At 61.3% G+C, this 57,671-nt stretch carries 48 protein-coding genes, 4 tRNA genes and 1 pseudogene (1 of these 53 running past the window's edge); 35 read left to right on the forward strand and 18 right to left on the reverse strand.

The window, feature by feature from the left end:
• From PSFL_RS07500 to PSFL_RS07515, 4 genes are all read left to right on the forward strand, one after another.
• The coding region (locus PSFL_RS07500) for a sulfite exporter TauE/SafE family protein (protein WP_397469859.1) at positions 1-735 on the forward strand (735 nt) is incomplete at its 5' end.
• A 153-nt stretch (positions 736-888) separates the two neighbouring features.
• Positions 889-2,064 carry a porin gene (locus PSFL_RS07505; RefSeq protein ID WP_115128524.1) on the forward strand — a complete coding sequence of 392 codons (1,176 nt, stop codon included), beginning with the start codon at positions 889-891 and terminating at the stop codon, positions 2,062-2,064.
• 242 nt (positions 2,065-2,306) lie between these two features.
• A complete protein-coding gene (nosP, locus tag PSFL_RS07510) occupies positions 2,307-3,470 on the forward strand; it encodes a nitric oxide-sensing protein NosP (RefSeq protein ID WP_057960094.1) in 1,164 nt (387 codons plus the stop codon).
• Positions 3,400-5,700: a PAS domain-containing hybrid sensor histidine kinase/response regulator gene (locus tag PSFL_RS07515; RefSeq protein WP_120733526.1), complete on the forward strand. Its 2,301-nt coding sequence runs from the start codon at positions 3,400-3,402 to the stop codon at positions 5,698-5,700. The genes nosP and PSFL_RS07515 overlap by 71 nt, the downstream gene beginning before the upstream one ends.
• Positions 5,701-6,186: 486 nt before the next feature.
• Here PSFL_RS07515 and PSFL_RS07520 read toward each other — a convergent pair whose 3' ends face one another.
• Both PSFL_RS07520 and PSFL_RS07525 read right to left on the reverse strand, forming a co-directional pair.
• On the reverse strand, positions 6,187-6,852 hold the full coding sequence (locus tag PSFL_RS07520; RefSeq protein ID WP_029296512.1) for a response regulator transcription factor: 666 nt from the start codon (positions 6,850-6,852) through the stop codon (positions 6,187-6,189).
• Positions 6,853-6,879: 27 nt separating this feature from the next.
• Positions 6,880-7,434 (reverse strand): PQQ-dependent catabolism-associated CXXCW motif protein, encoded by a 555-nt coding sequence (locus PSFL_RS07525; protein WP_057960077.1) that lies wholly within the window; start codon positions 7,432-7,434, stop codon positions 6,880-6,882.
• A 275-nt stretch (positions 7,435-7,709) separates the two neighbouring features.
• Here PSFL_RS07525 and PSFL_RS07530 point away from each other — a divergent pair, with 275 nt between their 5' ends.
• Positions 7,710-8,336 (forward strand): response regulator transcription factor, encoded by a 627-nt coding sequence (locus PSFL_RS07530; RefSeq protein WP_057439407.1) that lies wholly within the window; start codon positions 7,710-7,712, stop codon positions 8,334-8,336.
• Between the two features lie 42 nt (positions 8,337-8,378).
• Here PSFL_RS07530 and PSFL_RS07535 read toward each other — a convergent pair whose 3' ends face one another.
• A complete protein-coding gene (locus PSFL_RS07535) occupies positions 8,379-9,026 on the reverse strand; it encodes a pentapeptide repeat-containing protein (protein WP_397469860.1) in 648 nt (215 codons plus the stop codon).
• Positions 9,027-9,113: 87 nt separating this feature from the next.
• A complete protein-coding gene (gene exaA, locus PSFL_RS07540; RefSeq protein ID WP_057439406.1) occupies positions 9,114-11,006 on the reverse strand; it encodes a quinoprotein ethanol dehydrogenase in 1,893 nt (630 codons plus the stop codon).
• Positions 11,007-11,260: 254 nt separating this feature from the next.
• Here exaA and pedF point away from each other — a divergent pair, with 254 nt between their 5' ends.
• From pedF to PSFL_RS07605, 13 genes and pseudogenes are all read left to right on the forward strand, one after another.
• Positions 11,261-11,722: a cytochrome c-550 PedF gene (gene pedF, locus PSFL_RS07545; protein WP_057439405.1), complete on the forward strand. Its 462-nt coding sequence runs from the start codon at positions 11,261-11,263 to the stop codon at positions 11,720-11,722.
• A gap of 3 nt (positions 11,723-11,725) precedes the next feature.
• A complete protein-coding gene (locus PSFL_RS07550) occupies positions 11,726-12,481 on the forward strand; it encodes a quinoprotein dehydrogenase-associated SoxYZ-like carrier (protein ID WP_057439404.1) in 756 nt (251 codons plus the stop codon).
• The gene (locus tag PSFL_RS07555; RefSeq protein ID WP_169990361.1) at positions 12,478-13,404 is read left to right on the forward strand and encodes a quinoprotein relay system zinc metallohydrolase 1; all 927 of its coding nucleotides are present in this window, start codon (positions 12,478-12,480) and stop codon (positions 13,402-13,404) included. The genes PSFL_RS07550 and PSFL_RS07555 overlap by 4 nt, the downstream gene beginning before the upstream one ends.
• A 26-nt stretch (positions 13,405-13,430) precedes the next feature.
• A complete protein-coding gene (locus PSFL_RS07560) occupies positions 13,431-14,951 on the forward strand; it encodes an aldehyde dehydrogenase family protein (RefSeq protein ID WP_057439402.1) in 1,521 nt (506 codons plus the stop codon).
• 649 nt (positions 14,952-15,600) lie between these two features.
• Positions 15,601-15,672: a pyrroloquinoline quinone precursor peptide PqqA gene (pqqA, locus tag PSFL_RS07565; RefSeq protein WP_003243383.1), complete on the forward strand. Its 72-nt coding sequence runs from the start codon at positions 15,601-15,603 to the stop codon at positions 15,670-15,672.
• 127 nt (positions 15,673-15,799) lie between these two features.
• Positions 15,800-16,963, forward strand: a complete 1,164-nt coding sequence (gene ercA / locus PSFL_RS07570; RefSeq protein ID WP_057439401.1) for an alcohol dehydrogenase-like regulatory protein ErcA — start codon at positions 15,800-15,802, stop codon at positions 16,961-16,963.
• Positions 16,947-18,317: a hybrid sensor histidine kinase/response regulator gene (locus PSFL_RS07575; RefSeq protein WP_115128518.1), complete on the forward strand. Its 1,371-nt coding sequence runs from the start codon at positions 16,947-16,949 to the stop codon at positions 18,315-18,317. The genes ercA and PSFL_RS07575 overlap by 17 nt, the downstream gene beginning before the upstream one ends.
• A gap of 148 nt (positions 18,318-18,465) precedes the next feature.
• Positions 18,466-18,879: a VOC family protein gene (locus PSFL_RS07580; RefSeq protein ID WP_057439400.1), complete on the forward strand. Its 414-nt coding sequence runs from the start codon at positions 18,466-18,468 to the stop codon at positions 18,877-18,879.
• A gap of 93 nt (positions 18,880-18,972) precedes the next feature.
• Positions 18,973-19,119: pseudogene (locus tag PSFL_RS07585) on the forward strand (ATP-binding cassette domain-containing protein); the annotation flags it as partial.
• Between the two features lie 75 nt (positions 19,120-19,194).
• Positions 19,195-20,481, forward strand: a complete 1,287-nt coding sequence (locus PSFL_RS07590; RefSeq protein WP_397469861.1) for an amidase — start codon at positions 19,195-19,197, stop codon at positions 20,479-20,481.
• A 108-nt stretch (positions 20,482-20,589) separates the two neighbouring features.
• On the forward strand, positions 20,590-22,068 hold the full coding sequence (locus tag PSFL_RS07595) for a DASS family sodium-coupled anion symporter (protein WP_057439399.1): 1,479 nt from the start codon (positions 20,590-20,592) through the stop codon (positions 22,066-22,068).
• Between the two features lie 452 nt (positions 22,069-22,520).
• The gene (locus tag PSFL_RS07600; RefSeq protein ID WP_115128516.1) at positions 22,521-24,182 is read left to right on the forward strand and encodes an MFS transporter; all 1,662 of its coding nucleotides are present in this window, start codon (positions 22,521-22,523) and stop codon (positions 24,180-24,182) included.
• Entirely contained in the window at positions 24,179-25,330 is a 1,152-nt protein-coding gene (locus PSFL_RS07605; RefSeq protein WP_115128515.1) for an HlyD family secretion protein, read from the forward strand. The genes PSFL_RS07600 and PSFL_RS07605 overlap by 4 nt, the downstream gene beginning before the upstream one ends.
• 14 nt (positions 25,331-25,344) lie before the next feature.
• On the opposite strand, the gene copD is transcribed toward PSFL_RS07605, so the two are convergent.
• Positions 25,345-26,193 carry a copper homeostasis membrane protein CopD gene (gene copD, locus PSFL_RS07610; protein ID WP_115128514.1) on the reverse strand — a complete coding sequence of 283 codons (849 nt, stop codon included), beginning with the start codon at positions 26,191-26,193 and terminating at the stop codon, positions 25,345-25,347.
• 3 nt (positions 26,194-26,196) lie between these two features.
• Positions 26,197-26,562 carry a copper homeostasis periplasmic binding protein CopC gene (copC, locus tag PSFL_RS07615; RefSeq protein ID WP_115128513.1) on the reverse strand — a complete coding sequence of 122 codons (366 nt, stop codon included), beginning with the start codon at positions 26,560-26,562 and terminating at the stop codon, positions 26,197-26,199.
• Between the two features lie 115 nt (positions 26,563-26,677).
• On the opposite strand from copC, the gene PSFL_RS07620 reads away from it, so the two are divergent.
• Entirely contained in the window at positions 26,678-27,298 is a 621-nt protein-coding gene (locus PSFL_RS07620) for a TetR/AcrR family transcriptional regulator (RefSeq protein WP_029298440.1), read from the forward strand.
• Positions 27,299-27,410: 112 nt separating this feature from the next.
• Here the strand turns inward: PSFL_RS07620 and preA are convergent, their stop codons facing one another.
• From preA to hydA, 3 genes are all read right to left on the reverse strand, one after another.
• Positions 27,411-28,685, reverse strand: a complete 1,275-nt coding sequence (preA, locus tag PSFL_RS07625; protein WP_057441482.1) for an NAD-dependent dihydropyrimidine dehydrogenase subunit PreA — start codon at positions 28,683-28,685, stop codon at positions 27,411-27,413.
• A complete protein-coding gene (locus tag PSFL_RS07630) occupies positions 28,686-30,053 on the reverse strand; it encodes an NAD(P)-dependent oxidoreductase (protein ID WP_397469862.1) in 1,368 nt (455 codons plus the stop codon).
• A gap of 145 nt (positions 30,054-30,198) precedes the next feature.
• Positions 30,199-31,638: a dihydropyrimidinase gene (gene hydA / locus PSFL_RS07635; RefSeq protein ID WP_057441486.1), complete on the reverse strand. Its 1,440-nt coding sequence runs from the start codon at positions 31,636-31,638 to the stop codon at positions 30,199-30,201.
• A 600-nt stretch (positions 31,639-32,238) separates the two neighbouring features.
• Here hydA and PSFL_RS07640 point away from each other — a divergent pair.
• Both PSFL_RS07640 and PSFL_RS07645 read left to right on the forward strand, forming a co-directional pair.
• A complete protein-coding gene (locus PSFL_RS07640; RefSeq protein ID WP_057441488.1) occupies positions 32,239-33,726 on the forward strand; it encodes an NCS1 family nucleobase:cation symporter-1 in 1,488 nt (495 codons plus the stop codon).
• A gap of 127 nt (positions 33,727-33,853) precedes the next feature.
• Positions 33,854-35,134, forward strand: coding sequence for a Zn-dependent hydrolase (locus PSFL_RS07645; RefSeq protein WP_115128512.1), 1,281 nt, complete (start codon positions 33,854-33,856; stop codon positions 35,132-35,134).
• Positions 35,135-35,173: 39 nt separating this feature from the next.
• On the opposite strand, the gene PSFL_RS07650 is transcribed toward PSFL_RS07645, so the two are convergent.
• The gene (locus PSFL_RS07650; protein WP_170045434.1) at positions 35,174-35,335 is read right to left on the reverse strand and encodes a hypothetical protein; all 162 of its coding nucleotides are present in this window, start codon (positions 35,333-35,335) and stop codon (positions 35,174-35,176) included.
• A 212-nt stretch (positions 35,336-35,547) separates the two neighbouring features.
• On the opposite strand from PSFL_RS07650, the gene PSFL_RS07655 reads away from it, so the two are divergent.
• Entirely contained in the window at positions 35,548-36,234 is a 687-nt protein-coding gene (locus tag PSFL_RS07655; RefSeq protein ID WP_057441587.1) for a peptidase C39 family protein, read from the forward strand.
• Positions 36,235-36,282: 48 nt separating this feature from the next.
• Here PSFL_RS07655 and pbpG read toward each other — a convergent pair whose 3' ends face one another.
• From pbpG to folD, 3 genes are all read right to left on the reverse strand, one after another.
• Positions 36,283-37,206: a D-alanyl-D-alanine endopeptidase gene (gene pbpG, locus PSFL_RS07660; RefSeq protein ID WP_057441495.1), complete on the reverse strand. Its 924-nt coding sequence runs from the start codon at positions 37,204-37,206 to the stop codon at positions 36,283-36,285.
• A gap of 246 nt (positions 37,207-37,452) precedes the next feature.
• Positions 37,453-37,776 (reverse strand): hypothetical protein, encoded by a 324-nt coding sequence (locus PSFL_RS07665; protein ID WP_147283343.1) that lies wholly within the window; start codon positions 37,774-37,776, stop codon positions 37,453-37,455.
• A 28-nt stretch (positions 37,777-37,804) separates the two neighbouring features.
• On the reverse strand, positions 37,805-38,659 hold the full coding sequence (gene folD, locus PSFL_RS07670) for a bifunctional methylenetetrahydrofolate dehydrogenase/methenyltetrahydrofolate cyclohydrolase FolD (protein WP_057445013.1): 855 nt from the start codon (positions 38,657-38,659) through the stop codon (positions 37,805-37,807).
• A gap of 280 nt (positions 38,660-38,939) precedes the next feature.
• Here folD and PSFL_RS07675 point away from each other — a divergent pair.
• The 10 genes from PSFL_RS07675 to PSFL_RS07720 all read left to right on the forward strand — a co-directional run bounded on the left by PSFL_RS07675 (position 38,940) and on the right by PSFL_RS07720 (position 48,334).
• Positions 38,940-39,016 (forward strand) — tRNA-Arg (locus PSFL_RS07675).
• A 32-nt stretch (positions 39,017-39,048) separates the two neighbouring features.
• A tRNA-His gene (locus tag PSFL_RS07680) sits at positions 39,049-39,124 on the forward strand.
• 58 nt (positions 39,125-39,182) lie between these two features.
• Positions 39,183-39,267: transfer RNA gene (locus PSFL_RS07685), tRNA-Leu, on the forward strand.
• A 77-nt stretch (positions 39,268-39,344) separates the two neighbouring features.
• Positions 39,345-39,420, forward strand: a tRNA-His gene (locus PSFL_RS07690).
• A gap of 402 nt (positions 39,421-39,822) precedes the next feature.
• The gene (tig, locus tag PSFL_RS07695; protein ID WP_397469863.1) at positions 39,823-41,133 is read left to right on the forward strand and encodes a trigger factor; all 1,311 of its coding nucleotides are present in this window, start codon (positions 39,823-39,825) and stop codon (positions 41,131-41,133) included.
• A gap of 92 nt (positions 41,134-41,225) precedes the next feature.
• Positions 41,226-41,861: an ATP-dependent Clp endopeptidase proteolytic subunit ClpP gene (gene clpP, locus PSFL_RS07700; RefSeq protein WP_029298421.1), complete on the forward strand. Its 636-nt coding sequence runs from the start codon at positions 41,226-41,228 to the stop codon at positions 41,859-41,861.
• 112 nt (positions 41,862-41,973) lie between these two features.
• Positions 41,974-43,257 carry an ATP-dependent Clp protease ATP-binding subunit ClpX gene (clpX, locus tag PSFL_RS07705; RefSeq protein WP_029298419.1) on the forward strand — a complete coding sequence of 428 codons (1,284 nt, stop codon included), beginning with the start codon at positions 41,974-41,976 and terminating at the stop codon, positions 43,255-43,257.
• Positions 43,258-43,417: 160 nt separating this feature from the next.
• On the forward strand, positions 43,418-45,814 hold the full coding sequence (gene lon / locus PSFL_RS07710) for an endopeptidase La (protein ID WP_169990353.1): 2,397 nt from the start codon (positions 43,418-43,420) through the stop codon (positions 45,812-45,814).
• Positions 45,815-45,960: 146 nt separating this feature from the next.
• On the forward strand, positions 45,961-46,233 hold the full coding sequence (locus PSFL_RS07715) for an HU family DNA-binding protein (RefSeq protein ID WP_003174819.1): 273 nt from the start codon (positions 45,961-45,963) through the stop codon (positions 46,231-46,233).
• 229 nt (positions 46,234-46,462) lie between these two features.
• Entirely contained in the window at positions 46,463-48,334 is a 1,872-nt protein-coding gene (locus PSFL_RS07720; RefSeq protein WP_397469864.1) for a SurA N-terminal domain-containing protein, read from the forward strand.
• A 63-nt stretch (positions 48,335-48,397) separates the two neighbouring features.
• On the opposite strand, the gene PSFL_RS07725 is transcribed toward PSFL_RS07720, so the two are convergent.
• Positions 48,398-49,573: an MFS transporter gene (locus PSFL_RS07725; protein WP_397469865.1), complete on the reverse strand. Its 1,176-nt coding sequence runs from the start codon at positions 49,571-49,573 to the stop codon at positions 48,398-48,400.
• A 126-nt stretch (positions 49,574-49,699) separates the two neighbouring features.
• Here PSFL_RS07725 and PSFL_RS07730 point away from each other — a divergent pair, with 126 nt between their 5' ends.
• Complete coding sequence (locus tag PSFL_RS07730; RefSeq protein ID WP_170060584.1) at positions 49,700-50,644, forward strand: LysR family transcriptional regulator; 945 nt, start codon at positions 49,700-49,702, stop codon at positions 50,642-50,644.
• Between the two features lie 44 nt (positions 50,645-50,688).
• Entirely contained in the window at positions 50,689-51,486 is a 798-nt protein-coding gene (locus tag PSFL_RS07735; protein WP_170045431.1) for a DUF2242 domain-containing protein, read from the forward strand.
• Here PSFL_RS07735 and aceE read toward each other — a convergent pair whose 3' ends face one another.
• Positions 51,487-54,147 (reverse strand): pyruvate dehydrogenase (acetyl-transferring), homodimeric type, encoded by a 2,661-nt coding sequence (gene aceE, locus PSFL_RS07740; protein WP_397469866.1) that lies wholly within the window; start codon positions 54,145-54,147, stop codon positions 51,487-51,489.
• A gap of 155 nt (positions 54,148-54,302) precedes the next feature.
• Here aceE and PSFL_RS07745 point away from each other — a divergent pair, with 155 nt between their 5' ends.
• Positions 54,303-54,782 (forward strand): MarR family winged helix-turn-helix transcriptional regulator, encoded by a 480-nt coding sequence (locus tag PSFL_RS07745; RefSeq protein ID WP_057441509.1) that lies wholly within the window; start codon positions 54,303-54,305, stop codon positions 54,780-54,782.
• A gap of 18 nt (positions 54,783-54,800) precedes the next feature.
• Here the strand turns inward: PSFL_RS07745 and PSFL_RS07750 are convergent, their stop codons facing one another.
• From PSFL_RS07750 to PSFL_RS07760, 3 genes are all read right to left on the reverse strand, one after another.
• Positions 54,801-55,823, reverse strand: coding sequence for a transketolase-like TK C-terminal-containing protein (locus tag PSFL_RS07750; RefSeq protein ID WP_271043695.1), 1,023 nt, complete (start codon positions 55,821-55,823; stop codon positions 54,801-54,803).
• A gap of 328 nt (positions 55,824-56,151) precedes the next feature.
• Complete coding sequence (locus PSFL_RS07755) at positions 56,152-57,192, reverse strand: AraC family transcriptional regulator (protein ID WP_198818088.1); 1,041 nt, start codon at positions 57,190-57,192, stop codon at positions 56,152-56,154.
• A gap of 4 nt (positions 57,193-57,196) precedes the next feature.
• On the reverse strand, positions 57,197-57,671 hold the end of the coding sequence (locus tag PSFL_RS07760; protein ID WP_397469867.1) for a carbon-nitrogen hydrolase family protein. The gene runs 656 nt beyond the window's last position; 475 of the gene's 1,131 nt are visible here — the last part of the coding sequence; its start codon lies beyond the right edge, outside the window; it ends in the stop codon at positions 57,197-57,199.

A 57,671-nucleotide genomic window follows, 5' to 3' on the forward strand; every position in this document is an offset into this window, starting at 1 on the left:
CAGCTGGGGGTGCCGGCGTTGGTGCTGGGGCTGGGCTTGACCATGACCCAAGCGGCCCCGGTGTCATTGTTCGCCGTGGGGGCGGCGGCGGCGGTGGGGGCGATTGATGGCTTGCGCCATGGCCTGGTGCGGTATCGCGCGGCGTTGCTGATTGCCTTGCTTGGCGCCCTGTTTTCGCCGCTGGGGGTGTTCTTCGCCCATCAGTTGCCGGACAAGATCCTGATGGGCCTGTTCAGCGCGCTGATGGTGCTGGTGGCGTGGCGCATGTTGCGGCGCGAAAAGCTCGAGGCCGGCCCCAGCGACCATGGCGCCGCGTCCTGGGGGCAGAAGAACTGCATGCTCGATCAGCAGACCGGGCGTTTTTCCTGGACCGCCAAATGCACCGCGACCCTGGCCGCCCTCGGTGCGGTGACCGGTGCGGTATCGGGCCTGCTGGGGGTGGGCGGCGGTTTTCTGATCGTGCCGGCGTTCAAGCAACTGACCGATGTGCAGATGCGCGGGATTGTCGCCACCTCGCTGATGGTGATCAGCCTGATTTCGCTGATTGGTGTGGTCGGCGCGTTCCATGCCGGGGTGGTGATCGACACCCTCGGCTGGGTGTTTATTGGTGCCAGCATCGTCGGCATGCTCATCGGCCGGCGCCTGGGCTCGCTGATTCCGGCGCGGGCCTTGCAAATCGGCTTTGCCAGCCTGTGTATCGTGGTGGCAGGCGGGATGTTGTTCAACGCCCTTTGACCCCAACCCCGCGCCTACCGGTGTAAGCCTTAAGTGGCGGGCCCTCGGCGCCCTCCAAAGCACCGCGCATTTCCCTCCAAGGCAGCGTTTAACCGCGCTGCCTGGCTTTCGATAATCGCCTCCGACACCCAGACCCCCGTCGCGGAGCGCGCCATGCATAACAATAAGAACTTCCCCCGTCGTTTGTTGCCAGCCTTTATCGCCAGCCTCGGTTTGAGCTCGGTGGCCCAGGCCGAGATCGTGCTGTACGACAAGGACCAAACCACCTTTTCCACCGATGGCTACGTCAACGCCTTCTACGTCAACAGCGATGTGGACCGTGCCGGCGAGCAATACGACCGGCGCCAGTCGCGGGTAAAAATGGGCTTTTTGCCCAACTACCTGGGCTTCAACATGGGCAAGCAGGTCGATGACCTCAAGCTCGGCGCCCGTGCCTCGTTCTGGGTGACCATCAACGACAGTGAAACCAACGGCACCGACACCGCCATCGACGTGCGCCAGTTCTACGGCACCGTGGCCAACCCCGAGTGGGGCGAAGTGCTGATCGGCAAGGACTTCGGCCTGTTCGCCCGTTCCAACATCCTGCTCGACGAACTGCTCGCCGGCTATGGCCAGGTCAGCGACAGCCTGGGCCTGGTGGACGGCGGTGGGGTCTCGTTCGGCAATATCGGCAGTGGCTACCCATACCCGTTCCCCACCTCGCAAATCACCTACCGCACCCCGGTAATGGACGGCCTGCGGGTGGCCGTGGGCATCATGGACCCGGTCGACACCAACGACAGCAGCCCGCTGGGCAAGGCCTACCAGAAAAACCCACGTACCGAGAGCGAGATCACCTACCAGTTCGACGTGGGCGGGGCGAAGATCTACAGCTGGCTCAACGGCAGCTACCAGACCTCGGACAACACCGACTCCAGCGTCGAATCGGTGACCTCCAAGGGCCTGGGCTATGGGGTGCAGGCGAAGATGGGCGGCTTGTCGCTCACCGGCTCCGGCTTCCAGGCCAAGGGCATCAACCCGTTCTTCACCAACAACGCCGGGGAGGCCACCTTGCGTAATGTCGACAGCAATGGCTACCTGCTGCAGGGCTCCTACAAATTGGGCAAGAACCGCCTGGCGCTGTCCTACGGCAAGACCAAGGACGACGGCAACGGCGTGGTCGGCAGCGGCGCCGACTACGAAACCCGGGGCATTGCCCTGTTCCATGACATCAACGACAACCTGAAGCTGGTGGCCGAGTACAACCAGTTCGAGATCAACGGCCACGACACCAGTGCGCAGAATGAAGACACCGATACCTTTGCCGTAGGTGCGGTGCTGACCTGGTAATGACCTGGAACACGGTCAAACGTGTGGGGGCCAGCTTGCCTGCGATGCTTGCGACTCGGTGGATCAGTTACACCGCGGTGATGCAATCGCAGGCAAGCCAGCTCCTACACAAAGCCAGTTCCCACAGAGATTCATCTGTTGCCCGGTGGCTCTCATCCCATCGAAGCCCCGACCCAGTACCCAAGTAGCATAGGTCGCCACCCCGCGCGTTCGTACACTTGAGCTTCAACGGGGAGATGACCATGCAACAGGTGCACAGCGAAGGCGTAGTCACAGCCATGTCCCAGGCCAGCGATGCGCAGCAGGTGGCCGATGAGCTGGCGTGCCAGTTGTTGCACCCGTACCTGGGGTTCGTGCTGTTCTTCTGCTCTGCCACCTATGACCTGCAGGCCCTCGGCCAGGCCCTGCAACACAGTTTCGGTGGTGTCCGCGTGGTGGGTTGCACCAGCGCCGGCGAGATCACGCCCCAGGGTTACGGGCGCAATTGCGTGACGGCGGTGGGGTTTGACCATGCGCACTTTTCCATTGCCACCGAACTGATCGACCAGGTCGAGCACTTCAGCCTGATCGACGCGCAACAAATGGTCGAACGCCTGGTGGGTGGCTGTCGCAGCAACACCCTGGCCCCGATCAAGGGCAACAGCTTTGCCTTGACCCTGCTCGACGGCCTGTCCAGCCGCGAAGAAATGGTCCTCGCCGCCCTGAGCGCAGCGCTCGGCGATATCCCGCATTTCGGCGGTTCGGCCGGCGATGACAACCACCTGACCCACACCCACGTGTATTTCGACGGCGCCTTCCACAGCGGCGCGGCTGTCGTGGTGCTGGTCAATACCTGGCTGGACTTCGAGGTGTTCACCACCCACCACATCCTGCCCCTGGCACACAAACTGGTGGTGACAGGGGCGGACAGCGCGTCGCGGCGGGTCTTTGAGTTGAATGCCGAACCTGCCGCCGAGGAGTACGCACGGCATATCGGCGTGGCCGTTGCACAGTTGGATCACCGGATCTTCGCCGCCCATCCGTTGGCGGTGCGTATCAACGAGCAGTACTACGTGCGGGCGATCCAGCAGGTCCACGATGACTTGAGCCTGAGTTTCTACTGCGCAGTGGAAAACGGCATCGTCCTCACCGCCATGACCCCGGGGCCGATCCTGCCCAACCTGCAGACCCTGTTCGACGGCCTGCAAGCGCGTCTAGGCGACCTGCTGCTGACCATCGGCTGCGACTGTTTCCTGCGGCGCCTGGAGCTCGAAGAGCACGGCACCCTGGAGCCGATCGGCGCCTTTTTGCGTGAGCAACGGGTGATGGGGTTCAACACCTACGGAGAACAGTTCAATGGCATGCACATCAACCAGACCTTTACCGGGGTCGCCATTGCCCGTGGTCGAAGCTCTGGACAGCGCTGAACTGCACGCGCAGATCCGCGCCCTGCAGCAGGACAATCGCAAGCTGGCGCGGATCAACGCCGCGCTGATCGAGCGCGTCGAGTCCGGCGCGACCCGTGGCAACGACCCTTATGCGGCGTTCCAGCATTCGGTGGTGCTGGCCGAGCAGGTGCGCGAACGTACCGACGCCCTCAACCAGGCGATGGCCGAACTCAAGGCCAGCAACCATCTGCTGCGCGATGCACGGCTGCGCGCGGAAACCGCCCACCAGCATTTGATTGATGCCATCGAGAGCATTTCCGATGCCTTTGTGCTGTTCGACCAGCACCAACACATTGTGTTGTTCAACAGCCGCTTCCAGGGGTTCTGGAGCAACAGCCCGGTGCAGATTGTCGCGGGCATGGGCCTGCGTGAGGTCAAACGGCTGATGACGGTCAACGGCCTGTTCACCGAAGAGGCCCACGGGCACGCTGATGAAACCCTGTTTTACCGTCTGGATAACGGCCGTTGGCTGCAAGTCAGCGAGCGGCCGACCCAGGACGGTGGGCGAGTGATTCTGTTTACCGACATCACTGACGTCAAACTGGCGGAAACCCTGCGCCGTGAACAGGCCGTTGCGCAGAAATCCCAGGAAAGCGAACGCTGGATCCGCCTGATCACCGACCATGTGCCGGCGTTGATTGCCTACCTCAATGCCGATCTGGTCTACGAGTTCACCAACAAGGTCTACGAGCAATGGTATTGCTGGGCGCAGGGCGCGATGCTCGGTAAAAGCCTGCGCCAGGCCCACAGCGAACAGCATTACCAGCGCCTGGAAGCCTACGTGGCGCAGGCGCTGGCGGGGGAGAGCGTGACCTTCGAGTTCGCCGAAACCAATATCAACCATCAGGAGCGCTACATGCTGCGCTCCTATGTGCCCAACCGCCTGGCCAGTGGCGAGGTGGTGGGGATCTTTGTGCTGATCCGCGACATCACCGAACGCCGGCGCACCGCCGAGGCCCTGCACCAGGCTTATCAGAACCTGGAACTGCGAGTGCGCGAGCGCACCGCCGAACTGACTTCGCTCAACGACCAACTGCTGCAGGAAATCGACGAGCGCCGCCGCGTGGAGTCGCGTCTGCGCGAAGCCAAGCTGGAAGCCGAGCAGGCCAACCTGTCGAAAACCAAGTTTCTGGCGGCGGTCAGCCATGACCTGCTGCAACCGCTGAATGCCGCCCGCTTGTTTACCGGGGCCTTGCTGGAGCGGCGTGATCCGGTGGCCAACGAGACCCTGGTGCGCAATGTCAGCAATTCTCTGGAAGACGTGGAAAACCTGCTGGGCACCCTGGTAGATATTTCCAAGCTCGACGCCGGGGTGATCAAGGCCGATATCGCACCGTTTGCCTTGAGCGAACTGCTGGACAACCTCGCCGCCGAATACACCCAAGTGGCGCGCAGCGAAGGCTTGCAGCTGCACTTTATTGGCTGCTCGGCCCTGGTGCGCAGCGATATCCAGCTGCTCGCCAGAATCTTGCGCAACCTGTTGAGCAATGCCATCCGCTACACCTACGGCGGGCGCGTGGTGCTGGGTTGTCGGCGTGAGCATCAGCGGTTGTCGATCCAGGTCTGGGACACCGGTATGGGCATCGCCGAGGAGCGCCTGGAGGAGATTTTCCAGGAGTTCAAGCGCGGCGATGTGCAACGCCCGGACCAGGATCGTGGGTTGGGCCTGGGGTTGGCGATTGTGGAAAAAATCGCGCGGATCCTCGGGCACCGGATCAGCGTGCGCTCCTGGCCTGGACGGGGCTCGATGTTCAGTGTGGAGGTGCCGTTGAGCAGCACCGCACCCAGGGTCTTGCCTATGCCGGTGATGAGCGAGCCGATGCTGGAGCGTTTGCAGGGCGCCCGGGTGTGGGTGCTGGATAACGACGCGGCGATCTGTGCCGGTATGCGTACCTTGCTTGAAGGCTGGGGCTGCCAGGTGATTACCGCCTTGTCCGAACAGGACCTGGCACGCCAGGTGGACAACTACCATGCCCAGGCGGACTTGCTGATTGCTGATTACCACCTGGATGACGAACAGAACGGCGTGGACGCGGTGGCCAGGATCAATGCGCGGCGGGCCAGTGCCATTCCGGCGATGATGATTACCGCCAATTACAGCAACGAACTGAAACTGCAAATCCGCGAGCTGGGGCATACCCTGATGCACAAGCCGGTGCGGCCGATGAAGCTCAAGACTGCCATGAGCCACCTCTTGGGCCGTCCCTGACACACCCTCGATCAAAATGTGGGAGCGGGCTTGCCCGCGATAGCGGTGGGTCAGGCAAATAAATGCTGAATGACACACCGTTATCGTGGCGTAGGTATCTACACAGGTCTTTTCTGGGGGTGTGTACATATCCGTTGCTGCGGTCATGGCCACTTAGGGTTCCGCCCTTACGGCGGCTCACTTTGGAAAAGCCCCAAAGTAAGCAAAGGGCTTTTGCCCCACCACTCGGCACCTCGCCCAGGCTCGGTGTGCCCGTCATCCGACATTGATTTGGGGGGCCGCCGCGATGGGCCATCCATGGCCCAGCGCGGCTAACCCGGCGTCCTGCCGGGTTACCCCCCAAATCAATATCGGATGACGGCCAGCGTGGTTTAACGGGGCGCCTCAGATCAAGATCAAGATCAAAAGCAAAGCGAGGCGGCCTTAAAGCCGACCTGATCTTCGAATCGTACGCGTACCCCTGTGGGAGCTCAGTTGTAAGGAAAATCAGCGCCGCAGGTAGGAGCCGAAGTCGATATCTCCAGCGCTAAGGATCGCCTGCACCCGGTTATGTACGTTCAATTTGCGCAGAATCGCCGACACATGGGCCTTCACCGTGGTCTCGGCAATTTCCAGGGTGTAGGCAATCTGCTTGTTCGACTCGCCCTTGGTCATCCGCTCCAACACCAGCAACTGCTTGCGTGTAAGGGCCTGCAGCAGTTCCGGGGCGAAGGCCGGGTTGTCGTGCATGCGCCGCTGGCCGGGGTTTTTCTGGGTGCGGATGATGTCGGGCGGCAGGTATACGTTGCCATTGAGGATCTGCTGGATGGCTTCGGTCATCTGCGCCCGTGGCGAGGATTTTGTGATAAAGCCCACCGCGCCATAGGTGATGGCTTGCAGCACGATCTGCTTGTCCTGTTCGGCCGAGACGATCACCACCGGTATGGTCGGCGCTTCGTTGCGCAGGTTGATCAGGCCGTTGAGGCCGTGCATGCCGGGCATGTTCAGGTCCAGCAGGATCAGGTCGAGGTCGTCGTGCTCCTGGGTCAGGGCCAGGGCGCTGTCCAGGTCGGCAGTTTCCATCACTTCGCTGCCGGCAAAACCGTCGCTGATGACGTTATGGATCGCTTCGCGAAACAGCGGGTGATCGTCGGCAATCAGAATTTTATACATGGCCGTTCACCTTTTTATTGTGATGTTTCAGGGGGCAAGCTCAAAGGGCTCTGGGTGTGCCGCGGCGACGGGCAGCTTGGCGGCCTCCCACGCGTCCAGGCCATCGCGATACCAATACACAGTGTTATAGCCCAAGGCTTTGGCCCGTTTTACCGCGTTCCAACTCAACCAGCAATCGGCGCGGCAGTAGAACACCAAGGGGTGGGCAAGGTGACCGTCGGTGTAGGTGTACAGGTGGCGGGCAAAGTAGCTCTGCCACTCGGGCGTCAGCTCGCCATCGCCGGTATTGGCCAGCCAATGGCTGCCGGGCAGGTTGGCGTGGGGCTGGTCTTCGATGAACTGGCCGTGCAGCCATTGCCGGCGGTAAACGTCGATCAGCACCGGGCGCGGTTGTTGCGCCAGCAGGGTTTGCAGGGCCTGGGTATCGACGATGGTCGCGCCCGGCAGGTGTTCGGGGGTGGGGCTGCGATAGAGGTTGATGCGGTAGCCGTCGCGGGAAAACAGCGCGGTTGGCGGCTGGGCAGCAGCCAGCAGCGGGGTCAGCGACAGCACGGCAGCCAGAGTCAGTCGGGCGGGCAGCATGGCAGGTACGATCCTTATAGTTATGCGCCTATTACATGCCAGTCGCGCTGCCTTGGGAATGCGACGATAGACAGCAAAACCAGTACCAAAGTAGTAAATCAGCCGGCGCTTGAGGGCTCTAGCATGAAAGTACCGGTCATCCTCAGGAGTTGTACGATCATGCGAATTCTCAAGGCGCTGCTCTTGCCGTTTTTGCTGATTGTCAGCCTGATCGGCGTGGACAAGCTCCACGGCCCGCGACCGGCGCCGCTGCTGGTGATGCCGGCGCATGCCTCATGAATATCCTGTTGGTAGACAAGCACGCCGTGGTGCGCCTGGGTTACAGCAGCCTGTTGCGGGCGCTGCTACCGGGCGTGGAAGTGCGCGAGGCGGGCACTGGCGAGGAGGCGCTGGCGCGGGTGCAGGAGGCGGTGCCGAACCTGGTGATCACCGGTTTTGGCCTGCCGGGCATCAGCGGCCTGGAGACCACCCGCCGCCTGCGCCAGCGCCTGCCGCAATTGCGCGTGCTGTTTTTCAGCCAGCATCAGGAGCTGCCCCTGGTACGCCAGGCCCTGGAGGCCGGTGCGTCGGGCTATATCACCAAGGGCGCGACGCCTGCGGTGATGAATGAAGCGGTGCAGCGCATTCTCGACGGCCACACCTATATCGAACAGGCCCTGGCCACCGAGCTGGCCTACCACCCGGTCGATCATCGCCTGCAGGGCATGACAGCCCGTGAGCTGGAGATTTTCCTGATGCTGGCCAAGGGCACACCTACCCGGGCCATTGCCGATCAACTGAGTATCAGCAGCAAGACCGTGTCCAATCACCTGACCTTGCTCAAGAGCAAATTGCAGGTCAGCTCCCATGCGGAGCTGGTGCATGTGGGGATTGATATGGGCGTGGTGCGGGCGGCGGGATAAGTCGCTCCTCTGCAGGAGCCGGCAAGCCCGCGCATGCAAAAGTTAACGGTCCCAGGTGGTGGGGCAGTCCTTGCAGCCCTCCATATTCGCGTCCTGGAAGTTTGCATAGTGCTGGCGGGTGCCGGTGAGGGTGGCCTGCTCCAGGTTGCTTTCACCGAACTTGGCCTCTTGCAGGTTGGCGTCGCTCAGGTCCGCACCTTGCAGGTCAGCTTTGCTCAGCCAGGTCATTTCCAGGTCCGCTGCACGCAGGTTGGCCTTGTGCAGCTTGGCCCCCGACAACCGCGCAAATTGCAGGTAAGCCGCGCTGAGGTTGGCGTTTTCAAATTGCGCGCCTTGGGCAAACATGCCCCAGCCTTGTACGGCCATCAAAGTGGCCCTGCTGAAATCTGCCAGGCGCAGGTTGGCTTGCTGCAGGCTGGCGCGGGTCAGGTTGGCGCCTTGCAGTTGGGCTTTTTCCAGGTTGGCCAGGTCGAGGTTCGCGTGGCGCAGGTCGGCCTCGCGCAGATCGGCCCCGGCCAGGTTCATTTTGCTCAAGTCCTGGTTGCGCAGGTTGGCGCCCTTGAGGTTGGCGCCGGGGCATTGGCTGTGGGGGGCGAGGGTGCAGCCGTTGATGACCAGGGGTTGGTCGTCGCCGTCGTCGGCGTAGGCCAGGGGGAGGGAGAGCAGGAGTAGCAGGGGCAGGTAGTTCATGGCAGGGACCTCGTGGTGGCCGTTGGGGCGCGGAGCGCCCTGGGAGGCATTCCCACGCAGAGCGTGGGAACGATCATCAACGGGGGGTTATTTTTGCGCGGTTTTGTTATCCCAACTCGGGATTTTGAACACCCAGAACGACCCGCCCTGTGCCACCGGTTTGGTCAGCTCGGCCATGTCGCCGCCCCACAACGGCACCGCGCCGCCGTAGCCAACGGTCACGCCGATGTATTGCTCGCCATCCTGTTCCCAGGTGATCGGTGGGGAGACGATGCCGCTGCCGGTCTGGAACTTCCACAGCTCCTTGCCGGTTTTTGCGTCGAAGGCTTTGAAGAAACCGTCGCCGGTGCCGGTGAACACCAGGTTGCCCTTGGTCGCCAGCACGCCGGCCCACAATGGCAGGGCCTCCTTGTGCTCCCACACCACCTTGCCGGTGGTCGGGTTCATCGCGCGCAGGGTGCCGACGTGGTCGTCATACATGCGCTTGATACGGAAGCCCATGCCCAGGTACGCCGAACCCTTCTTGTAGTTGACCTCTTCGGTCCAGTATTCCTCTTTCCACTGGTTGCCGGGGATGTAGAACAGGCCGGTGTCCTGGCTGTAGGCCATGGGGTTCCAGTTCTTGCCACCGAGGAACGGCGGCGAGACTTCCACCGGCTTGCCCTTGGTTTCACCCGGCAGCGGCTTGGCCGGACGCTGGCCTTCGTTTTCCACGGGGCGGCCGGTCTTCAGGTCGATATGACTGGCCCAGGTGATGTTGTCGACGAACGGGAAGGCGTTCTGCAGCTTGCCGTTGTTACGGTCCACCACGTAGAAGAAGCCGTTGCGGTCAGCGTGGCCGGTGGCCTTGACCACTTTGCCGTCCTTGTCCTTGTAGTCGAACAGCACCAGTTCGTTGTTGCCGGAGAAGTCCCAGGCATCGTTTGGCGTGTGCTGGTAGAACCACTTCACTTCGCCGGTGCTTGGGTCAACACCCACTTGGCCGGAGGTATAGAGGCTGTCGAAGTCGTGAGGGTTGCCATCCTTGGAAGTACGCGCCCAGGTGTTCCAAGGGCCGGGGTTGCCGGCGCCGACGATGATGGTGTTGGTCTCGGCATCGAAACTGGCGCTCTGCCAAGGGGCACCGCCGCCGTGGCTCCAGGCTTCGACCTTGCCGGTTTCGGTGGTCGGATCATCCGGCCAGGACGGTGCTTTCACATCGCCGGTGGTGGTGCTGTCCTTGCCATTCAGGCGGCCCATGTGGCCTTCGACGAACGGGCGCATCCACACTTCTTCGCCGGTGTCCGGGTCGCGGGCAAACAGCTGGCCGACCACGCCGAACTCATCGCCGGAGCTGCCGTGGATCAGCAGGACCTTGCCGGTGACCTTGTCTTTGATCAGCACCGGGGCGCCGGTCATGGTGTAGCCGGCGGCGTGGTCGCCGAATTTCTTGTTCCACACCACTTTTCCGGTGTTTTTATCGAGGGCGATCAGGCGCGCATCGAGGGTGCCGAAGTAGATCTTGTCGCCAAAAATCGCCGCCCCGCGGTTGACCACGTCACAGCACGGGCGGATGTTGTCGGGCAGGCGGTGGTTGTAGGTCCACAGGCGCTTGCCGGTCTTGGCGTCGAGGGCGAACACCCGGGAGTAGGAGCCGGTGACATACACCACGCCGTCGTTGACGATGGCCTGGGACTCCTGGCCGCGCTGCTTCTCGTCACCGAACGAGTACGACCAGGCCGGGGTGAGCTTGAACACGTTCTTGTCGTTGACCTGGGCCAGGGGGCTCCAGCGCTGGGCGTTGGTGCCCATGCCGTATTGCAGCACGTCCTTGGTGGTCAGGTGGTCGTTGGCAATGTCTTCCCAGGTGACGTTGCGCGTCTGCTTTGCAGGTTCGGCAGCGGCGAAGCTCGCCGCACTCAAGGACAGGCTGCCGACCAGCAGGAAAGCCTGCACGGCAAGGCTCAGCGGCGAGAGGGCGGGTAGCGATCTTATTGTCATGGTTGCAGTTCCCAGTGGAGGTTTTGGCCTGCACAGGTTGCTGGCTGGACGGTGCCCGCGGATACGGAAAATATCCCGGTGTGGCCGGGACAATTTCCCGAACCGCATCTGATTTAGCAGGGGCCCGCAAGCCTTACTACGAAGGGAGTAGAGCCCGGCCACCAAAGCAGCATACGGGCCCTGGCGAGGCGTTCCTATGATGGTTGCCATAGCCTCTGTAGAGAGGTTTTGCGTGCAATCCTGAGGGGACAATAATGACAACAAAACGCAACGCCTTGCTGGTTGCCGGCCTGTTGGCCGGGGTGATCGGTGCAGGCTCCGTCTGGGCTCACGGCAACGTGACGCCAACTGCCGTGGAAACCCAAGGCCTGACCCCGATCAAGGACGCCGGCGTACCGCTGGATGCCGATGGCTGGGCGGCGGTGAACCCGTATCGCCAGTCGCCGGAACACGCCAAGGCCGTCGAAGTGGGGGCCTCGGCCTATAACCAGAACTGCGCCGCGTGCCACGGTCTGGAAGCCAAGTCCGGCGGGATCGCCCCCGACCTGCGCATGCTCGATGAGGGCGATGCCGGGGACGAATGGTTCGTCGAACGGGTGCGCCACGGCGCCGTGCGCGATGGTCGGGTGTACATGCCGAAAATGGCCGACTACCTGAGCCAGGAAGCCTTGTGGGCGGTACGCACTTATCTTGATAGCGTGCACGTCGAGGAGTAAGCCATGGGCTGGCGCGCACGTTGGCTGTTGGCTTGCTGGTTGCCAGTGGCCGCCTACGGGATGGACCCCGGCAAAGACCCGGTGCCATCGGTGATGTGGAGCTATTTCCACCAGCAGTTCCTCGGCAATGCGCCGTTTGTCTTTGATGAACGGGTCAAGCTGCTGGCGCCGCCATTTGCCGAAGATGCGCGGCAGGTGCCCCTGGAAATCGACGCTCGCGCCTTCAAGGGCCAGGTGGTGAAAATCATCGCCTGGGCCGAACTCAACCCACTGCCGAAAATCGTCGACTTCCAGCCGGGCGAGGGCGTGTTGCCGTGGCTGGCGATCCGCGTCCGGATCGAGCAGGCCACGCCGTTGCGCGCCGCCGTGTTGACCAAGGATGGCCTGTGGCATGTGGGGTCGACCCTGATCGACGCCGCCGGCGGCGGCTGTACCGCGCCCAGCGTGGTGCGCAGCCAGCCGGGCTGGGAAGAACACCTGGGGGAAGTGTTGGGCGGTCGTTATCCCCGCGAGGATTTCAGCCGGCTGCGCCTGCAGGTAGCACACCCGATGGACAATGGCATGGTCAGCGGCATCCCTGAGTTCTACATCAACCACGCCGAACTGCGCGACGCCCAGGACCGGGTGTTGGCGCGCCTGGAGCTGTTCGCGGCGGTCAGCGAGAACCCCGACCTGGCGTTTGACCTGCAAGGCGCCGGGCCGGTGCGCCTGCTGTTGCGCGATACCAGCGGTAGTGAATTCGCCGGGGCCATCCCATGAAGTGGCTATTACTGCTGTTACTCGGCCTGGGCCTGCCCGCGCTGGCCGACCTCGACTACGCCCTCAAGCCCCGGCAGATCGCCGCCGACACCTGGCTGCTGGAAGGCAGCACGGATAATTTCGCCAGGGCCAACGGCGGCAACATCGTCAATACCGGGTTTATCGTGACCCAGGCCGGGGTGGTGGTGATCGACACCGGGCCGTCCCGGCGTTACGGCGAAGCATTGCGCCAGGCGATTGCCACGGTCACCGACAAGCCGGTGATCCAGGTCTTGTTGACCCATCATCACCCCGACCATGTGCTGGGCAACCAGGCGTTCAAGGATGTGCCGATCGCTGCGCTGGCAGGCACCACCACGCTGCTGCGCGAACAGGGCGATGGCATGGCGGAAAACATGTACCGCATGGTCGGCGACTGGATGCGCGGCACCGAAGTGCTGCTGCCCAGCCAGACGTTGAGCCCCGGAGTGCAGACCGTCGGCGGCCACGCTTTGCGATTGTTGAGCCTGAGCGGCCATACCGGCGCCGACCTGGCGATTTTCGACGAAACCACCGGCGTGCTGTTTGCCGGCGACCTGGTGTTTTACCAGCGCGCCCTGACCACCCCCAACACCCCGGGCCTGGCGGTATGGCTGGCGGATATCGCCACCCTGCAAGGCCTGCCCTGGAAACTGATCGTGCCCGGCCACGGCCCGGTGGCCAGCGATGCCCAACCCTTCGCACAAATGCGTGATTACCTGGGCTGGCTCGACCAGCTCATGGCCACCGGTGCTGCCAACGGCAGTGCCATGGGCGAGATGATCCGCAGCCCCATTCCCGAACGTTTTGCGGCCATCAGCCTGAGCCGCTACGAACTGATCCGCAGTGTCAGCCACCTGTATCCCCGCTATGAACGCGCTCAGATGCAACGGATAGATCAATAACAACATCCCCCGAAAGAGGCCTCATCATGATCTACGCACAACCTGGCACCCCCGGCGCCATCGTCACCTTCAAGCCGCGCTACGGTAACTTTATCGGTGGCGAGTTTGTGGCCCCGGTCAACGGTGAATACTTCACCAACACCTCGCCAGTGACTGGCGAGGTGATTGCCGAATTTCCGCGCTCCAGCGCCGCCGATATCGACAAGGCCCTGGACGCTGCGCATGCTGCCGCCGACGCCTGGGGCAAGACCTCGGCCCAGGACCGCGCCCTGGTGCTGCTGAAAATCGCCGACCGCATCGAGCAGCACCTGGAAGTGTTGGCCGTGACCGAGACCTGGGACAATGGCAAGGCCGTGCGCGAGACCCTGAATGCCGACGTGCCATTGGCCGCCGACCACTTCCGTTACTTCGCCGGCTGCATCCGCGCCCAGGAAGGTGGCGCCGCCGAGATCAACGAACTGACCGCGGCCTATCATTTCCATGAGCCCCTGGGCGTGGTCGGGCAGATCATCCCGTGGAACTTTCCGTTGCTGATGGCCGCCTGGAAACTCGCCCCGGCCCTGGCCGCCGGCAACTGCATCGTGCTCAAGCCGGCCGAGCAGACGCCGCTGTCGATCATGGTGTTTGCCGAACTGATCGCCGACCTGTTGCCGGCCGGCGTGTTGAACATCGTCCAGGGTTTTGGCCGCGAAGCCGGCGAGGCCCTGGCCACCAGCAAGCGCATCGCCAAGATCGCTTTCACCGGCTCCACCCCGGTGGGCGCGCACATCATGCATGCGGCGGCCGAGAACATTATTCCGTCCACCGTCGAGCTGGGCGGCAAGTCGCCGAATATCTTCTTTGAAGACATCATGCAGGCGGAGCCGGCCTTCATCGAGAAAGCCGCCGAGGGCCTGGTGCTGGCGTTCTTCAACCAGGGCGAAGTGTGCACCTGCCCGTCGCGGGCGCTGGTGCAGGAGTCGATCTACGAGCCGTTCATGGCCGAGGTCATGAAGAAGATCGTCAAAATCAAACGCGGCAACCCGCTGGACACCGAGACCATGGTCGGCGCCCAGGCGTCCGAGCAGCAGTACGACAAGATCCTCTCGTACCTGACCATCGCCCAGGAAGAGGGCGCCGAACTGCTGGCCGGTGGCGCCGCCGAACACCTGGCGGGCGACCTGTCCAGCGGCTATTACATCCAGCCGACTCTGCTCAAGGGCCACAACAAAATGCGCGTGTTCCAGGAAGAAATCTTCGGCCCGGTGGTGGGCGTGACCACCTTCAAGGACGAAGCCGAAGCCCTGGCGATTGCCAACGACAGCGAATTCGGCCTGGGTGCTGGGCTGTGGACCCGCGATATCAACCGCGCCTACCGCATGGGCCGGGCGATCAAGGCCGGGCGTGTGTGGACCAACTGCTATCACCTGTACCCGGCGCATGCCGCGTTTGGTGGCTACAAAAAGTCTGGGGTAGGGCGTGAGAACCACAAGATGATGCTCGATCATTACCAGCAGACCAAGAACCTGCTGGTGAGCTACGACATCAACCCGCTGGGGTTCTTCTGATCGCCTGATTGAACTGCCAGCTTCCACCCTTTGATGGGTAGGCATCAGCCGCCCTGCTTGAAATGCAATCAAGTGTGGGAGCTGGCTTGCCTGCGATAGCGGTTGTTCAGCTTGCATCATTGGCGGCTGACCTTCGGTCATCGCAGCATGAGTAGCTACACAACCCTCTTCTGGGTATGTGTACATATCCATTGCTGCGGTCACGGCCACTTAGGGTTCCGCCCTTACGGCGGGTCACTTTTGGAAAAGAGCCCCAAAAGTAACCAAAAGGGCTCTTGCCCCACCACTCGGTGCCTCGCCTAGGCTCGGCATGCCCGTCATCCGACATTGATTTGGGGGGCCGCCGCGATGGGCCATCCATGGCCCAGCGCGGCTAACCCGGCGTCCTGCCGGGTTACCCCCCAAATCAATATCGGATGACGGCCAGCGTGGTTTAACGGGGCGCCTAAGATCAAAATCACCAGCAAAGCGAGGCGGCCTGACAGCCGACCTGATCGTCGAATCGTGCGCGTACCCCTGTGGGAGATTCTATGTACATCCGAGACTAACGACTGCGGCCGGTTCGTTCGAAAGTAGCATTCGCCCGCCAGCCCACCCATGTATTAATGCCTGTACCGGACTCTCCCGGTATAACAAGAGGAACGCTCCCATGTGGACCAAACCCGCCTACACCGACCTGCGTATCGGCTTTGAAGTGACCATGTATTTCGCCAACCGCTGAAACCATCCCAGGAGCCGGCCTGCCGGCTCCTGCAGGGATAAGGGCTAGCCCATTGGTCTGATTGCATTCGCCAGCGGATGCGTTAGTGTGGCCCGTATCTTCCAAAACAATAAAAACAGGCTTTCCAATGAGCCATAGCCTCAGCCAATTGCGTAAATTCGTCTCCCCAGAAATCATCTTCGGCGCCGGTTCCCGGCACAATGTCGGCAATTACGCCAAGACCTTTGGTGCGCGCAAGGTCCTGGTGGTCAGCGACCCGGGTGTGGTCGCTGCCGGTTGGGTCGCGGATGTCGAGGCCAGCCTGCAGGCCCTTGGGATCGAGTACTGCCTGTACACCGCGGTGTCACCCAACCCGCGTGTCGAAGAAGTGATGCAGGGCGCCGAGGTCTACCGCGAGAACCATTGCGATGTGATCGTCGCCGTCGGCGGCGGCAGCCCGATGGATTGCGGCAAGGCCATCGGTATTGTGGTCGCCCATGGGCGCAGCATTCTTGAGTTCGAAGGGGTGGACACCATCCGCGTGCCCAGCCCGCCGCTGATCCTGATCCCGACCACCGCCGGCACCTCGGCCGACGTGTCGCAGTTCGTGATCATTTCCAATCAGCAGGAACGCATGAAGTTTTCCATCGTCAGTAAGGCAGTGGTGCCGGATGTTTCGTTGATCGACCCGGAAACCACCGCCAGCATGGACCCGTTCCTCTCGGCCTGTACCGGGATCGACGCGCTGGTGCATGCCATCGAAGCCTTTGTGTCCACCGGCCACGGCCCACTGACCGACCCCCATGCGCTGGAAGCCATGCGCCTGATCAATGGCAACCTGGTGCAGATGATCGCCAACCCCGGCGATATCGCCCTGCGCGAGAAAATCATGCTCGGCAGCATGCAGGCCGGCCTGGCGTTTTCCAATGCGATCCTCGGCGCGGTGCATGCCATGTCCCACAGCCTGGGCGGCTTTCTCGACTTGCCCCATGGCCTGTGCAACGCGGTGCTGGTGGAGCATGTGGTGGCGTTCAACTACAACTCGGCGCCGGAACGGTTCAAGGTGATTGCCGAGACCTTCGGCATCGACTGCCGGGGCCTCAACCACCGGCAGATCTGCGGGCGGCTGGTGGAGCACCTGATTGCCCTCAAGCACGCCATCGGCTTCCATGAAACCCTCGGCCTGCACGGGGTGCGGGTGGCAGATATTCCGTTTTTGTCGCAACACGCCATGCATGACCCGTGCATCCTGACCAACCCGCGTGAGTCGAGCCAGCGTGACGTCGAGGTCGTCTATGGCGAAGCTCTCTGACGACCAGCAGCGGGCTCTGGCCGGGCTGTTGGGGCTGGGCGATCACTCGGCGCGCAAGAGCCACTACCCGGAGCTGACGGCGCGGCTGGATGAACTGGAGGCCGAGCGCAAACGCTATATCCGCCTCAACGATGAGCTGGAACAGCGGGTGGCGGCGCGCACCGATGAGCTGCTCGAAGCCAACCACAACCTGCAACAGCAGATCGCCCGGCGCGAACAGACTGAACAAGACCTGCGCGACGCCCGTGACGCCGCCCAGGCCGCCAATCGCAGCAAGGACAAGTACCTGGCCGCCGCCAGCCATGACCTGCTGCAACCGCTCAACGCGGCGCGGCTGTTGATCTCTACCCTGCGTGAACGCAACCTGCCCAGTGTCGAGCAAGTGCTGGTGGAGCGCACCCATCAGGCCCTGGAAGGGGCCGAGGACCTGCTGACCGACTTGCTGGATATCTCGCGCCTGGACCAGGCGGCGGTCAAGCCGGACGTGGCGCTGTACCGCCTGGATGAGCTGTTTGCGCCGCTGGTGTCGGAGTTCCATTCGGTGGCCCAGGCGGCGGGCCTCAAGCTGCGGGCGCGCACTGCCGGCTACGCGATCCGCACGGACTTGCGCTTGATGACGCGTATTTTGCGCAACTTCCTCAGCAATGCCTGCCGCTACACCGATGAGGGTTGCATCCTGTTGGGCGCGCGGCGACGCGGTGATCGCCTGCGCCTGGAGGTCTGGGACACCGGGCGCGGAATTGCGGCGGACCGGTTGAGCTCGATCTTTTTGGAGTTCAACCAACTCGATGTCGGCCGCGCCGCGGATCGCAAGGGCGTTGGGTTGGGCCTGGCGATTGTCGAGCGTATCGCGCTGATTCTGGGTTACCCGGTGGCAGTACGCTCATGGCCGGGGCGCGGCTCGATGTTCAGCATCGAGGTGCCGTTGAGTGCCGAGGTACCCCTGGCCATCAGTCAGTTGCCGACACAGCCGAGCACCGGTAATCCGTTGCCCGGGCGGCGCCTGCTGGTGATCGATAACGAGCTGAGCATCCTTGAAAGCATGCGCGCGCTGCTCGGGCAGTGGGGCTGCGAGGTGGTGACCGCCACCGACCAGGCCGGTGCCTTGCTGGCGTTGCAGGGCCGGGCGCCGGAGCTGATCCTGGCTGACTATCACCTCGACCATGGGGTGGTGGGGTGTGCGGTGGTCAAGCAGTTGCGCGAGCATTTCGCCCAGAACATTCCCGCTGTGATTATCACGGCGGACCGCACCGACCAGTGCCGCCGCGCCCTGCGCCGCCTGGAAGCACCGTTGCTGAACAAACCGGTCAAGCCAGGTAAGTTGCGGGCGGTGTTGAGCCAGTTACTGGGGTAGGGCAATACTCCCTGCTCTTGTACGGGGCTATCGTTAAAAATTCTTTCGCTCTGAATAAAAATTACATGCTGTGTGTTTCTGTAAAAGCAGCACAAACTTTGCCTTATTCCACTGTCATTTAAATAGATGGTGATTTAAGGAGCGCTCCATGCAGTCGATTTTTCATCTGGCCTACCATGTTCGCGATTTGGAAGTTTCACGTCAGTTCTACTGTGACTTGCTGGGTTGCGCACAAGGGCGCAGCACGGATACATGGATGGACGTGAATTTCTTCGGGCATCAATTATCCCTGCACCTGGGTGAGCCCTTTGCCGTCACTGATACAGGCAGGGTCGGCGACCATCTGGTACCGATGCCTCATCTGGGGGTGTTGCTGGAGATGCCGGACTGGCTGGTGTTAAAGGACCGTTTGATCGCGGGCGGGGTGAAGTTTGTCCTCGCCCCTTATCTACGCTTTGCCGGCGGACCGGGCGAGCAGGCAACCCTGTTCTTCCTGGATCCGGCCGGCAATCCCATCGAGATAAAAGGCTTCTGTGATTTGCAATCGGCGTTCGCTGTTTAACGCATGTTACGCAAACGACGTTAAGTTGATTTAAGTCTTTTGGGCACGCCAGCCAACGGTAGGACGTGAACTCGTCAAGTTGCTCAATGGCTGCGACGGAACCTGGAGCGCGTGCGCATCCCGGAGCAGGCCCACAAGTTTCCGGGGCAATTGTCGGGCGGCCAGCAACAGCGCGTGGCGATTACCCGTGCCCTGTGCATGAAGCCGAAAATCATGCTGTTCGACGAGCCGACCTCGGCGCCCAATGACTTCTTCGACAACCCGCAGATTTTGCATTAATCCCTTGGGCAGACAGGCCTGTAACAGAGGAATGCCATGTACCGTTTTGATCATTTGGATGCCACCACCCTGGCACAGCGGGTCTGTGCGGGTGAGGTGAGCGAAGAGACAGTCGCCGCACACTTCCTTGGGTGTGCCGAGGCCCAGGAGTCGACAATACAGGCCTTTGTTTCGTTCGACCCCGACGCGGTACGTGCTCAAGCGAGGCAATTGACCGGGACGCGTGCGCGAGGTCTGTTGGCAGGTATTCCGGTGGGGGTCAAAGATAACTACGACACCGTGGATCATCCCACCGGTTTTTACTCGCCGATCTATGAGGACAACCGCCCGTCCCGCGACGCACAGGTTGTCTCGCTGCTGCGCCAGGCGGGGGCGCTGATTATGGGCAAGACCCACACCACCGAATTCGCCTATATGCACACCGGGCCGACGCGCAATCCCCAGGACTCCCGACGCACGCCTGGGAGTTCGAGTGCGGGCTCGGCGGCGGGGCTGGCGGCTGGATTCTTTCCCATCGCCCTGGGTACGCAGACGGCCGGATCATTGATCAAACCTGCCGCTTGCTGTGGGGTGCACGCCTTCAAACCCAGCTATGGGTTGGTCTCGCTTGAGGGGGTCAAGCCACTGGCGCCGAGTTTCGACACGGCCGGCTGGTTTGGGCGTTCGGTGCGTGACTTGAGCCTGATTGCGCAAGTCCTGATCCCGGGGTTCCCGGCGCGCCCCGCGGAAAGCCCGCTACGGTCGTTGGGCTTTTGCCGTACGGCGCACTGGGATCAGGTGGACAAGGACGTGGCCCTGGCACTGGAAGCCGCTATGGATACGCTGCGTGCGGCAGGGCACCGAGTGAGCGAGGTGGTGTTGCCCGAGGCGTTTGCCAGGGTGTTTGATGACCATCTGCTGATAAACGATTGTGAGGGCGCCCGCTCATTGGCCGCTGAGTTCAATCGGCACCCGGACAAGATGAGCATGGAAATCCTCGATATGTTCGCCCGCGCCGAGCGGACCAGTTGGGAGCAAGAGTCAGCGGCGAAGAGGCGTCTGGCACAGTTGGCGCCGGTGCTGGAGGAGATATTCAGCCCGTTTGACGTCGTCCTGGGGGCGAGCTGCGGCATCGTCGCCCCGTTGGGCCTTGGCGCCACTGGGCCGTCGGATTTCATCAAGTTCTGGATGGCATTTGGATTGCCGCAAGTGAATATTCCTCTTGTGCGCAAAACTGCAGAGCTGCCGGTAGGGCTGCAAATAATCGGAGGATTTAGAAACGACAGCCTTTTGCTAAGCGTGGCTGAGCAGGTCGATGCTCTGCTGCGGCCGGCTGGCCGATAGGAGGGGGCTGGGCTCACGTGTTGGCCTGGCACGTTGATACCCGTCAACACGGCGTGCGGTGCTTTGCCTCATGCTGTCGGCCTGATTTGAAGGCTGACGGAGAACCCCATGAACGGCCCCGCAACAACCGCTGCATCATTCAAGTTGCCCATGGGCCTGGTGATTGCCGTACTGGTGATGGTCGGCGTGCTGCTGTTGCCGCTGCCCGCCGATTTGCCGGTGGCCGGCCAGCGGATGCTGGCGATCCTCGCGTTTGCCGTGGTGGTGTGGATCACCGAGGCGGTGTCCTACGAAGCCAGTGCGATCATGATCACCTCGTTGATGGCCTTTCTGTTGGGCACCGCACCGTCCTTGCAGGACCCGACGCACCTGATCGGTTCCAGCCCCGCTATCAGCATGGCGCTCACCGGGTTTGCCAACCCGGCCCTGGCCCTGGTGGCCGGTGCGTTGTTTATCGCCGCCGCCATGACCCACACCGGCCTCGACCGGCGTATCGCCCTGGTGACCCTGACCCGGGTCGGTACCAGCACTCGCGGGATCCTGGTGGGCGCGATTGCGGTGACCATCCTGCTCAGCCTGGTGGTGCCCAGCGCCACCGCCCGCAGCGCCTGCGTGGTGCCGATCATGATGGGGGTGATTGCCGCGTTTGGCGTGGACAAACGCTCGAATATCGCCGCCGGGATCATGATCGTCGTCGCCCAGGGCACCAGTATCTGGAACGTCGGGATCCAGACCGCCGCTGCGCAGAACCTGCTGACGGTCGGTTTTATGGACAAGATGCTCGGCCAGCGCGTGTCGTGGATCGACTGGTTAATCGCCGGGGCGCCGTGGGCGCTGATTATGTCGGCGGTACTGCTGTTTCTGGTGCTCAAGTTGCTGCCCCCGGAAAGCAATAGCATTCCCGGTGGCAAGGAAGCGGTGGCGCAGTCCCTGGTGGAGATCGGCCCGATGACCGGGCCGCAGAAGCGCTTGCTGACCGTTTCGGTATTGCTGCTGCTGGCCTGGGCCACGGAAGGGCGCCTGCACAGCTTCGATACCACCTCCACCACCTACGCCGGCCTGGTGTTCCTGCTGTTGCCGGGGATCGGCGTGATGACCTGGAAGGACGTGCAGTCGCGTATCCCCTGGGGCACGGTGATTGTGTTCGGTGTGGGCATCAGCCTGGGTACCGCGTTGCTCACCACCCAGGCCGGGCAATGGCTGGGCGCGCAGGTGGTGGGGCATACCGGCCTGGATCAACTGGGGCCGCTGGGGGTGTTTGCGATCCTCGGCGCATTCCTGATTGTGATTCACCTGGGTTTTGCCAGCGCTACCGCGCTGACCTCGGCGTTGTTGCCGATCCTGATTGCCGTACTGCAAACCCTGCCGGGAGACTTCAGCCGGCTGGGCATGACCATGTTGCTCGGGTTTGTGGTCAGCTACGGTTTTATCCTGCCGATCAACGCCCCGCAGAACATGGTGTGCCTGGGCACCGGCACCTTCACCGCGCGGCAGTTTGCCAAGGTGGGCTTGCTGGTCACGGTGATTGGCTATCTGCTGATGCTGGTGTTTGCCGCCACCTACTGGAGCTGGCTGGGCTGGATCTAAAACCTCCTGTGGGAGCTGGCTCTCACAGGAGGGGCTCGGCTGGGGCACATAATTTGCGCCACATCACAAATCAAATGTGGGAGCTGGCTTGCCTGCGATGGCAGTGTGTCAGCCACCAGAAATAGCGCCTGAACCGCCGCTATCGCGAGCAAGCCCGCTCCCACAGGGGGGCGGCTGGGCACATATTTGCGCCACATCACAAATCAAATGTGGGAGCTGGCTTGCCTGCGATGGCAGTGTGTCAGCCACCAGAAATAGCGCCTGAACCGCCGCTATCGCGGGCAAGCCCGCTCCCACAGGGGGGGCGGCTGGGCACGTATTTGCGCCACATCACAAATCAAATGTGGGAGCAGGCCAGCTCCCACAAAGATGACAAGATGAACCCCGCTCAGGTCTACTAAGCTCTGAGTCAGGGTTTTACCGGCCTCGTGCGTCGGTCATCAAGGTCACGAATGGATAAATACACCCCGCACACCTGGCAACCCCACGAGCGTCCGAGCTTGCCGGGGTCGCCGTCGACGCCCCATCACCCCACGCTCAAACGCTGGGCCTTTGCCCTGGTTGGGGTGCTGGTGGCAATCACCGGCGGCCTGGGCAATGCGCTGGTGATCGCCAATCTGCCATATCTGCAAGGGGCATTGGGCGCGACCACCGCCGAAATGGCCTGGCTACCCGCCGCCTATGTGATGACCAACGTGTCCATGAACCTGCTGCTGGTGAAGTTCCGCCAGCAGTTCGGCTTGCGCGCGTTTACCGAAGTGTTCCTGGTGCTCTACGCCCTGGTCACCTTTGGCCATCTGTTCGTCAATGACCTCAGTTCGGCAATCGCCGTGCGTGCCGCCCACGGCATGGTGGGCGCGGCCCTCAGTTCCCTGGGGTTGTACTACATGGTCCAGGCGTTCCCGGCGAAGTGGCGGCTCAAGGCTCTGGTGCTGGGCCTGGGTACCGCGCAACTGGCGTTGCCGATGGCGCGGCTGTTTTCCGAAGACTTGCTGCAGATTGCCGAGTGGCGCGGCCTGTACCTGTTTGAGCTGGGCATGGCGTTGACTTGCCTGGGCTGTGTGTTCCTGCTCAAGTTGCCGCCGGGCGATCGCTTCAAGACCTTTGAAAAACTCGACTTCCTGACCTTTGCTTTGCTCGCCTCAGGCGTGGCATTGCTCTGCGCGGTACTGTCCCTGGGGCGCATCGACTGGTGGCTGGAAGCCCCGTGGATCGGCGTGGCCTCGGCCTGTTCCCTGGTGCTGATCATGGCCGGGCTGGCCATCGAACATAACCGCGCCAACCCGCTGCTGATGACCCGCTGGCTGGGCGGCGGGGTGATGATTCGCCTGGCCCTGGCGGTAATCCTGATCCGCATGGTGCTGTCGGAGCAATCCACCGGCGCCGTGGGCTTTTTGCAGGCGCTGAATATGAGCAGCGAGCAAATGCGCACCCTGTACCTGGTGATGCTGTTGGGGGCGATCAGTGGCCTGGTGATCAGCGCGTTGACCATCAACCCGGCACACTTGCTGATGCCCCTGGTGATTTCCCTGGCGCTGATGGCCACGGGCTCGGTGATGGACAGCTTCTCCAGCAACCTGACGCGGCCGCAGAACATGTACCTGAGCCAGTTTCTGCTGGGGTTTGGCGGTACCTTCTTCCTCGGCCCGACCATGGTGCTGGGGATGCGCAATGTGCTGGCCAACCCGCGCAACCTCGTGAGTTTCTCGGTGTTGTTCGGGATCTGCCAGAACCTCGGCGGGCTGATGGGCGCGGCGTTGCTCGGCACCTTCCAGGTGGTGCGGGAGAAATTCCATTCGAGCATGATTGTCGAACACCTGACCCTGCTGGATCCGCGGGTCGCGGCCCGTGTACAAAGCGGCGGCTCGGCCTACGGCTCGGTGATTGCCGACCCGGAACTGCGCAACCTGATGGGTATTCGCAGCCTGGCCACGGCGGCCACCCGCGAGGCCAATGTCATGGCTTATAACGATGTGTTTATGCTGATCGCGATCATCGCGATCCTCACCATGTTGTGGATCTTTACCCGCAGCCTGTGGCTGATGAGCACCACCAAGAAAGCTGCCGCCAGTGCAGCGCCTTCCGTTCAACCTAGCGGCGCACTTCCTTCATGAGCGAACCTACGGCTACCACCACGACCACCAATGCCATTGCCGCCACCCCGGAGGGCAGCACGCCACCGGGTGCGACGGCCACCGAGCCGCGCTCCCTGGGCGTGCGCATCGTCTCGTCCCTGGGCTTTGCCGCGATTGCCATCGTTGGCGTGTTGATTGTGCTGTACGCCTGGCAATTGCCGCCGTTCAGCAGCGCCGTGGAAACCACCGAAAACGCTCTGGTACGCGGCCAGGTGACGATCATCAGCCCGCAATTGGGCGGTTATGTGTTCGAGGTGCCGGTGCAGGACTTCCAGCACGTCAAGGCCGGGGATTTGCTGGTACGCCTCGACGACCGCATCTACAAGCAACGCCTGGACCAGGCCCAGGCGCAACTGGCGGTGCAGCAAGCCGCCCTGGCCAACGTGGTGCAACAGCGCAACAGTGCCGAGGCGACCATCAAGCTGCGCCAGGCCGCCCTGGCTGATAGCCAGGCCCAGGCGCGCAAAAGTACTGCGGACCTGCGTCGCAACGAAGAGCTGATCAGCGACGGCTCGGTGTCGCGCCGAGAACTGGACGTGACCCGCGCCGCCAACGCGCAAACCATCGCCGCTGTGGCCCAGGCCCAGGCCAGCCTGGAAATCGCCCGCCAGGACCTGCAGACGGTAATCGTCAATCGCGGCTCCCTGGAAGCGGCGGTGGCCAGTGCCGATGCAGCGGTGGAGCTGGCGCGGATCGACCTGTCGAACACCCGCGTCCTGGCCCCCCGGGACGGTCAACTGGGGCAGATTGGTGTACGTCTGGGGGCCTACGTCAACTCCGGCGCGCAGCTGATGGCATTGGTGCCGAACCAGTTGTGGGTGATCGCCAATATGAAAGAAACCCAGATGGACAACGTGCAGGTGGGCCAGCCGGTAACGTTTACCGTGGATGCCCTGGACCACCGCAAGTTTCATGGCACGGTGCAGCGTATTTCGCCGGCGACGGGGTCTGAGTTCAGCCTGTTGCAGGCCGATAACGCCACCGGCAACTTCGTCAAGATCGCCCAGCGCGTGCCGGTGCGGATCACGGTGGACCCCGATCAGGAGCAAAGCGAACGCCTGCGGCCGGGGCTGTCGGTGGTGGTGAGTATCGACACGGCGGGGCGCTTGAAGAACAGTCCGCCTTGAACTGGACGATGCTCCTACAGCATCGGTGGCAGGGTGCCCAATAGGGAAACGGCCGCCACCGCCGCCGCGCCCAACAGCCATTCCAGCAACACGCTGGCCTGCAATTGGCCACGTCGTTGCTGGCAATCCTGGGTCCGTAGCCGGTTCAGCACTGCCAGGCCGAGCATGCCCGCCACCAGCAGCGCCTTGATCAACAGGATCAAGGCAAACCCGCTGAACAGCGGGGTAGGCCAGAATTGCCCGGTGAGCACGCGGATATTGATCAGCCCGGTGACCAGCAAACCCGCCACCAGCCCGTAACCGACCCCACTGAAGCGCTGCAGAATCTCTTGCAGGGACGTGTGCTGCGTTTGGCGCAGGAGCAGGACCAACAACAGCAACCCACCGAGCCACGCACCGACGCAGAGCAGGTGCACCCCCTGGTTGAGGATCAGCAATTGCCCGCTCAGGCCACTGAGCATGGCGCCATGGCCCACGGGGGCCAGGGTTGCCAGGAGCAGCGCCGTCAGGGGCAGGCGCGCGCGGTTGCAACGTGTCAGCAAGCTCAGCACCAACAGGCCATTCAACAGCAGGTGCACGCTCCAGACCTGGCCGAAAAAAGTCTTGCCCAGCACCAATTGCACCGTTGCAAGGTCCAGCGCCAGCAAGTCGCTGCCGGCCATGCTGGCACTGATCAACAGCAGCCACGCCACGCCGCTGCCCAGGGCCAGCCAGGCCAGTGGCCCGGTGAGGCGCGCCAGTTGCCGGTCCACTGCCGGCTGGGGCTTGGTGCCCAGGAGCAAGGGGCGGAACACACTGGCCCCGAACATCAGCAGCACCGCCATAAAGTGCAGGAAACGGCACAGCACCAGCAGGGTTGCCATGGGTTATTGGCCGACCTTGAAGCTGTAGCTGCCTGCGCTCTTGTGGGTATCGACCGAGATGGCGTGCCACTCGACCTTGTAGGTGCCGGCAGCCAACGGGGCGGCCGGGGTCACCACCAGGGTTTTCTTGTCTTTGTCCGGGGTTTCCAGGCCCTTGACCGCCACTTCGGTGCCGTCCCTGCTCAGGGACACCTTGGTGAACGTGGCTTCGACGCCTTCGGAAAACACCAGGCGCAGGTCGGCGGGGGCCGCGACGGTGCTGTCGGCCGCCGGCGTGGTGCTTTTCAGGTGGGCGTGGGCCAAGGCCGCCTGGGCGCCCAGCAGAGAGGTCAGCAAGGCAACCGCCATCAACGTGTTCTTGATCAACATCGTGCACTACCTATCAAGGGGAGGAGCGGGCAGTGTACGAAGTTTCCACTCAGGCTGTCGCCCCGATCTAGAGCGGATGGTAGTCTTCCAGGCATGTCGTTGTCAGGGAGCCCCTATGGGCAATCACAAGATCGGTATCCGTCGGGTCAACGTCGAAAAGATTCTGCTGGCCGCTGAAAAGGTCTTCGCCGAAAAAGGCTATGGCAGCACCGCCATGGCCGACATTGCCGAACAGGCGCAACTGCCGCGCTCCAACCTGCATTACTACTTCAGCACCAAGAGCGAGTTGTACAGCGCGGTGTTGTTCGACCTGCTGGAAGTGTGGAAGCAGGATGCGCTGTGCTTCGAAATGTTCGATGACCCACGGGTGGTGCTCAGCAGCTACATCCGGGCGAAGATGCAGCACTCGCGCAGCCGCCCCTATGGCTCGAAAGTCTGGGCCAATGAAATCATCCACGGCGCGCCGACCCTCGGCGAAGCGCTGGATGCGAGCCTCTACGATTGGGCCAAGATGAAGGAAGCGAAGATCCGCCAGTGGGTGGAAGATAAGCGCATCCTCGCGGTGGAGCCGTCGAGCCTGCTGTATATGATTTGGGCCTCGACCCAGCACTATGCCGACTTCGATCACCAGGTGATGATCCTCAACGACCATCAGGCGCTGTCGGATATGCAGTTCGAGCGGGCGGTGCAGACGGTGACCAGTGTGATTTTGCGGGGGATTGGCTTGGAACCCTGAGCTTTGGGGAGAGGTTGAGGGCCTCATCGCAGGCAAGCCAGCTCCCACATTGGATTGGATTCACACCATTGAAATGTGGAAGCTGGCTTGCCTGCGATAGCGATTTAAATGGTTACACAGCCTCCCGATAGGGGTTCCTCGGATCCTGGGTCCAGTTGAGAAACGGCTTGCCAGTGTCCATCGGCACCATCTCGATGCAATCCGCCACCGGGCAGGTGATCTGGCACAGGTTGCAGCCCACGCATTCGTCGTCGATCACTTGGTACACGTGGGTGCCATCGGCCTGCTTGAGGCTGGCAATCGCCTGGTGCGAGGTGTCTTCACAGGCAATATGGCAACGCCCGCAGCCGATGCATGCGGCCTGGTCAATCTTGGCGATGACCTGGTAGTTGATGTCCAGGTACTTCCAGTCCGTGGTGTTGCCCACCGCGCGCCCGGAAAAATCCTGCAGGCTGCTGTAGCCCTGGCTGTCCATCCACCGCGACAAGCCATCCTTCATCTCGTCGACAATCCGAAAACCATGCAGCATCGCCGCCGTGCACACCTGCACTGCACCGCAGCCCAGGGCCACGAATTCTGCGGCATCGCGCCAGTTGCCGATGCCGCCGATCCCACAGATCGGCAGGCCCTGGGTCTGGGGATCGCGGGCAATTTCGGCGACCATGTTCAAGGCAATCGGCTTCACCGCCGAGCCGCAGTAGCCGCCGTGGGTGCTTTGGGTGCCGACGATCGGCAGGGCGACCATGCGCTCCAGGTCGACGCTGGTGATGGAGTTGATGGTATTGATCAGCGACACCGCGTCGGCGCCCCCGCGATACGCGGCACGGGCGGCCACGCGAATATCGGTGATGTTGGGCGTGAGCTTGACGATCACCGGCAGCGAACAGTAGGTCTTGCACCAGCGTGTCACCTGTTCCACGTACTCTGGCACCTGGCCCACGGCCGCGCCCATGCCCCGTTCCGGCATGCCGTGGGGGCAGCCGAAGTTCAGTTCGATGCCATCGCAACCGGTGGCTTCTACCAGGGGCAGAATGTTTTTCCATGACTCTTCGACGCACGGCACCATCAACGACACAATCAGTGCGCGGTCCGGCCAGTCCTTTTTCACCTGGGTGATTTCCCGCAGGTTGATCTCCAGGGAGCGGTCGGTAATCAGCTCGATATTGTTGATACCCAGCACTTCGCGGTTGGCGCCAAAGTGCGCCGAATAACGGGACGAGACGTTGACCGCCGCCGGGTCCTCACCCAGGGTTTTCCAGACCACGCCACCCCAGCCGGCCTCAAAGGCGCGGACCACGTTGTAGGCTTTGTCGGTGGGTGGCGCAGAGGCCAGCCAGAACGGGTTGGGGGCTTTGATACCGGCGAAGACAATCGAGAGATCGGCCATTTACGCAGCCTCCACGTTGAGCATGAGTTGAGCGTGCATGGCCTCGGCGGCCAGCTTGCCGTGTTGCACGGCCTGGACGGTGAGGTCTTGCCCGAGGCTGATGCAATCGCCGCCGGCATACACGCCGGGGATGCTGGTTTGCAGCTGCGCATCGACAAAGATCCGTTCACCCTGGCGTTGCAGTTGCTGGGCCAGGGGATCGTGCAAGGCCTGCTCGTCGAAGCCTTGGCCGATGGCCTTGAAGATCGCATCGGCCGCCAGCTCGAAGGTTTCGCCGGTGGTGTGCAGCCGGCCGTGTTCCAGGCGCGTGCGGGCAAAGCGCATACCGCGTACCTGGCCGTGGTCGTCCAGCAGCACGGTGTCGGGTTGGGCCCAGGTCAGCAGGCGGACCTGGTTGGCCTTGGCGATCTCCTGTTCATGGTCGGTGGCGCCCATGTCGGCAAGGCCACGGCGATATACCAGGTTGACGTCCCGCGCGCCCAGGCGAGCCATTTGGACGGCCATGTCGATGGCGGTATTGCCGGCACCGAGCACGATGCAGCGGTCGGCCAGGGGCAGTTGGCTGAGGTCGTCGGCCTGGCGCAGCTCACGGATGTAGTCGGTGGCGGCGAGCAGGCCGGGGGCGTCTTCGTGGGGCAGGCCCAGGTGTTTGCTGGCGGCCAGGCCCAGGCCGAGGAATACCGCGTCGAATTGCTGGTGCAGGTCGCTCAGGCTCAGGTTGTCGCCCAGGCGCTGGCCGTGGCGGATTTCGATGCCGCCGATCTGCAAGAGGAAATCCAGCTCCTGCTGGGCGAAGTCATCCACCAGTTTGTACTTGGCGATCCCGTATTCATTGAGGCCGCCGGCTTTTTCCCGGGCTTCGAAAATCACCACGTCATGCCCATGCAAGGCACTGCGATGGGCGCAGGACAGCCCCGCAGGCCCGGCACCGACCACCGCGATGCGCTTGCCGGTAGGGGCGGCGCGCTGGAACGGGTGTTGCTCAAAGTGCGCGTTGTCGATGGCATAGCGTTGCAACAGGCCGATCAGCACCGGGGCGCATTCGTCGCTGTGGTTGCGCACACAGGCCTGCTGGCAGAGGATTTCTGTCGGGCAGACCCGGGCGCAACTGCCGCCGAGGATATTGGCCGAGAGAATCTTCTGCGCCGCGCCCTGGACGTTGTCGGTGTGGATATTGCGAATGAACGAGGGGATGTCGATCTCGCTGGGGCACGCGTTGACGCACGGCGCGTCGTAGCAATACAGGCAGCGCGAGGCTTCCAGGTGGGCCTGGCGGGCATTGAGGGGCGGTGCCAGGTCGGTGAAATGGCTGGCGAGGGTCGCCCCATCTTCGTTGGGGTGGGGGAGGTGGTTCAGGGTCTGGATCACGGTAAGGGCCTCACGGTTTTTTTGCCTCTGGCGGGCATTGGTTTTTTGTTGTTTGCACTGGCCTCATCGCGGGCAAGCCTGCTCCCACATTTGATCGGGTTCACCTATCAACGGGTGGCAGCTGGCTTGCCTGCGAGTGGCGATTTCAGCGGTTTATCGCGACTGGCCTGGAATGCTCGGCCCGCTTGCGCAGCTGCTCGAACACCGCCGGATACGCCGGCCGTTCGACATAGCGCCCGGCACCACGCTCGGCGCGCAGGTCGCCATCGACCCACACCAGCTTGCCCTGGCTGATGGTGTGGCTGGGTACGCCGCGTACGGTCTTGCCTTCGAAGATATTGAAGTCCACCCGCTGGTGGTGGGTCTTGGCCGAGATGGTCCGTGTGCCCTGGGGATCCCACAGCACCAGGTCGGCATCGGCACCGACGCGGATCGCCCCCTTGCGTGGGTAGAGGTTGAAGATTTTTGCGGTGTTGGTGGAGGTCAATGCGACAAACTCCTGCATCGACAGGCGCCCGCTGTTGACGCCTTCGTCCCACAGCAGCGCCATGCGGTCTTCGATGCCGGCGGTGCCGTTGGGGATCTTGCTGAAGTCGTCACGCCCGGCGGCCTTTTGGTCGGCGCAGAAGCAGCAGTGGTCGGTCGCGGTGGTGTGCAGGTTGCCCGATTGCAGGCCGCGCCACAGTGCGTCTTGATGCCCGCGGGGGCGGAAGGGCGGGCTCATCACGTAGCCCGCTGCGGTTTGCCAGTCGGGATGCTGGTACACGCTGTCGTCCAGCAGCAGGTGCCCGGCCAGGACCTCGCCGTAGACCGCCTGGCCCTTGGCGCGGGCGTAGGTGATTTCGTCGAGGGCTTCCTGGGTCGAAACATGCACCAGGTACAGCGGCGTGCCGATGGTTTCGGCAATCCGGATCGCCCGGCTGGCCGCTTCGCCTTCCACTTGTGAAGGGCGCGACAGCGGATGGGCTTCGGGCCCGGTGATGCCCTGGGCCATCAGCTTGCGTTGCAGGTGATACACCAGCTCGCCGTTCTCTGCATGCACGGTGGGCACTGCGCCCAGTTCCAGGCAGCGTTCGAAGCTGGCGACCAGGGTGTCGTCGGCGGCCATGATCGCGTTCTTGTAGGCCATGAAGTGCTTGAAGCTGTTGATGCCGTGGTGGCTTACCAGCTCGGCCATTTCCTCGCGCACCTGTTCGCTCCACCAGGTAATCGCGACATGAAACCCGTAGTCGGCCGCCGACTTCTCGGCCCAGCCGCGCCACTGATGGAAGGCCTCCAGCAACGACTGCTGCGGGTTGGGAATCACGAAGTCGATGATCGACGTGGTCCCGCCCGCCAGGCCTGCTGCCGTACCGCTGAAGAAGTCCTCGCTGGCCACGGTGCCCATGAAGGGCAGTTGCATGTGGGTATGGGGGTCGATACCGCCGGGCATCAGGTATTGGCCGCTGCCATCGAGTATCTCGGTGCCGGCGGGCACCTCCAGATCAGTGCCAATAGCGCGGATTAGACCGTCTGCGCACAAGACATCGGCTGGATAACTTTCATCATGGGTAACAACGGTGGCGCCGCGGATCAACAGAGACATGCCGAGTTCCTCAGGGGCTTGACCGGCTTATGCCAGTTCTAAGTGTTGTAGTTCTGCTCACCGTACAGAATCTATTCTTGTCATCGGTGACAGGAATAGAAACTAGCCCGAGTTTTTCGAATGATCAAGATTATTTTTTATAAGTATATATCCGTAATAACTCGTTGATTTACAAGAATAAAAACTGAAAATCACCAAAATGTAGCGACCTCTCACCATTTTGACGCACTTGACAGGTTCCCAATATGAGCAACATTTCCTATTGCAAATCAGACGCTTGAGAGTTGCCTCTTGACGGCAGGCAGTAATAAAAATAATTGTGTTGCACCAGATTGAGTCCTGATTGTTCGGACAACTTCTGCGTTATTTGGCCTGAGTAACGTTGAAAGTGCCGTGGGACTTTTCGGTAAACAAAATAAAGCTGATAAACATCAGCCAGTTATATAAGCGGTACGGATGCGGTGAAGGTGTGCGGCACGGTAATTGAGTGCGCTGCCGGTTGGCCGGGTCCGTGATGTCATGTTGTCCATGCGGGACTGCGGCCATCCAGCGTTGAACGCCGGATGAGCAACAATAATTCAAAAAAACCGTGGAGCGGCCATGCAACAGAACAGATCGCAAGTCATAGAACGCGACGGCCTGTATGAACTCGACGCCGGCAGCGACGTCCTCGACAGCCCCCGTTACAACCACGATATGGCACCGACCAAGGTGCACGAACGAACCTGGAACAAGTGGCACATCACCGCGCTGTGGGTCGGCATGTCGATCTGTGTGCCGACCTACACCCTGGGCGGGGTGCTCACCGCGTACTTCGGCTTGTCGGTGGGCGAGGCGCTGGTGGCGATCCTGCTGGCCAATATCGTGGTGCTGGTGCCCCTGACGCTGAATGCCTTTCCGGGCACCAAGTACGGCATTCCGTTCCCGGTGCTGCTGCGTTCATCCTTCGGCATCCTTGGTTCCAATGTGCCGTGTCTGATCCGGGCGCTGGTGGCCTGCGGCTGGTTCGGTATCCAGACGATGTTCGGCGGGCTGGCGATCCACTTGTTCCTCGGTTCGATCTTCGAGGGCTGGAAGAGCCTGGGCGGCACCGGTGAGGTGATCGGCTTCATGATCTTCTGGGTGCTGAACCTGTGGGTGGTGCTGCGCGGTGCCGAGTCGATCAAATGGCTGGAAACCCTGTCGGCACCGCTGCTGGTGGCCGTGGGTATCGGCCTGCTGGTGTGGGCGTTGCCCAATGTGTCGCTCAGCGAGTTGATGGCGATCCCGCCCAAGCGGCCAGAAGGGGCGAGCCTGACGGGGTACTTTATGGCCGGGCTGACCGCGATGGTCGGGTTCTGGGCCACCTTGTCCCTGAATATTCCTGACTTCAGCCGTTATGCCAAAAGCCAGAAGGACCAGATTCTGGGGCAGATTTTCGGCCTGCCGCTGACCATGTTCCTGTTCGCCGCCCTGGGCGTGATCATGACCGCCGCCTCGGTGAAACTGGTGGGGGTCAGCGTCTCCGACCCGGTGACCCTGATCGGGCACATCCAGAGCCCGGTGTGGGTCGCGGTGGCGATGGCGCTGATCATCATTGCCACGCTGTCGACCAACACGGCGGCCAATATTGTCTCGCCCACCAACGACTTCCAGAACATCGCGCCCAAGCTGATCAACCGCACCACCGCCGTGATACTCACCGGCCTGGTGGGGCTGGCGTTGATGGCCCACGAACTGCTGAAAAAGCTCGGCCTGATCGTGTCCGATGTCAGCCTGGAAACCGTGTATTCCAATTGGTTGCTGGGTTATTCGAGCCTGTTGGGGCCGATTGCCGGGATCATGGTGGTGGACTATTTCCTGATCCGTCGCCAGCAACTTGACCTGGCGGGGCTGTACCGCGATGACGTGTACCCGGCCTGGAACGTGGCGGGTTTTATCGCTTTCGGTGTGCCGGTGGTGCTGACCTTGCTGTCGTTGGGCAGCGATGCCTTCAGCTGGTTCTACAGCTACGGCTGGTTTACCGGATCGGCATTGGGCGGGGTGTTGTATTACGGGCTGTGCAGCAAGCGCAAAACCAGTCCTATCGCCGCTAAATTTCCGTCGTAAATGCGGTCAATGTGGGAGCTGGCTTGCCTGCGATAGCGGTGGTAACTGACCCGCCGCCATCCCAGGCAAGCCAGCCCCCACGGATATCGCGCCGACTCAAACAATAATATTGCCTGAGGAGATCCCCATGAACGCTGCCATCGACGTTCTGCAACCCACCCATCAGCACATCAACCGCGACCGCCTGTGGCAGTCGTTGATGGACCTCGCCAAGCTTGGCGCTACCCCCAAAGGCGGTGTGTGTCGCCTGGCCCTGACCGACCTTGATCGTCAGGCCCGGGATCTGTTTGTGCAGTGGTGCGAGGCGGCGGGGTGCACTGTGACCGTCGATGGGGTGGGCAATATCTTTGCTCGCCGCCCGGGGCGCAACCCGGCGCTGGCGCCGGTGATGACCGGCAGCCATATCGACACCCAACCCACTGGCGGCAAGTTCGATGGCTGCTTCGGTGTACTGGCGGGTGTGGAGGTGTTGCGCACGCTCAATGACCTGAAGATCGAAACCGAGGCGCCGCTGGAGGTGGTGGTGTGGACCAACGAAGAAGGCTCGCGCTTCCCACCGTGCATGATGGGCTCCGGGGTGTTCGCCGAGAAATTCACCCTGGCAGACACCCTGGCCAAGACCGACGCCGAGGGCGTCACGGTGGGCGATGCACTGAATGCGATTGGCTATGCGGGCACCCGGCCGGTCAGCGGGCATAAGGTGGGGGCCTATTTCGAAGCCCATATCGAACAGGGGCCGATCCTGGAAGACGAACGCAAAACCATCGGCGTGGTGCTGGGGGCGCTTGGCCAGAAATGGTTCGACCTGACCCTGCGCGGCGTTGAGGCTCATGCCGGGCCGACGCCGATGCATCTGCGCAAGGACGCTCTGGTCGGCGCTTCGGCAGTGGTGGCTGCGGTCAACGCCGCAGCCCTCGGCCATCAGCCCCATGCCTGTGGCACCGTGGGTTGCCTGCAAGCCTACCCGGGCTCGCGCAATGTGATCCCCGGCGAAGTGCGCATGACCCTCGACTTCCGCCACCTGGAACCGGGGAGCCTGGATTCGATGATTGCCCAGGTGCGCCAGGTGATCGACGACACCTGCGCCAAGCACGGCCTGACCTTCGAAATGGTGCCCACCGCCGATTTCCCACCGCTGTATTTCGATAAGGGCTGTGTCGATGCAGTGCGTGAGGCGGCCAATGGCCTGGGGTTGTCGAACATGGATATCGTCAGTGGCGCCGGGCACGACGCGATCTTCGTCGCTGAACTGGGGCCGGCGGGGATGATATTTGTGCCGTGTGAAGGCGGGATCAGCCATAACGAGATCGAAAATGCGGCACCGGATGACCTGGCGGCGGGGTGCGCGGTGTTACTGCGGGCGATGCTGGCAGCGTCAGTTGCGGTCGCTCGCAAACAGCTGGCCTAGATCTGTAGGGGCCGGCTGCCTGCCGGCTCCTGGCTGGGCTCAGGCGTGATGCGCGACTGGCTTGTGGCTCTTGGCGTGTGCAGCGGGTTTGGGTTGTGGATGATGGTGCCGGCGGGTCACGCGCAAGACCCCCCACAACATGGCGCCGGCGACGGCCAGCCAGCTAAGCACCAGCATGAAAATCGTGGTTGTCAGGCTCATAAGTGCCTCCTTTTGCCCTGTGCAGGGCACTCACTGTCTTTGCAATGGACAGTCTAGCTGCCTCCCGGTTGCGTGCTATTGACCAATGGTCGTGTACATCCAACTTGTTTGCTCTATGCCGGGCTTTTTACTGTGGCCCAAGGCTATACCCGCGTCCCCGGGCGCCCTATGATCAACGCCCCAGCCCGCTGATGATCAAGAGAGTGAAGAAGTTGCGTTTACGGTCGAACCTCAAAACATCCTTGTTGGTGGCTGCCTGCGTCCTCGGCTTGGCCGCGTGTGCGGGGCATCCCACTCCCTCGAACCTCCGCGGTTTGCCCGAGCGCGTAGAGCTCAACGGGGTGCCAGCGTTTCGCGGTGACACCTATCAGGGTGGTCCGGCCGCTTTGGCTAGCATGCTGTCGCAACAAGGCATTGTGATTACACCGGGCTTGCTGGATAAGCCATTGCACTTGCCGGGCGGGGAAGCCGACCTTGAGCGCAATATGCAGGTACTGGCGCGTGAGTACGGGATGCTGGTGTATCCGCTGGACCCCAAGCTGACCGCGCTGTTGGCGCAGGTGGCGGCGGGCTACCCGGTGATGGTGCGGATTACCGAGGGCTCGACGCTATGGGCCGAGCCGCGTTATGCGGTGCTGGTGGGGTTTAATCAGCAAAACAGTACGGTGGTGTTGCGAGTTGCCAGGGACCGGAGACGCCCAGTGGCGTTCAGCGACTTCGAGTCCGCCTGGAAAAGCGCCGGCCAGTGGGCGGTGCTGGTCCAGCGGCCAAGCCAGTTGCCGGCCAACCTGGATGCGGGTAGGTGGCAGCAGGCCGCCAACGCCACGGCCCAGGCCGGCCAGGAACAGGCGGCCGCCCAGGCACTCAAGGTGATGGCCGAAAGGCCGAAGCAGCCATAATGCAAACGGCGCCCGAGGGCGCCGTTTTTTGTGCCTGTCAACCGTGCCTCAGTGGGACTGGGCGACCCCGGTCTGGCGGGCCTTGAGGTTCTTGTCGGCCTTGTATTGCAGGGCCACGTCCGGCACCGAGCCGCTCTTGCCGGTTTCGATCCACTTGCGGATGCGGCTGGCATCGGCAAAGTGTGTGAACTTGCCGAAGGCATCGAGGATCACCAGCGACACCGGGCGGTTGCCCATGCTGGTCACCAGCACCAGGCAGTGGCCGGCCTGGTTGGTGAAGCCGGTCTTGGTCAGCTTGATATCCCAGTTGGCACGGTTGACCAGGTGATCGGTGTTGGAAAAGCCCAGGGTGTAGTTGGGCTTGCGGAACGACACGGTTTTTTCCTTGGTGGTGCTCAATTGCGTGAGCATCGGGTACTTGCGCGCGGCCTGCACCAGCTTGCTCAAGTCGCGGGCGGTGGACACGTTATGGATCGACAGACCGGTCGGCTCGACATAGCGCGTGCTGTTCATGCCCAAGGCCTTGGCCTTGGCGTTCATCGCGGCAATAAACGCGGCATAGCCGCCCGGATAGTGATGGGCCAGGCTGGCGGCGGCGCGGTTTTCCGAGGACATCAGGGTAATCAGCAACATCTCCTTGCGCGGCATCTCGCTGTTGAGCTTGACCCGCGAGAACACCCCTTTCATTTCCGGGGTGTCGCTGATGTTGATGGAGATGTACTCGTCCATATTCTGCTTGGCGTCCAGCACCACCATGCCGGTCATCAATTTGGTGACGGAAGCAATCGGCACCACTACGTCGGGGTTGCTGGCGTAGATCACCTTGTTGGTTTGCAGGTCCACCAACATCGCGCTGCCCGAAGCGATGTGCAGTTGCGAGGTGTCCCGTGGGGCCAGGGTGGTTTCGCTGGCGTTGGCGACAGTGCCTGCGAATGCGAAGAACAGGCTGACAAGAGAAAGACGAATATTCACGCGGATGAACTCGCTAAAAGGTAGAAAAATACCGGGTGTGACCGGCTATATGAAAAATGACGTTACATATTATTAGTATGGATCAGAAACTGATAGAGAGCCTTTAAATAAAGGCTGTAAGCCGATGATTGGTTAGGGTTGTAGCGCAAAGCGCATTGGCGCGCAGATATGGCAAAAACGCTTCTGTCAGCCCTGGGCATGTAGGACTGATACAAAAACCTCAGGGCCTTTGAGAGGGGCTTTTTGTCAGCGGTGCGTCGAGTAGGAGTCGTTGAAATCAGGGACGAAGATGAACGGTAAAACGATTCGTTGGGCCACCCATTTATTACTGTGCGTAGGGGTACTACAACGTTGTTGATCGGTGAAGCCGCAGATGCCACTGACCATCATAGGGTTATGGGGTTTGGGGATTGCACTGCTGATTGGCGTTGCTTTTAAGTGCGCAGGCATCACTTTCAGAAAGCCGCGGCGCACTGTTCTGTCGAGCGGGAATAAAAAAATCCGCTGCCAGACAGCTGGCAGCGGATTTTTCAGGAGGCCCGGTGTGACCTGTGAACAGCCTTGGGTCAAGGCGGGGCTCTTTTGGCGCTGCAGGTGATCAGCTGTGCAGGGTTTCGGCCGCGTACAGCGTGTTTTCCAGCAGGCAGGCACGGGTCATCGGGCCAACACCACCCGGCACCGGGGTAATCCAGCCGGCACGGGGCAGGGCGGTTTCATACACCACGTCGCCCACCAGCTTGCCGTCGTCCTGACGGTTGATGCCGACGTCGATCACGATGGCGCCTTCCTTGATCCACTCACCCTTGACCAGGCCCGGCTTGCCGGCGGCGACTACCACCAGGTCGGCACGGCCGACATGGCCCGCCAGATCCTTGGTGAAGCGGTGGGTCACGGTCACGGTGCAGCCGGCCAGCAGCAGTTCCATGGCCATTGGGCGACCAACAATGTTGGACGCGCCGACGATCACGGCGTCCAGGCCGTACAGGTCGACGCCGGTGCTTTCCAGCAGGGTCATGATGCCCTTCGGCGTGCAGGGGCGCAGCAGTGGAATACGCTGGGCCAGGCGACCGACGTTATAGGGGTGGAAACCGTCGACGTCTTTGTCGGGGCGGATGCGCTCCAGCAACAGGGAAGCATCAAGATGCTCCGGCAGCGGCAATTGCAGCAGGATGCCGTCGATATTCGGATCGTCGTTGAGGCCGTCGATCAGGTCGGTGAGGGCCTGCTGGGTGGTGTCGGAAGGCAAGTCGTAGGCCTTGGAAATAAAGCCGACCTCTTCACAGTCTTTACGCTTGTGCGAGACATAAACCTGGGAGGCAGGATCGCTGCCGACCAGGATCACCGCGAGCCCCGGCGTGCGCAGGCCAAGCTGGCGACGCTCGGCGACACGTTTGGCGATCTGCTGGCGCAGGCTGGCGGCGATTGATTTGCCGTCGATAAGTTGTGCAGTCATTACGCGTGATTAACCATCGAGAGGGGGAGGAAAAGTGCGCGCATTCTCGCACGCCAGGACGTGAGGGCAAAGGCGCTTGGTCTGCAAATTCCCCTAACCCCTTAAATAAAATGAATTTTTTTCAAAAAAGATTTGACGGCCCCTGGGGGCGTCTATACTATTCGTCGCACTTGTCGGGCACAGCCTAGCACTGGTTAAGAAGGTCGAGCGCAATAGCTGTTTGATTGTGTGAGGCTGGAAGCATTTAGTTTGTAGTCCTCCAAGAGTACAGATTAATCAGGCGCCCGTAGCTCAGCTGGATAGAGCATCCGCCTTCTAAGCGGATGGTCGCAGGTTCGAGTCCTGCCGGGTGCGCCATTAGGCAGCTTTGGCACAAGTAGCGCAAGATGGTGGGCGTAGCTCAGTTGGTAGAGCACGGGATTGTGACTCCCGTTGTCGAGGGTTCGATCCCCTTCGTCCACCCCATATTTCAAAAGGCGCCAGATTTAACGGTCTGGCGCCTTTGTTTTAAAAGTTTCAAGCCGCGGATGTGGTGGAATTGGTAGACACACTGGATTTAGGTTCCAGCGCCGCGAGGCGTAAGAGTTCGAGTCTCTTCATCCGCACCAAATACAGCGTCACCCTTGCCATGGGCTAGGTTGGGGCTTAACAGAGAAGGCAATTGGCTTCTTTGTCACGCAATATGGTGGGCGTAGCTCAGTTGGTAGAGCACGGGATTGTGACTCCCGTTGTCGAGGGTTCGATCCCCTTCGTCCACCCCATATTCCGAAAGGCGCCAGATTTAACAGTCTGGCGCCTTTTTTGTTTTAGCGGTTTGCGTATTCGGCGGCTGCAGGTACTGGGTCGCAGGGGTGGGGCGCTTCGTCGTATTTTTGTTTCTCGATGATGCCGAACTACCCGCCGGCCTTGCGTGCAAGGTCGGCTGTCAGGGAGATGGTCGCTGGCTGCTTCTATATATAGAAGGGTTGGCACAGAGCCCTGGCGTGATTGGCTGTATTTGTCACTGGGGCGAGGAGCATTCGTGCATTCGTACCTGTAAATTGCCTGCTGTTTTTTTACCCGTTTTCAGTAGGGTGACTTCTTGAGTTTGACCCACTAGAATGCATGCCCTTGATTCTTGGGTCGGAAACGGCCGGCTAACGTCTGTGCAACGAGGAATATCCATGCAAGTTTCTGTTGAAAATACTACTGCTCTCGAGCGCCGCATGAGCATCACCGTGCCGGCAGAGCGCATCGAGACCGCGGTCAACAAGCGTCTGCAGCAGACTGCCCAGAAGGCCAAGATCGCTGGTTTCCGTCCAGGCAAAGTGCCGATGAGCGAAATCAAGCGCCGTTTTGGTGCTGATGCACGTCAAGATGCTGTCGGTGACGTGATCCAGGCTTCCTTCTACGAAGCGGTTGTCGAGCAAAAGCTGAACCCGGCTGGCTCGCCTTCCATCGAGCCTAAGTCCCTGGAAGCTGGCAAGGACCTGGAATACGTTGCTGTATTCGAAGTGTTCCCGGAGTTCACCGTTGCTGGCTTCGAAGGTATCGAAATCGAGCGCCTGAGCGCCGAAGTGGCCGACGCCGACCTGGACAACATGCTGGAAATCCTGCGCAAGCAGAACACCCGCTTTGAAGTGGCCGATCGCGCTGCCCAGAACGAAGACCAGTTGAACATTGACTTCGTGGGCAAGGTTGACGGCGAAGTGTTCGCTGGCGGCTCGGCCAAGGGCACCCAGTTGGTACTGGGCTCCAACCGCATGATCCCGGGTTTCGAAGACGGTCTGGTTGGCGCTAAAGCCGGCGAAGAGCGCGTTCTGAGCCTGACTTTCCCTGCTGACTACCAGAACCTGGACCTGGCTGGCAAAGCCGCCGAGTTCACTGTGACCGTCAACAGTGTTTCCGAGCCTAAGCTGCCAGAACTGAACGAAGAGTTCTTCGCCCAGTTCGGTATCAAGGAAACCGGTATCGAAGGTTTCCGCGCCGAAGTTCGCAAGAACATGGAGCGTGAGCTGCGCCAGGCCATCAAGTCCAAGGTCAAGAACCAGGTTATGGACGGTCTGCTGGCCTCCAACCCGATCGAAGTGCCTAAGGCCCTGCTGTCCAACGAAGTGGATCGCCTGCGCGTACAAGCTGTTCAGCAGTTTGGTGGCAACATCAAGCCTGACCAACTGCCGGCCGAGCTGTTCGAAGAGCAAGCCAAGCGCCGCGTTGTGCTGGGTCTGATCGTGGCTGAAGTGGTCAAGCAGTTCGACCTCAAGCCAGACGAAGATCGCGTTCGCGAAATGATCCAGGAAATGGCTTCGGCCTACCAGGAGCCTGAGCAGGTCGTGGCTTGGTACTACAAGAATGACCAGCAGCTGAACGAAGTCCGTTCGGTTGTGCTGGAAGAACAAGTTGTGGATACTGTTCTGCAGAAGGCTAAGGTGACCGACAAAGCGGTCTCTTACGAAGAAGCAGTCAAGCCGGCAGAAGCAGCACAAGCCGACTGATTGTCCAACTCGTTTGAAAATACACCCATAAGCCAGCCTCGCGCTGGCTTATGCGTATTCAAGACATGACTATTTGGGAGTAACTGCAGAGCATGTTCCGTAATTCGTATATTCAGCAGAACTCTGATATCCAGGCCGCAGGCGGCCTGGTCCCGATGGTTGTCGAGCAATCTGCTCGTGGCGAACGCGCCTACGACATCTATTCGCGCCTGCTCAAGGAGCGAGTGATCTTTCTGGTTGGTCCGGTAGAGGACTACATGGCCAACCTGATCTGTGCGCAACTGCTGTTCCTTGAAGCGGAAAACCCGGACAAGGACATCCATCTTTACATCAACTCCCCAGGCGGTTCGGTGACAGCCGGCATGTCGATCTACGACACCATGCAGTTCATCAAGCCGAACGTGTCCACCACTTGCATTGGCCAGGCCTGCAGCATGGGTGCATTCCTGCTGACAGCCGGTGCTGAAGGCAAGCGTTTCTGCCTGCCTAACTCGCGTGTGATGATTCACCAGCCACTGGGCGGTTTCCAGGGCCAGGCGTCGGACATCGAAATCCACGCCAAGGAAATCCTGTTTATCCGTGAGCGCCTCAACACGCTGATGGCCAAGCACAGCGGGCACACCCTGGAAGAAATCGAGCGCGACACTAACCGCGACAACTTCATGAGTGCCGAAGCCGCACGTGAATACGGGCTGATCGACGCCGTGATCGACAAGCGCCCCGCTTAATATAAGCAGCTCAAAATAGGCCTGGTCGGCATGTCCGACCACCGGCGGGCTTGAAAAAGCCCGCATAAGCCTTCATCTTGTGTTGCAAGCCTATCGGATTTGGATCGAACGAATGACTGACACCCGCAACGGCGAGGACAACGGCAAGCTGCTCTATTGCTCCTTCTGTGGCAAAAGCCAGCATGAAGTGCGCAAATTGATTGCCGGCCCCTCGGTCTTTATCTGCGACGAGTGCGTCGACCTGTGCAATGACATCATCCGTGAGGAGGTGCAGGAGGCACAGGCCGAGAGCAGCGCGCATAAATTGCCTTCGCCTAAAGAAATCAGCGGCATCCTTGATCAGTACGTGATTGGTCAAGAGCGTGCAAAGAAGGTTCTGGCCGTAGCGGTGTACAACCACTACAAGCGCTTGAACCAGCGTGACAAGAAAGGTGATGAGGTCGAACTCGGCAAGAGCAACATCCTGCTGATCGGTCCTACAGGCTCGGGTAAAACCCTGCTTGCAGAAACCCTCGCTCGCCTGCTGAACGTTCCCTTCACCATCGCCGACGCTACCACCCTCACCGAGGCGGGTTACGTGGGTGAAGATGTCGAGAACATCATTCAGAAACTGCTGCAGAAGTGCGATTACGACGTAGAGAAGGCCCAGATGGGTATTGTCTATATCGATGAAATCGACAAGATTTCGCGCAAGTCTGACAACCCGTCGATCACCCGGGATGTTTCCGGTGAAGGCGTGCAGCAAGCCCTGCTGAAGCTGATTGAAGGCACGGTCGCTTCCGTACCGCCCCAAGGCGGCCGCAAGCACCCGCAGCAGGAATTCCTGCAGGTTGATACGCGTAACATCCTGTTTATCTGTGGCGGTGCGTTCTCCGGCCTGGAAAAGGTTATTCAAAACCGTTCCACCCGTGGCGGCATCGGTTTCAGTGCAGAAGTGCGCAGCAAGGAAGAAGGCAAGAAGGTGGGCGAGTCCCTGCGTGAAGTCGAGCCTGACGATCTGGTCAAGTTCGGTCTGATCCCGGAGTTCGTTGGCCGTCTGCCGGTCCTGGCGACGTTGGACGAGCTGGATGAGGCTGCTCTGATTCAGATCCTCACCGAGCCGAAAAACGCCCTGACCAAGCAATACGCCAAGCTGTTCGAAATGGAAGGTGTAGACCTCGAGTTCCGTGCTGATGCGCTTAAATCGGTGGCCAAGCGGGCACTGGAGCGCAAGACCGGTGCACGCGGTTTGCGTTCGATTCTCGAAGGCGTATTGCTCGACACCATGTACGAAATCCCCTCGCAGTCCGAGGTGAGTAAAGTGGTGATCGACGAAAGCGTTATAGAAGGTAAGTCCAAGCCACTGTATATCTACGAAAACAGTGAGCCGGCTGCCAAGGCTGCGCCAGACGCGTAAGCGTTTCGCAGTTTCGGTACAAACAAGGGGCCTCTAGGGGCCCCTTTGTTTTGCATAGGAATTTTTACTGTGTGTAACTGCCAGCATTGAGCTTGTTTTTTTTACACGCAGCCCCCATCTTGGTTTCAAGCTTACTTTCATCTGTCATAGAGGCGAAATCATGAAGACAACCATTGAATTGCCTCTCCTGCCATTGCGTGATGTGGTTGTGTATCCGCACATGGTTATCCCGCTGTTCGTGGGGCGCGAGAAGTCTATCGAAGCCCTCGAGGCCGCGATGACGGGCGACAAGCAGATCCTGCTGTTGGCCCAGAGAAATCCGGCTGACGACGATCCAGGCGAAGAAGCCCTGTATCGCGTCGGCACTATTGCTACCGTTCTGCAATTGCTCAAGCTGCCAGATGGCACCGTCAAGGTGCTGGTCGAGGGCGAGCAGCGCGGTGCGGTCGAGCGCTTCATGGAGGTGGATGGCCACCTGCGTGCAGAAGTGGCGTTGATCGACGAAGTCGATGCGCCTGAGCGTGAATCCGAAGTTTTTGTACGCAGCCTGCTGTCCCAGTTCGAGCAATACGTGCAACTGGGCAAAAAAGTCCCGGCTGAGGTCCTGTCCTCCCTCAACAGCATTGATGAGCCAAGCCGCCTGGTCGACACCATGGCCGCGCACATGGCGCTGAAGATCGAGCAGAAGCAGGACATCCTCGAAATCATCGACCTGTCGACCCGGGTCGAGCACGTCTTGGCCCTGCTGGATGCCGAGATCGACCTGCTGCAGGTTGAGAAACGCATTCGCGGTCGCGTGAAGAAGCAGATGGAGCGTAGCCAGCGCGAGTACTACCTGAATGAGCAGATGAAGGCCATTCAGAAAGAGCTCGGCGACGGCGAAGAAGGCCACAACGAGATCGAAGAGCTGAAAAAGCGCATCGACGCCGCTGGCTTGCCTAAAGACGCGCTGACCAAAGCCACCGCCGAGTTGAACAAACTCAAGCAAATGTCGCCGATGTCCGCCGAAGCCACCGTGGTTCGTTCCTACATCGACTGGCTGGTGCAGGTGCCGTGGAAAGCCCAGACCAAGGTGCGCCTGGACCTGGCGCGTGCCGAAGATATCCTCGATGCTGACCACTATGGCCTCGAAGAGGTCAAGGAACGCATCCTCGAATACCTCGCCGTGCAAAAGCGTGTGAAGAAGATTCGTGGCCCGGTATTGTGCCTGGTCGGTCCTCCTGGCGTGGGTAAAACCTCCCTGGCCGAGTCGATCGCCAATGCCACCAACCGCAAATTCGTGCGCATGGCCCTCGGTGGTGTGCGTGATGAAGCGGAAATTCGCGGTCATCGCCGGACTTACATCGGTTCGATGCCGGGAAGATTGATTCAAAAGATGACAAAGGTTGGCGTACGCAACCCACTGTTCCTGCTCGATGAAATCGACAAAATGGGCAGCGACATGCGTGGCGATCCGGCATCGGCCTTGCTCGAAGTGCTCGACCCCGAGCAGAACCACAATTTCAACGACCATTACCTGGAAGTCGACTACGACCTGTCCGACGTAATGTTCCTGTGCACCTCCAACTCTATGAACATCCCGCCGGCGTTGCTGGACCGGATGGAAGTGATTCGTCTGCCGGGTTACACCGAAGACGAGAAGATCAATATCGCCGTCAAATACCTCGCGCCCAAGCAGATTTCGGCCAATGGCCTGAAGAAGGGCGAGATCGAATTCGACGTCGAGTCGATCCGCGACATCATTCGTTACTACACCCGCGAAGCCGGTGTACGGGGCCTTGAGCGCCAGTTGGCGAAGATCTGCCGTAAGGCGGTCAAGGAACACGCCCTGGAAAAACGCTTCTCTGTGAAGGTCACCGCCGATGCTCTGGAACACTTCCTGGGCGTGCGTAAATTCCGCTACGGCCTGGCCGAGCAGCAGGATCAGGTAGGGCAGGTGACTGGCCTGGCGTGGACCCAGGTGGGCGGCGAATTGCTGACCATCGAAGCGGCGGTTATCCCTGGCAAAGGTCAATTGATCAAGACCGGTTCCCTGGGTGACGTGATGGTCGAATCCATCACTGCCGCGCAGACCGTGGTGCGCAGCCGCGCACGCAGCCTGGGGATCCCCCTGGACTTCCACGAGAAGCACGACACCCACATCCACATGCCGGAAGGGGCTACCCCCAAAGACGGCCCCAGCGCTGGCGTAGGCATGTGCACGGCCCTGGTATCGGCCCTGACCGGCATCCCGGTGCGCGCCGATGTCGCCATGACCGGGGAAATCACCCTGCGCGGCCAGGTATTGGCCATTGGTGGCCTGAAGGAAAAGTTGCTGGCGGCCCACCGTGGTGGCATCAAGACGGTGATCATTCCGGAAGAGAATGTTCGCGACTTGAAGGAAATTCCTGACAACATTAAGCAGGATCTGCAGATTAAACCGGTTAAATGGATTGACGAGGTCCTGCAAATTGCGCTGCAATACGCGCCGGAGCCCTTGCCAGATGTGGCTCCGGAGATAGTCGCGAAGGACGAAAAACGCGAGACTGACTCTAAGGAAAGAATTAGCACGCATTAATACGTTTAAGCCTGGTGGCTTCCTTGACAGCTTTTTAGAGCCCTTGTTATAAAGCGGCTCTTAAGTGTCTGTAGGCCATTCAGCACTGGTTTTTGCTTTCACCAAAAAACTTAGAATCATACTCAATAGATATAAGGGGACTTAGAGTGAACAAGTCGGAACTGATTGATGCTATCGCTGCATCTGCTGATATCCCGAAAGCCGCTGCTGGCCGTGCGCTGGACGCAGTAATCGAATCCGTCACTGGCGCTCTCAAGGCCGGCGACTCCGTGGTACTGGTAGGTTTCGGTACTTTTTCTGTGACCGATCGCCCAGCTCGCACTGGCCGTAACCCACAGACTGGCAAAGCACTGCAAATCGCTGCTGCCAAGAAACCAGGTTTCAAAGCCGGTAAAGCCCTGAAAGAAGCCGTTAACTAAGCTTCGTTCAAGCCTTTGCCTATCCGGGCTGGACGCTGGTCTGGCCTGGCAGCGGAGCGGCAACTGACCCGAGTATCCATCGGGTCGCTACGCCGGGGGGCGGGTTCAATACCCGTCCGTTCCGCCAGTTACGAGAAGGCGCATCCTCGGATGCGCCTTTCTTCTATCCGGATTCTACCCACGCTCCACGGTTGCCTAATTTTGAAGTTCAACCGTTTCTGGGGGACGCATGCTGCAGAATATCAGGGACAATTCACAAGGCTGGATTGCCAAGACCATTATCGGCCTCATCGTTGTATTGATGGCTTTCACCGGTATCGAGGCCATTTTCCAGGCCACGACCAACAGCCAGGACGCGGCCAAGGTCAACGGTGAAGAAATCAGTCAAAACGAGCTGAGCCAGGCCGTCGACATGCAACGTCGGCAGCTGATGCAACAACTGGGCAAGGACTTCGATGCGTCCTTGCTGGATGAAAAAATGCTGCGCGAAGCGGCCCTCAAGGGCCTGATCGAGCGCAAGCTGCTGCTGCAAGGCGCGGCGGATTCGAAGTTCTCCTTCTCGGAAGCTGCACTGGACCAAGTGATCCTGCAGACCCCGGAGTTCCAGGAAGACGGCAAGTTCAGCGCTGAGCGCTTTGACCAGGTGATCCGTCAACTGGGCTACAGCCGTATGCAATTCCGTCAGATGCTGACCCAGGAAATGCTGATCGGCCAACTGCGTGCAGGCATTGCCGGCAGCGGTTTTGTCACCGATCAGGAAGTCCTGAACTTTGCGCGCCTGGAAAAACAGACCCGTGATTTCGCCACCGTCAGCGTCAAGGCCGACCCGGCCGCAGTGAAACTCACTGACGACGAGGTCAAGGCTTATTACGACCAGCACGCCAAGGAGTTCATGACCCCGGACCAGGTCGTCATCGACTACCTGGAGCTGAAGAAGGCTTCGTTCTTCGACCAGGTAACGGTCAACGACGATGAGCTGCAGGCCCTGTACGAGAAAGAAACCGCCAACCTCGCTGAACAGCGTCGTGCCGCGCACATTCTGATCGAAGTCAACGACAAGGTGACCGAGGCCCAGGCCAAGGCCAAGATCGACGAAGTCCAGGCACGCCTGGCCAAGGGCGAAAGCTTCGAGGCCCTGGCCAAGGAGTTCTCCCAGGATCCGGGCTCGGCCAACAACGGCGGCGATCTGGGTTTTGCAGGCCCTGGCGTCTACGATCCTGAGTTCGAAAGCGCCCTGTACGGCTTGAACCAGGACCAGGTCTCGGCACCGGTACGTTCCAGCTTCGGCTGGCACCTGATCAAGCTGCTGGGTGTTGAAGCGCCAGAAGTGCCATCGTTCGCCAGCCTGAAAGACAAGCTGACCCGCGAGCTGAAGACCCAGCAAGTGGAGCAGCGCTTCGTCGAGGCGACCAAGCAACTGGAAGACGCGGCATTCGAAGCCTCCGACCTGGCCCAGCCAGCTTCGGACCTGAAACTGACCGTGCACACCTCGGCGCCGTTTGGCCGTGAAGGTGGCGAAGGCATCACGGCCAACCGTGCCGTGATCCAGGCAGCTTTCAGCCCTGAAGTGCTGGATGAGGGTGCCAACAGCACCGCCATCGAACTGGATCCGGAAACCATCGTAGTCCTGCGCGCCAAGGAGCACCGCAAGCCGGAGCAACTGCCGCTGGAAAGCGTGGCGACCGCCATCCGTGCCCAGATGACCAAGGAGCGTGCAAGCGCTGCGGCGAAGGCTCACGCTGACGAGCTGATCGCCAGCCTGCGCGATGGCAAGCTGGCGTTGGACAAGCCGGTTGATGGTCAGGCCTGGAAAGTCACTGAAGCGGCCACCCGTGGCCAGGAAGGCGTTGAGCCTGCCGTACTGCAGGCACTGTTCCGCATGGCCAAGCCTGTTGCTAAAGACAAGCCGACCTTTGCTGACGTGACCCTGCGTGATGGCAGCTTGATGATCGTGCGCTTGAACAGCGTCACCGAAGGGGCTGCGCCAACCGAAGAGGAGAAGGAGCAGTATCGTCGCTTCCTCGCTTCGCGCGTCGGCCAGCAAGACTTCGCTGCGTTCCGCAAGGAACTGGAAGCCAAGGCTGACATCAAGCGCTTCTGATGCTGTGATCGCGTCTCAAAAAAAGACCCCGGCCTGAAACCGGGGTCTTTTTTTGCCTGTTTGTCAGGTGCGGCGAGGCTGTAGGGGGGTGATCAATGCCAGCGTAGCCAAGGCGGCAACGACCCAGGGAAACCACATGACGCCCCATCCCTGAAGCAGTATGCCGCCCAGCAGCCCACCGCCGGCAATCCCCAGGTTCCACACCGTCACCAGCATCGACTGGGCTGCATCCGCCGAGTCACCGGCCGATTTGGCCAGCGCGGTTTGCAGCAAGGCAGGCAAGCCGCCAAATGCCAGGCCCCAGATGGCGACTGACAGGTAGACGACCTCGGTAGAGGCGATCCACAGCCCCAGGGCCAATGCCGCAGCGGCAAACAGCGTGCAACTGATCACCAGCAAGACCTGCAGCAGGCGGTCAATCAACAGGCCGACGATCCAGATTCCCATCAACGCGGCCAGGCCAAATACCAGCAACACCCGGTCGATGTCGGCGCTAAGCCCGGCGGGCACCAGGAACGGCGCGATATAGGTGTACAGAATGTTGTGCGCCAGCACGTAGGTAAAGGTCACCCACAGCACCGGACGCACCCCCGGCAAACGCAGGACCTGGCGCAAGCCCAGGCGCTGTTGCGCACGTTGCCCGGCAAAGTCCGGCACCTGCCAGCGCACCCACGCCAGTAGCAGCACCGTCAGCCCGGTCATGATCGCAAAGCTCAAGCGCCAACCCACTGCAGTGCCCAGAAACGTTCCAGCAGGTACTCCAAGGGATAACGCCAGGGGCGCGCCCAGCATTGCCACGGCAATCGCCCGGCCCTGTAGGTGCGGCGCCACCATGCGGCTGGCATATCCTGCCAGCAGTGCCCAGAGCAAACCCGCGAACACCCCGGCCAACAGCCGTGCGACCAGGGTCAGCCAATACACGCTTGATAGTGCCGTGACACTGTTGACTAGCGCGAAGCCACCAATGGCTAGCATCAGCAAGGGGCGGCGGCGCCAGCCACGGGTGGCGATGGTCAGGGGGATGGCGGCCAGCAACGAGCCGAGGGCATACAGCGTGACGAGCTGGCCGACCAGCGCCTCGCTCACCCCGAGGCCGGCGCTCATCTGGGGCAGCAGACCTGCGGGCATCGCCTCGGTGAGGATGGTGATGAAGCCGGCGGTGGCCAGCGCCAGCAAGCCCGCCATGGGCAGGCGTTCGCGCTGGCTGGGCAGGCATTGCGGTGTACTGCAGTCATTCATGTGGCTCGGCTCCGTATTCAAGGCATCAGGACATCGGGGCAGAGTAGGGGGCTGAACCACTTGGAAAAATGGGCTAAGGTTCCGAACTTATCGGACGTTTATGTCCGTAATTCGCAGGAAGTGACAATGGACAGTCTGGGCAGTATGTCGGTGTTTGTGCAGGTCGCGGAGACCCGCAGCTTTACCCAGGCCGGTCGGCTGCTGGGGGTGTCGTCCTCGGCTGTGGGCAAAAGCATTGCGCGCATGGAGCAGCGTCTGGGGGTGCGGCTGTTCCATCGCAGTACCCGCAGTATCACGCTGACGGCCGAGGGCGCGCTGTTTCTCGAGCGTTCGCGGCGGATCCTGGCCGAGGTTGAAGCGGCCGAGCAGGAGTTGACTGAAGCAGCGACCACCCCCCGAGGCAAATTGCGCATCAGCTTGCCCCAGGTCAGGGGCCTGTTGATGCCGGTGCTGACCGAGTTTATGCGGGCCTATCCAGAGATTGAGCTGGACGTGGATTTTTCCGACCGCATGGTGGATGTGATCGAGGAAGGCTTCGACGCTGTGGTGCGCACCGGCAAGCCCGAGGACTCGCGGCTGTCGGCGCGGCTGCTGGGGCACTATCGGTTGGTGCTGGTGGGAGCGCCGCAGTACTTCGCCTTACACGGCGTACCGGCCTGTCCTACGGACCTCAACCATCATGCCTGCCTGCGTCACAAGTTTTGCGCCACCGGCAAGCTGGAGAGCTGGCCCCTGCGCCATTTACCCGGCGAACCCGAGCCGGTGCTGCGTGCACCGTTGGTCAGCACTACCATCGAGTCGCTAAAGCACGTAGTGCACGAAGGCCTGGGGATTGCCTGCCTGCCGGACTTCATGGTCCGCGTATCCGTCGAGCAGGGCCGCCTGCAGCGGGTGCTGGACGATTACCTGGAGCACAGTGGCAGCTTCTGGATGCTCTGGCCGTCGAGCCGACATGCCTCGGCCAAACTGCGGGTGTTTATCGATCATATGAGCGCCAGGCTTTTTCCTGCACCGCGCGTCGAGCCGGCCAGTGACGTTTTACCGACAGGAATCCGCGCGCGCACCCGGTGATCTGTTGCACAATACCGCCCTGACCGTTTTCCTCAGGATGATCAATGTCGACTTCATTTCACTTGCGTGGCCTTGCGCTCGCGCTGGTGCTGGCAGGCGCCACGGGCTGCTCGTCGCCCAAGACCGCTATCTACGAACATGAGAATTTCGACGATTCCGGTACGTTTTCGCGCAATTACCCGGTCAGCGATGTCGCGGCCTGCGAAGCGGCACGCCGGGCGTTGCTCAGCCAGGGCTACATCATCACCAGCAGCGACCCGAAGCTGGTGAGTGGTAACAAAAGTTTCCAGCAGACCGGCGAGACCCATCTGCAGATCAGCTTCAACGTGGTGTGTGCCGAAGATGGCAGCGGCGAGCATCATGCGACGATGTTTGCCAACGCCCTGCAGGATCGCTACGCGCTGAAGAAGGTCAACAACTCCGCCAGCCTGGGGGTGGGCGTGCTGGGTTCGGTGTCGATGCCGATTGGCTCCACCGACGACTCGATGGTCAAGGTGGCCAGCGAGACCGTCACCTCACCCAAATTCTATGACCGCTACTTTGCCTTGGTGGACGTGTTCCTGCCTCAGGAAGTGAAGGCCGCCGAACACATTCCCGAAGCGCCCAAGGCCGATCTCGGCGTGCCGGAGCCCAAGCCCGCGCCGGTGGTGGACAAGGTGCAAGCGCCGCAGGAAGCGCCGGCCATGCCTGTCGCACCGCCCGTCTCGGAGCCGCTTGCACCACCGGTGGAAGCCACGCCGATTGCGCCAGAGGCAGTACCGGCAGAAGTGCCAGCGCCGACTGCGCCTGTGCTGCCGCCACCGACAGAGACCATCCCGCCGCTGCCGGCCAACGGGCAGTAACTAGACGCCGGCCGGGTCGGCTTTATCGACGTCGATCCCGTAGCGGCTGATCGCCTCGCCGACTTTGGTGCGGCTGATCAGGCCGTCATCAGCCAGGGCCTTCAATGTCGCCAAGACGATGAAATGGCGGTCCACCTCGAAGAACTCGCGCAGCGCTTCACGGGTATCGGACTGGCCAAAACCGTCAGTGCCCAGCGCGACAAAGCGCCTGCCTGTGACGAATGGGCGAATCTGATCGGCGAAGATCTTCATGTAGTCGGTGGCAATCACCACCGGCCCCGGGTGGTCCGCCAGGCATTGCTCCACGTAGCTGGTGCGTGGCTCGTCCTCGGGGTGCAAGAGGTTCCAGCGCTCCACCCCAAGGCCCTCACGGCGCAGTTCGGTGAGGCTGGTAACACTCCAGACGTCACTGTCCACGGCAAAGTCCTCACGCAGCAAATCTGCGGCGGCGATCACTTCGCGCAGGATCGAGCCACTGCCCATCAGTTGCACCTGGGCTTGCTGGCCCGCCTTCAGTCGATACATGCCCTTGAGAATTCCATCCTCGACACCTTCGGGCATGGCCGGGTGCGGGTAGTTTTCATTGAGCAGGGTGATGTAGTAGTAAATGTCCTCCTGTTCGACGTACATGCGCCGCATGCCCTCGCGGATGATTACCGCAAGCTCGTAGGCAAAGGTTGGGTCGTAGGACACGCAGCAAGGAACCACCGAGGCCAGCACATGGCTATGCCCATCATCGTGCTGTAAGCCTTCGCCCATCAGTGTGGTGCGCCCGGCGGTGGCCCCCAGCAGGAAGCCACGGGCCCGCGCATCGCCTGCGGCCCAGGCCAGGTCGCCGACACGCTGGAAACCGAACATCGAGTAGAAAATATAGAAGGGCAGCGTCATCAGGCCGTGGTTGGCGTAGGACGTGCTGGCAGCGATCCACGAAGAAAACGCGCCGGACTCATTCAGGCCCTCCTGTAGGATCTGCCCGTCTTTGCTCTCTTTGTAGTAGCTCAGTTGCCCGGCGTCCTGCGGGGTGTAGAGCTGACCCACGGCAGAATGAATACCGATCTGGCGGAACAGGCTTTCCATGCCAAAGGTGCGCGATTCGTCCGGCACAATCGGCACGATCAACTTGCCGATGTTCGGGTCTTTCAGCAGGGCGCCGAGGATGCGCACGAAGGCCATGGTAGTGGAAATGGCACGCTCGCCAGTGTCTTTGAGTTGGGTGGCAAACGCTTCGAGCGGCGGCACTTGCAGGGCCGGTACCGAACTGTGCCGGGCAGGAACATAACCGCCCAGGGCCTGGCGCCGCGCGGCAAAGTAACGGCCTTCTTCGCTGTCGGCAGCGGGCTTGAGATAGGGGATTTCAGCCAGTTGGTCGTCAGCCACCTCCAGGCCGAACCGGTCGCGGAACGCCTTGACGGCCTCGGCGCCCATTTTCTTGAGTTGGTGATTGATGTTCTGGCCTTCGCCAGCCTCGCCCATGCCAAAACCCTTGACGGTTTTCGCCAGGATCACCGTAGGTTGCCCGGTATGGCGGACCGCGGCGGCATAAGCGTTGTAGACCTTGTCGGGGTCATGGCCGCCCCGTGAGAGCTTCCAGATATCGTCGTCGGAAAGATCCTCCACCAGTGCCAGCAACTCCGGGTATTTGCCGAAGAAGTGTTCGCGCACGTAGGCACCGTTTTGCGACTTGTAGTTCTGATAGTCGCCATCCACGCATTCCATCATGCGTTGGCGCAGCAGGCCGCTGCGGTCCTTGGCCAGCAGGGCATCCCAGCCACCGCCCCAGATGACTTTGATCACGTTCCAGCCGGCAGCGCGATACAGGCTTTCGAATTCCTGGATGACTTTGGCGTTGCCACGTACCGGGCCGTCGAGGCGTTGCAGGTTGCAGTTGACCACGAAGATCAGGTTATCCAGTTTCTCGCGCCCCGCCAGGGAGATCGCCGCCAGGGATTCCGGCTGGTCCATCTCGCCATCCCCCAGGAACGCCCAAACCTTGCGCCCCGCCTCAGGCTTGAGGGAGCGCAGGTCCAGATAGCGCATGAATCGCGCCTGATAGGCCGCAGTGATCGGCCCCAGGCCCATGGACACGGTAGGAAACTGCCAGAAGTCCGGCATCAGGCGGGGGTGGGGATAGGACGACAGGCCCTGGCCGCCGGCCTCGCGGCGGAAGTTATCGAGTTGTGCTTCGTCGATGCGCCCTTCGAGGTAGGCGCGCCCGTAGATGCCTGGCGAGGAGTGCCCCTGGATATACACCAGGTCGCCGGCGAAGGTCTCGGTTCGACCACGGAAGAAATGGTCAAAGCCTACGTCGTAGAGTACCGCGGCCGACGCATAGGTGGCGATATGCCCGCCCACGCCCGAGTGTTTACCGGCGCGCAAGACCATGGCCATGGCGTTCCAGCGGATAAACGCATTGAGCCGGCGTTCGATTGCCAGGTTGCCGGGGTATGGCAGTTGCCGGTCCACCGCGATGGTGTTGACGTAGGGGGTGGTGACCCGCCCATGGAAGTCGCCATGTCGCGCTACGTCGAAATCCAGCAACTGATCGATCAGGTAATGGGCGCGGGGGCGACCTTCGGTGGACAGCACCGATTCGATGGACTCCAGCCATTCGCGGGTTTCCTGTGGATCGTCGTCGAGTCTTACTGCGTTGTTCGCGTTCATGTGAGGCTCCAGGTGTGCGGATACCAGCGTGCGGTTTCCTTGTGGGAAGGTGATTCGGCACGCTGCAAAAGTAATTGCAATTGCAACTACATGCCTGAATTTAGCGCGGGATGCGCTACCATTGCAACCTTCTCGAATTCCCCGGATGGTGTTGCATGTCGTCGAAAGAGCCTGATGTCTGGTTCCGTTTTGTCAGGGCCCACAGGACAGTCATCCGTGAAATCGAACGGCGCCTGGCCCTGGCCGACCTGCCGCCATACGCCTGGTACGATGCCCTGTGGGGCCTGGAAAGCGGTCCTGATGGCACTCGGCGCATGCATGAATTGGCCGATGTGCTGGCGATCGAGCGCTACAACCTGACGCGATTGGTGGACCGCCTGGAAAAGGACGGCCTGGTGGTGCGCTCACGCTGCGAAGGTGACGGGCGCGCCGCGTTTGCCTCGATCACCGATGAGGGCCGGGTGTTGCGTAAAAAGATGTGGGGCATCTACGAAAGTACTGTGGATGAACTGTTCCTCTCGCAACTCGACGCCGAGCAACGCCAGGGCTTTGCCGATGCGCTGGAGCGCACGGCCGGGCTGGCGATGCAGGCCAGTGTGCAGACCCGGGGACGGCGCAGGCCTGAAACACCATAGGCAAGGGCATGCTCTTGCTCATTTGAGGGCGTACTGTTGCAGCGCGCGCTCCACTTGTCGCACCTCGATCCGTCCCTCGTCTGCCAGCGCCTTCAGGGCCAGCACGGCAATCCAGTAGCGGTCAGGTGCCGTCGGTTGGACTGAGCCGGCCCCCAGCGCGACAAAGCGTGCATCCACATGGGCCGCCAACGGGTCGACGATGGACTGCGGATAGCCGGTGACAGCGATCACCGGGCTGTGGTGGCCCGCCAGGCAATCGCGCAAGTGGCAGCTACGCTTTTCGGCCAGAGGGTGCAGGCGGTTCCAGCGCTCGGCGGCGCGTGCTTCCCGCGCCAGCCGGGTGTAGCTGGGGCAGCTCCATAACTGCGCCGATACGTTCCAGTCGGTCTCCAGCAGCCTTGCTGCATGCAGGACTTCTTCAAGTGCGCGGCCAGCCCCCAGCAAGCGCACGTGCAATTCGCCGGGTGGCTCGCGCCCGATCCGATACATCCCCTTGATTGCATCCTGTCGGTCCTGTGGCGCCAGTCCAGGTCCGTCGTCCTGGTCATGCAGGGCCAGGTAGTAAAATCCGGGCCTGCCGTCGACATACAGCGCGTGCAAACCCGCCAGCACAATCGCTCGGGTTTCGTCGCCGGAGGCTGGATCGTATGGGGTGCACTGCGGGTTGCTGGCCAGCCATAGCGCAAGTGAAGGGTGCGCGCCGTGGCGCCCGGAGGCGGGGCGGGTGTGGATGTCGTTGCACAGAATCCCGCGTTGATCGGTGCCCTGGCAGAGGGCACGCAACTGCGCCGATGAAGTGGCGTTATGTAGGTACAGCAGTGGTTTTTCCCCGGTATTACGCGCAAACCAGGTGGGCCAGGCGGTAATGCGCCTGGAGTGGGATTGGCCGCGAATGACCCAGGCTTGCCGGCGTGTCGCCGGGTGGAACTCCAGGGTGTTGGCCATGGCCATCACTGTATACAGGGGCGAGCTGCGGGGTGGTTGTTGATCGTTGAGGGTGTCGATGCAGATTCGTGCGGATTGCGCAGTGCTGGCAGTCATGAGTCACGTCCCATGGCAATGGAGCGCATCACCCTACTGGAAGTTGATATATGATTGCAATTGCAATGATTGCAGTTGCATTTAAATCGCTCGGTTAAATCCGCGCCTGGCTGCTGCGTTTAATCTTCAAGCGCAGGAACGTCATGCCCCTGTCTTTTTTTCGTCATGACGGCACTTTACGCTGGTGATGCAGGTCACTTAAGCCACCTGCTTTGATTAAACAAGGAGTCGACGATGGACGATTATCAAGAAGAGCTGCTGGAATACCAGGCCTTTGAACTGGACCCTTCGCACCCGGCCGACGACGCCACCGAGCTGTAGGCAGGCGTCAGGCGGAATGCCGCTGACTGCGGCGAAATTCCCCTGGGGTCTGGCTGTTCCAGCGCTTGAAGGCCCGTTGAAAGGCTTCCGCTGAGGCGAAACCGAGCAAGTAGGCAATTTCCCCAAACGCCAGTTCGGTATCGCGAATGTAGGTCATGGCCAGGTCGCGACGGGTGTCGTTGAGAATGGCGCGAAACTGCGTGCCTTCCTCGGCCAGTTTGCGGCGCAAGGTCCAGGTCGGCAGTTTCAGGCGTGCCGCCACTTCTTCCAGGTCGGGTTCCCGGCCACCATTGAGCATCGGCCCCAGCAAACGTGTGATGCGCTCGCGCAGGCTGCGGGTGCGGGTCAGTTGTTCCAATTCCCGTTCACACAGTTGCAGCAGCAAGTGCCAGGTACTGGGGCAGTGCTGCGGGTTGCGCAGGCCAAGGCTGTGCTGGCTCAGGCGCAGTTGATTGAGTTCGGCGCCGAACTGGATCGGGCAATCTCCCAGCACGGTGTAGCTTGCGCTGTAGTCCGGCGCGGCGAATTCGATTTCGATCCGCTCGGCCAATACAGGCTGCTGGCACAAGGTCGCCATCTGCTGCAGCCAACCGGCCAGAATCGAGTCCACCACGAAGCGGTTATAGGCGTTGTAGGGGCTGATGGAATAGAAACGCAGCCAGGCACCCTGGGCGTCTTCATGAAAGCTCGACTGGCCACGGTAGTTGGCGCCGTACAGGGCCTCGAAGCGCGTCAGGGTGCGCGCCGCTTCGCGCACGTTGGGCGCCTGGGCGGCGGTGACGCCGGCCAGGCCAAGTTGATTCATGCGGCTCAACTGGCCCATGCGCAGGCCCAGGCTGGGGTCGCCGGTCAGTTGGATGGCTGCATGGCCCAGGCGCATATAGCGTGGGATAGACAGGCGCGCGCCGGGCTCATTCAAGCGCGCCGGGTCCAGGCCGTACTGCAACAGCAGCGGCTGCGGGTCCAGGCCATGGCTGAGGATGGCGTCGGCCAGGGTATGCACGATGCCCACCGATAAGTCCCCGAGGCGCATCGGTGCCGGTTTCATGGGCTTACAGCCACACGTTCAGCAGGCGCGCACCACGCGCGTTGCTGTCGGCGAAAACTTGGCCCTGGGCACTGAGAAAGCTCTGGCCGCTGGTGCCCTGGTCCCAGAATTGCCCGCGCATGAATACGCTCATGCCCGCACCCGCGAGGCTGATGGGAGGCTGGCTGATCAGGCTCAGACGATGCCAGGCTTCGCCTTCACTGAGCTCTTCGGGCTTGAGGCTGACTTCCGGGGGCGTGGACACGCTCTTGAAGCCGCGCCATGGCTTGTCCCAGGTGTCGCGGCCAATCACCAGTGCCGGCACGGCCACCAATTGCGCACCTTGTTCGTTGAGCTTGCGGTAGTTGTCGGGGTACCAGCTGTCGCTGCCGATCAGGATGCCCAGGCGCCCGGCCGGGGTGTCGATCACGCTGATCGCGTTCTCGTCGCCCGGGGCGATAAAGCCGCGCTCATCGAAGATCGGGTAGAGCTGGCGCTGG

The sequence above is a fragment of the Pseudomonas sp. DD1 genome, assembly GCF_044510355.1.
GTDB lineage: Bacteria > Pseudomonadota > Gammaproteobacteria > Pseudomonadales > Pseudomonadaceae > Aquipseudomonas > Aquipseudomonas shahriarae.

Bases quoted from the DNA above. Each gene is read 5' to 3' on its own strand.
- PSFL_RS07505 (WP_115128524.1), top strand. From the start codon at position 889: ATGCATAACAATAAGAACTTCCCCCGTCGTTTGTTGCCAGCCTTTATC.
- nosP (WP_057960094.1), top strand. From the start codon at position 2,307: ATGCAACAGGTGCACAGCGAAGGCGTAGTCACAGCCATGTCCCAGGCC.
- PSFL_RS07515 (WP_120733526.1), top strand. From the start codon at position 3,400: ATGGCATGCACATCAACCAGACCTTTACCGGGGTCGCCATTGCCCGTG.
- PSFL_RS07520 (WP_029296512.1), bottom strand. From the start codon at position 6,852: ATGTATAAAATTCTGATTGCCGACGATCACCCGCTGTTTCGCGAAGCG.
- PSFL_RS07525 (WP_057960077.1), bottom strand. From the start codon at position 7,434: ATGCTGCCCGCCCGACTGACTCTGGCTGCCGTGCTGTCGCTGACCCCG.
- PSFL_RS07530 (WP_057439407.1), top strand. From the start codon at position 7,710: ATGAATATCCTGTTGGTAGACAAGCACGCCGTGGTGCGCCTGGGTTAC.
- PSFL_RS07535 (WP_397469860.1), bottom strand. From the start codon at position 9,026: ATGAACTACCTGCCCCTGCTACTCCTGCTCTCCCTCCCCCTGGCCTAC.
- exaA (WP_057439406.1), bottom strand. From the start codon at position 11,006: ATGACAATAAGATCGCTACCCGCCCTCTCGCCGCTGAGCCTTGCCGTG.
- pedF (WP_057439405.1), top strand. From the start codon at position 11,261: ATGACAACAAAACGCAACGCCTTGCTGGTTGCCGGCCTGTTGGCCGGG.
- PSFL_RS07550 (WP_057439404.1), top strand. From the start codon at position 11,726: ATGGGCTGGCGCGCACGTTGGCTGTTGGCTTGCTGGTTGCCAGTGGCC.
- PSFL_RS07555 (WP_169990361.1), top strand. From the start codon at position 12,478: ATGAAGTGGCTATTACTGCTGTTACTCGGCCTGGGCCTGCCCGCGCTG.
- PSFL_RS07560 (WP_057439402.1), top strand. From the start codon at position 13,431: ATGATCTACGCACAACCTGGCACCCCCGGCGCCATCGTCACCTTCAAG.
- ercA (WP_057439401.1), top strand. From the start codon at position 15,800: ATGAGCCATAGCCTCAGCCAATTGCGTAAATTCGTCTCCCCAGAAATC.
- PSFL_RS07575 (WP_115128518.1), top strand. From the start codon at position 16,947: ATGGCGAAGCTCTCTGACGACCAGCAGCGGGCTCTGGCCGGGCTGTTG.
- PSFL_RS07580 (WP_057439400.1), top strand. From the start codon at position 18,466: ATGCAGTCGATTTTTCATCTGGCCTACCATGTTCGCGATTTGGAAGTT.
- PSFL_RS07590 (WP_397469861.1), top strand. From the start codon at position 19,195: ATGTACCGTTTTGATCATTTGGATGCCACCACCCTGGCACAGCGGGTC.
- PSFL_RS07595 (WP_057439399.1), top strand. From the start codon at position 20,590: ATGAACGGCCCCGCAACAACCGCTGCATCATTCAAGTTGCCCATGGGC.
- PSFL_RS07600 (WP_115128516.1), top strand. From the start codon at position 22,521: ATGGATAAATACACCCCGCACACCTGGCAACCCCACGAGCGTCCGAGC.
- PSFL_RS07605 (WP_115128515.1), top strand. From the start codon at position 24,179: ATGAGCGAACCTACGGCTACCACCACGACCACCAATGCCATTGCCGCC.
- copD (WP_115128514.1), bottom strand. From the start codon at position 26,193: ATGGCAACCCTGCTGGTGCTGTGCCGTTTCCTGCACTTTATGGCGGTG.
- copC (WP_115128513.1), bottom strand. From the start codon at position 26,562: ATGTTGATCAAGAACACGTTGATGGCGGTTGCCTTGCTGACCTCTCTG.
- PSFL_RS07620 (WP_029298440.1), top strand. From the start codon at position 26,678: ATGGGCAATCACAAGATCGGTATCCGTCGGGTCAACGTCGAAAAGATT.
- preA (WP_057441482.1), bottom strand. From the start codon at position 28,685: ATGGCCGATCTCTCGATTGTCTTCGCCGGTATCAAAGCCCCCAACCCG.
- hydA (WP_057441486.1), bottom strand. From the start codon at position 31,638: ATGTCTCTGTTGATCCGCGGCGCCACCGTTGTTACCCATGATGAAAGT.
- PSFL_RS07640 (WP_057441488.1), top strand. From the start codon at position 32,239: ATGCAACAGAACAGATCGCAAGTCATAGAACGCGACGGCCTGTATGAA.
- PSFL_RS07645 (WP_115128512.1), top strand. From the start codon at position 33,854: ATGAACGCTGCCATCGACGTTCTGCAACCCACCCATCAGCACATCAAC.
- PSFL_RS07650 (WP_170045434.1), bottom strand. From the start codon at position 35,335: ATGAGCCTGACAACCACGATTTTCATGCTGGTGCTTAGCTGGCTGGCC.
- folD (WP_057445013.1), bottom strand. From the start codon at position 38,659: ATGACTGCACAACTTATCGACGGCAAATCAATCGCCGCCAGCCTGCGC.
- tig (WP_397469863.1), top strand. From the start codon at position 39,823: ATGCAAGTTTCTGTTGAAAATACTACTGCTCTCGAGCGCCGCATGAGC.
- clpP (WP_029298421.1), top strand. From the start codon at position 41,226: ATGTTCCGTAATTCGTATATTCAGCAGAACTCTGATATCCAGGCCGCA.
- clpX (WP_029298419.1), top strand. From the start codon at position 41,974: ATGACTGACACCCGCAACGGCGAGGACAACGGCAAGCTGCTCTATTGC.
- lon (WP_169990353.1), top strand. From the start codon at position 43,418: ATGAAGACAACCATTGAATTGCCTCTCCTGCCATTGCGTGATGTGGTT.
- PSFL_RS07720 (WP_397469864.1), top strand. From the start codon at position 46,463: ATGCTGCAGAATATCAGGGACAATTCACAAGGCTGGATTGCCAAGACC.
- PSFL_RS07725 (WP_397469865.1), bottom strand. From the start codon at position 49,573: ATGAATGACTGCAGTACACCGCAATGCCTGCCCAGCCAGCGCGAACGC.
- PSFL_RS07730 (WP_170060584.1), top strand. From the start codon at position 49,700: ATGGACAGTCTGGGCAGTATGTCGGTGTTTGTGCAGGTCGCGGAGACC.
- PSFL_RS07735 (WP_170045431.1), top strand. From the start codon at position 50,689: ATGTCGACTTCATTTCACTTGCGTGGCCTTGCGCTCGCGCTGGTGCTG.
- aceE (WP_397469866.1), bottom strand. From the start codon at position 54,147: ATGAACGCGAACAACGCAGTAAGACTCGACGACGATCCACAGGAAACC.
- PSFL_RS07745 (WP_057441509.1), top strand. From the start codon at position 54,303: ATGTCGTCGAAAGAGCCTGATGTCTGGTTCCGTTTTGTCAGGGCCCAC.
- PSFL_RS07750 (WP_271043695.1), bottom strand. From the start codon at position 55,823: ATGACTGCCAGCACTGCGCAATCCGCACGAATCTGCATCGACACCCTC.
- PSFL_RS07755 (WP_198818088.1), bottom strand. From the start codon at position 57,192: ATGAAACCGGCACCGATGCGCCTCGGGGACTTATCGGTGGGCATCGTG.